Below are 56,659 nucleotides of genomic sequence, written 5' to 3' on the forward strand. Positions count from 1 at the left end.
CGACAGTATAGGTTGACACTAGGTTGTTCTGTTTCATGATCCGACCAATACGTCTTCTCGAGACTATCAAACCTTGTTTATCTAATGCATTTTTTATTCTTCGGGTGCCAAAACATTTTCGGTTAGAATTAAATACCTGAATAATTGTTTCATTGATCTCGTTGTCTCGCTCATACTGCTTGTGGGTTCTTTGTTTATTCATTTTAAAATAATAGGTACTTCTAGAGATTTGCAGGACTTTGCACATTGCTGACACTGAATATTTGTGTGCATTCTTACGAATGACTTCTATTTTCGTCCCATGATCAGCGCTGCTTGCTTTAGAATATCGTTCTCCATTTTTAATTGTTGAATGTCCTTGCGAAGTGTTCTGAGTTCACGTTCTTCCTCAGATAAATTGTCGATATGATTAAATGAGCCTGTGTTCTGATGATTTTTACCCCATTTATCTAAAGCCGAAGCCGTGAGATCATACTCCCGTACAATTTCAGATTTTGATTTACCATTTTCAAATAATCGGACCATCTGTAGTTTAAATTCAGGGGTAAATGTTCTCCTCGTTCTTGACATAAAAAAACGCCTACTTTTATTGATTTAACAATAACCTCCCTCATAGGAGTTGTCCAATCAAGTGTAGACGATTCAACATGAAAGCAGTCACTTATCAAGGACATCAGAAGATGAAGATGGAAAAAGTTGAAGACGCTAAGATTATTGAATCAACTGATGCAATTATAAAGATAACAGCATCTGGGATTTGTGGTTCAGATTTACATTTATATCATCAAGGTGATTTATTCATGGAACCTGGTTTTGTCATTGGACATGAACCGATGGGTATTGTTGAAGAGGTAGGAAAAGATGTAAAAAAACTAAAGAAAGGAGATCGTGTGGTAATACCTTTTAATATTGGGTGCGGGGACTGTTTCTACTGCAATAACGACATGGAATCTCAGTGTGACAATTCTAATGAAACACCAGCGAACTGGAAGTTAGATAATGGTGGACTATTCGGTTTTGGTAACCTTCATGGTAATCACTGGGGAGGACAGGCAGAATACTTAAGAGTACCTCATGCTGACTTTTCTTCATTTAAGGTTCCTGATAACAATCTAAAAGACGAGCAAGTTTTATTCTTATCAGACGTTGTACCTACTGCTTACTGGAGTGTAGAACACTCAGGCGTTAAACCGGGAGATACAGTCATTGTATTAGGTTGTGGCCCTATCGGTTTAATGGCGCAGAAGTTTGCGAAACTAAAAGGTGCAGAGAGAGTGATTGCGATTGACAATGTACAGCATCGTCTCAATCACGCCAAAAAATACAATGGTGCTGAAGTGTATAACTTTGATGAAGAACAAGAAATAGGTAAACTTCTTAAAGAAAAAACTCGAGGCGGCGCAGATGTTGTTATTGATTGTGTAGGAATGGATGGACAGCAGTCGAGTCCAGAACAAGAGCTATCTGAGAATTCTCAACAACGTGGAACAATAAGTCCTATACTTACCGCTACTGAATCAGTAAGAAAGTTTGGGACAATACAGCTTACCGGTATATATGGATCACCTGCTGATAATTTCCCTCTAGATTTAATATTTAACCGTGATATTACAGTAACAAGTGGACAGGCTCCTGTTATTCATCTAATGCCTAAACTTTACGAGATGATTAAAGATGAAGTATTTGATCCTACAGAAATTATTACACATACTTTCCCACTTGAAAAGGCAGACGAAGCTTACAAAGTATTTGATCAAAAGAAGGATAACAACATTAAAGTTGTATTTAAACCAGAATAGACTATAAAAACTTTTGTTCTCTGATATTAAATTATTGGATAATATTAGAGGAGGTAGTTTCTCTCATTAAAAAATAAAAGGGGTATCATGAGCACTAAAGTGGACCCCGTGTCAAGGACACTTTAAAAAAGAGTGGTTGTTTTTTTAATGACACCCCTTTGCCCAAGCATATGTACTTCCGATAAAAAATGTTATGTGATATATTAATGGATGAAGTTTCTAATTTGAGGAGGAGGTAGAAAAATGGTTAATGTAGCGCTATTGATTCGACTAGAAGCAAAACCTGGAAAAGAAGAGGAAGTTGAAAGCTTCCTACGTGGGGCCCTACCTGTGGTTCAGGAGGAGTCAGAAACGATCGCATGGTTTGCGATCCGACTTGGACCTACGACATTCGGCATCTTTGACGCATTCCCGGACGACACAGGTCGTCAAGCACACCTTTCTGGTCAAGTGGCTGCGGCATTGACGGAGAAATCTCCTGAACTTTTCGCAGAGCCACCAGTGATTGAAAATATTGACGTCCTTGCTTCCAAGCTTCCTAAATAAAGTCATATTATCGCTGCCATCGTATCTGTCCAGAGACAGTGGATGGCAGTTTTTTGATTATTAGTTTTGGCGTGAGCTATATAAAGTGGAAGGTTCTGTTGCAAAGTTGAATTTATAGTATAATTTTAACAAAAAGGAGTCTTCTGTATGAACTATTTCAGATATAAACAATTTAACAAGGATGTTATCACTGTAGCCGTTGGCTACTATCTAAGATATGCATTGAGTTATCGTGATATATCTGAAATATTAAGGGAACGTGGTGTAAACGTTCATCATTCAACGGTCTACCGTTGGGTTCAAGAATATGCCCCAATTTTATATCAAATTTGGAAGAAAAAGCATAAAAAAGCTTATTACAAATGGCGTATTGATGAGACGTACATCAAAATAAAAGGAAAATGGAGTTATTTATATCGTGCCATTGATGCAGAGGGACATACATTAGATATTTGGTTGCGTAAGCAACGAGATAATCATTCAGCATATGCGTTTATCAAACGTCTCATTAAACAATTTGGTAAACCTCAAAAGGTAATTACAGATCAGGCACCTTCAACGAAGGTAGCAATGGCTAAAGTAATTAAAGCTTTTAAACTTAAACCTGACTGTCATTGTACATCGAAATATCTGAATAACCTCATTGAGCAAAATCACCGTCATATTAAAGTAAGAAAGACAAGGTATCAAAGTATCAATACAGCAAAGAATACTTTAAAAGGTATTGAATGTATTTACGCTCTATATAAAAAGAACCGCAGGTCTCTTCAGATCTACGGATTTTCGCCATGCCACGAAATTAGCATCATGCTAGCAAGTTAAGCGAACACTGACATGATAAATTAGTGGTTAGCTATATTTTTTTACTTTGCAACAGAACCATCTCAAATCTCCTTCAACATAGATTAGGGGGATGAATAGTATAATATAAAAAGATTACAGTAATTACCTATTTGCAGATTAACAGAGTATTGTTAGAAAACCTTAAACTATGTATCTAACATATCCCATTCATCTCCTAAAACCCATCGTAATGCAGAGAGTTTTCCGTTAATCATTCCCCATTCAAATTCATCCCACGGAATTAGCTCTTCCGAGTCATATTTTTCTTCGACTTTTTCAGCTGCTCTAAGCGCTCCTTCCCAAATATCGCGTTGGATTGGTCGTGTTGAATGGCTCTTGATTGGGAAGTTTTCTTCTTCAACAATTTGAATAATTCCTTCTTCGACTTTTTCTCTTAAAACCTGATGACGATTGTACCAAACTTTTGTGCCAAGCTCTTCGATAGCTTCGATAATTTCAGTCAGTCTTCTTGGTTCTTCAAGCCAATTATATTCAATCATTAGATCGTCAAATTCTTCTGGTTGAATGTATTTTAATGCTTCACCTAAAGTTATAAAATAAAATGATTTTGTCGACGAAAAATATTCTTCGATATCCGGGTGCGGTAGTTTGTTATTTTTCTCCTGATGACTGAAATCATGAGTATTATGTGAGATAAAGACATAACGATTTTCCACCACTTCTTTTTCTCTGACAGCATCTGCATAAACCTCGATTAATATTGCATCACCAATTCCATTACGTTGTCTGTGAAACGGGGCTCGTTTATCGATAGCACGCTGTGCTGATCGAATTTTCACTGCATCTGAAATTTCAATTATGGGAGTACTACTAAACAATCTTTCTATCTGATTAACCATATCAGCTGCAGCTTCACCTAACATAGGAAGTCGATGATCAACATCATTAAGTTGAGTTATCACATCCATTTTTTGTTCCGGATCGCCAAATTTATCAATTACTTTCTTTACTCTTTTCAAAGTACTAGATAAACTTCGTCCACTTTGTTCGACGATACGGTCTTTATTTCTCTCAAATTCATCGATAATTGTCCTTGGTAGAATCAACTCCACTTTTCCTTGTTGAATTGATTCTTCAAGTGCATCTAAAGTCGCTTGTTGCTGATAATCTTTTGCAAGATCAAGCCAAACACAGGTATCAATTAGAATCTTATACAAATATTCAACATTCCTTTCATTTGATTTGAGATATTACTTTCAATTTATAACTCGGCCAATCTACAGCTTCTCTATCTATATTGAAATTATCTTCCTCTACATGTTACTTAGAGTTTTCTGCCACTGTAGGTAACTGTACTGAGAGAATTAGATATTTTTTTCAAAGTCAGGAAGAAGTATCTTTCCTACGTTTTCTATACTTTTTAAAGCTCTATTTGAAAAGATATCATTGGATAATCTCTATTTGTGAATATTTGTTCTACAATAATAATAACAAACTATAGACCAACTATCAGAAATTCATGAAGGTAGAATAATAATTAAATTAAAAATAGTAGTTCAAAAAACGACCGTTATTAACAAATTTTAGTTTTAAATACAAGTTTAGAAACACCTAGAATAAATTCTACTCAAATTTTGTTCTATTGAGTAGAATTTATTTTAATTTCTTTATTACAAAATTCTTTAACTGTTAAGTCATGAGATATTACAAATACAATTTTGTTTTTCATTCTCTCAAGGACTGTATTTAGAATTATATTTTGTGAATCTTTATCGATATTACTAGTTACCTCATCTAATATTACGACATCATAGTCTTCTTTTAATAATCTTGCTAGCATAACTCTTTGTTTTTCTCCGCCTGACAAGTTACTACCTTGATCTAACAACTTCCCATCTAAACTGTGATTGTTAAGTATTGAACCCATTAGTTCAGAATTTTGCAGATTACTCCAGTCATAATATGGATCAACAGATCCAAAGGCAATGTTCTCTTTTAAGGTAAAGGGTAAGATTGATGTTTCTTGTGATAAATAAAATATATGACTTCTTAAGGACTTAATGTTGATATCTTCTAACTTATGTTCGTTTATACGTATACCTGAAGCATCTCTGAATTTTAATAGTGATTTCATCAAACTGCTTTTTCCTGATCCTGAAGGCCCATCAATATAAATAATATCACCACGACTAAAAGTAGCATTAATATTGTATGTGATACTTTTCTTAGCAACATTGAAGTCAACTTTACCAAAATGTATAGATTCTATATCTTCTAAAATAATATCTTTCTGTTTTTCCTGTTCATTCATAATACTTTCTTCAACAAATTCTTTTGATACAATTAAATCTCTATATTCCAGGTTTACATTGGTAAATGCTTGAAGAGCAGTGAAGAATATCGGAAGTACGATACTTGCAATGACTAAATCACCGACTTGTGTTTCTCCCGTGAATATTAAGTAAGCCAAGGCGAAGAACATTAAATTTTGAACGAAACTGTTGACTAGTTTGATAATTAAGCTCGTACTTTGTCCAAATTTATTTACATTCGCCATTGAACGGTAAATTCTTTCAATAGAAGGAGAAATCATTGACGCTATTCTTTTATAGTCACTTTCCTGCTTAATCATATCGGTATTTTTAAATATAGCGATTAACTCTTTATAACCGGAAGATGTCTCTTCTTGCATGACCTTACTTTTCTCATGAAGCTTTCTATTAATAAATTTATATCCTAAGTAATTAATGGGGACGAGTGCCAATAGCATTAGAAATAGATAAATATTAATCAAGCCAATAAGGACAAGGGAAACCGTGATGATAATGACATTACTTATAATGCCAACAAGACTGTTAATTAAAAATAGGTATAAGTTATTAACCGTTTGGCCAATACGATCAATTAAGTAAGAAGACCCTTGTTCTAAAATCGAATCATATTTCATATTAAATAATTTTGCGTATAGTTCCTTGGTGTAGTCAGTATTAAACTTTAATGCGAAGTTTTCACGTATGATGACCATTGAAATTTGAATCGCATAGGTAATAAACATAAATACAATAATCAGTATAAAGTTTGGAGTATTAATCGTGTAGTTATTATTAAAAATGTTGGACAATAGAATAGGTACAGAAACAGTTAGAATTGCGGTAAATAAAGTCAAAATAAAGGTGATGATAACAAATTTTTTATTCTTAAGCATTATATCTTTCATTTGTATATCATCTCCTTTAGTTGTTAATCATTTAATCAGCACTTAACCGAGGGGAAGCGTCTACGTCATCGTTAAAATAATATATGAATTGAGGTATTTTAATATAATATGATTTATATTTAAATGTATTTGTAACTATATTTTTGCCACCAGAACTACTGCCATATATCTTTGCGTTACATTTTACTTTTAATGCTTTTGCTATTAATTCTGCAGAGCTTAGTGTGTGGTGGTCAATTAAAACATGTATACATTTGGGTGATATGGTCATTTTATTACTACAAGTTACTTTATAATCATTATGACGACTTTTAAAGTAGACAATGTTTTCTTTATAAGGAATGAAGTGTTCTAGAAAAAGTATAGCATTTTTAACTGAACCACCAGAATTTCCAGATAAATCTATAATTAGATTTTCAACAGGTGTATTAAGAATCCTCGAGAACTCTAGATTACCGTTAACATTTTGAAATTTAATAAATAGATTGTTATTTTCTCTTAGTATGAGATTTTTATCTTCATTATTATACATAACTTCTGGTGTTTTAATAGAAACTAAATACATTCTATTTTTAAATTTTAGTAAAAGTTGGTAAGAATCACGTTTCTCAATAAGTTCTTTGAAAGGATTATGATTATTAATTAAGCAAACTTGAGAATGATCGTGTATCTGTAAAGATGAAGGTGCTTTTTTAATATATAAAAGTCCTCGACTGACATAGTAATCAATACCTAATAGGTCAAAGACATTCCAGAATAATAAATTATCTTTACTTAATTTTAAGTATTTGTCATTATACGATAAAATATATTTTTCGGGGTTACTGTCACTCATGGGTAGAGGAGTATATAAATAATATTTTTCAAATAAAGTTGCTAATTTTTTATCCATAGGTGTTGAGTATATTCTTTAATTTATTCTCAGCAATTCTTTTTTGTAACCCACATAGAACTTCACTGCTAGTGTTGATATCCCCGAATAAATTTTCTGATATCGCACTGCAACCACCGCCACATAAATGTCGGATAGAACAAGTGTTACATCCTTTTATATTGTAGACAGCACGATCTTGAAACTTAGCTGTAATGGATGATTCTTTAAGTACACTCAACCAATTTTCCTCTTTTACGTTTGTAATCTTATAATTCTCTTGTATCATTGTTTGACATGGATATATTGATCCATCAGAATCAATAGCAATTATTTTAAATGATGCTCCACAGATTGCTCCACTAGTAGAGCAATCTTGTTTATCTAGTGGTAAACAATTAAGATTGGGAATATATTGTAAATCTTCGTCATAATTGTTTGGAATAAAAGGAACGACTATATAATCCATTCCCAAACTTTTTGTAACAAATTCCTCAACATCTTTCCAATCATCGTTATCATTTACTGCAACAGAACGAATTAGAAACTTATACTTGAATTCATTTGGTATCGCTTCCAGATTTCTAATCAGTTTTTTGATATTTAGACCTAATCTTAAATTATTTTCATCTTTTAGAGTATCTAAGCTAATTACGAAATGATCGACATAGTCTAAAAGCTCTAATTTTTTATTAAGAAGCATACCATTAGAAAGGATATCACATGTCATACTTAAAGACTTAGTATATTTGCAGAGCTCAATAATGTCTTTTCTGAGTAATATTTCTCCACCAGTAAAGTTAATATGTTTAGTACCTATTTGTGAAAGCTCATAAATTGTGTTCTTGCATTCTTCAGTTGTCAGCTGATCTGGTTTATTTAAGTTTTCCATATTGTAACAATACGTACATCGAAGGTTACATCTCTGCGTTGCATGAAAATAAACGGTATCTATTGTTACACTAGTATCTCTATTTTTTAAAATTTTATCAAAGATGTTTTCATTATATGCATCAATACTTTCATATATAATACCATTTCTAATAAGCTTTTCTACGTCTTCTATTTCTAAAGAGTTTGTATCAATAGAATGAGGATTTTTATTAATATGTTCATATACTTCCTCATCTACAATAACAGCTTTGTTATAGTCTGGAGAATATAATAAAGATTTTTGATTTTCTTTTATATGAATTAGGTCTTCTACTAATTTCACACAAAAACCTCCTTTTAAAATATAAAGGCAGCAATGCTGCCCCTATTTAATAACCAGAGCCACTACCAATCTTTGATCCACATGCACATCCACAAGATTCCAAAGTTTCTAGAATATCTTTGGGCAATTCTTTGACTTTAGACATATAATCTCTCCTTTCTGAACTTAGGCTCCAGAGCCTTTTCCAGTTATTGATCCACACGAGCATGCACAAGACTCCAAAGTTTCCAAAATATCTTTAGGTAGTTCTTAAAACGACCGTTAATTGGACTGTTTTATAAACGAATAAAATAGTCCTTTAAATATATGATTAAAGTTCAAAAACACGTATAATAATCAACGTATAAATAATATGAAAACACCTGAGTTTTTGAACTCAAGCATCAGCTGTACGCTTTGATTTATGAACATTGATAGGGTCAGTGTGTGTTTAATACGATAAAAACGACTGGAAAGGAGTGAGAAAATGGCGAAAATTGGATATGCACGCGTCAGTACTCGGGATCAGAACTTAGATAGTCAAATTGATATGTTAAAGGCAGTCGGATGTGACCGTATATTCTCTGAAAAAGTGAGTGGGCGAAAGTTTAAACGCACGGAATTAGATAACTGTCTCGACTATTTGCGTGACGACGACACACTTGTGATTACTAAACTCGATCGATTGGGACGGACTACAAAGCAACTGATCGAATTATCGCAACATCTTGAAGACAATGGGATAGATTTGGAAATCATCGATATGAACATTAACACGAAAGATGCGATGGGGAAAATCTTCTTTACGATGATGAGTGGATTCGCTGAACTGGAAGCCAGCCTACTTAGTGAAAGAACAAAAAAAGGGTTAGAATCCGCACGATCGAGAGGCAGGGTTGGTGGACGACCACGAATCACTCAAGAGAAAGTGAATATGATTGTATCACTCTATCATAGTAAAACATATACCATCAATGAGATAATGAAAATGACCGGTGTGTCAAAAGGGACGATATATAATGTAATCAATCAGGAGAAATTGAATACATAGCAGGATATGATGTTTATTCGATACGCTAGAATCGGTTCAAACCGTCGCATTGAGATGCGTTGAAAAGATAATAAATATACATAGAAAAACCGGTGTCACAAGAAGTACAATTGATACAAGCAGTCGAACATTGAAGTTAGACTAGGAAATGGACAGGAAACGTCTCAGGTGACCTATACAGTATTGGATACAGATGGCATACTGAAAATTACTGATTATCAGTAAGTATATAATTTTAAAAGATATCCGTTGGAGGTAAAGACTTCTTTACATTCTACGGGTATTTTGTTATTGTCTATGTAAAGATAACTTTACAGCGCAGGGAGGCGTATTTAATGAAAGTGGTTAACTATATAAAAGAAATACGTCTGTCCAGGGGGATAACCCAGGTTAAAATGGCTGAGGATTTACAGGTCACGAGACAGACTATCAATGCAATTGAAAAGAATAAATATAATCCGAGTCTGGAGTTAGCACTAAAGTTGATAGATTATTTCGATGTACCGATAGACGAGTTATTTATTTTAAAGGGGGATGACGAATGAGTGCCAAGAATGAAAAGAAAGTATTGATTCCAGAGAAATATAGTTCATTGTTCATGATTACTTGCACGTTTTTCGGAGCTATTCTGGGATCGCTTCTGGTATATTTTATACAAGGTGAATTTCCATATGAAGTCCTTGCAGGTGGATCAGCAGCAATTATTATTCTAATAATTATTGAAGTAATAAAAAAGAAGAGCAAGAAAGATAATGTGCCGGAAGTTGATGAACGGGTAACTCATAATATTTTTAATTTCTTTGCATATGGCTCGCATATCTTTATGGCTATTTTGATTATCGGTATAGCGGTATTTACAATGATGGGTAATGAAACAATGCCGTTAGTATATCTTTGGATATTCGCTTTTGCATATATATGGATTGTAGGAATAGGTGCTCTTGTTGTTAAAAGAAGATAATTCTTGTAATTAGAATAAAAAGGAAAGCTGATTTCAGCTTTCCTTTTTACTTACTCGGGTATTTTTCTGCATTCTTTTTAAGTTTATTTAGTATCGCTTCGTTCATATCTATATCTAAGTCATCTGCCATCATTAAACCATAAATAAATACATCGGCAAGTTCGTCTTTAATATTCTCTCTGTTTTTTTCTGCACCTTCTTCAGCGGACAACCATTGGAAATTCTCCAGTAGTTCAGATGCTTCCAATGATAAAGATAATGCTAAATCTTTTGAGTTATGGAACTGTCTCCAGTTTCGTTCATCCCTGAATTCATTAATCTTATCTGTTAAGTCTTTCATTACAGTTCACCTCGTTTTGCTTTGTTTAAAGCTTTGCGTAGTTTTTCATCGCTAGCATAAATATATAATCCTTTAACTCCACGTTTCATTAATACGTTGATTGAGTTTAGGATAATTTGTTCTTTAGTATCTTCAACAGTGTATTCAACGGATTTATTCTTGAAATCTTGAAATGCACCTTTATCTTTATAGTTTTTTGAAATAATTTCAAGCTGCTCAGTCTTTTCATTATATGAAACAGAAGGCCCGAGTATGACACCGACATAATTTAAGTCAAAGCCTTGGACTGTATAGATAGATCCAACTTCTTTAATTGTTTCACGTCGTTCTGCCCAAGTTCTACTGTCGTTAGTGGTATTCCACAAACCTTTGAAGCCGATTTCTTCTACATAGTAATCCCCGCCATCTTTTTTATGCTCATAGTCAAAGGTGGCTACGATTCTGGAAAGTTTATGTTTATCGTTTTTTGCATCAATAGCTTCAAACATTTTACCAGCATCATCAAATATTTTGAGTTCATAGTCACCGGTAGATTTAGGGATTGATGTTACCTTACGTGCGACAAAATTATCTATCCAGTCAACTACAGATGTATCAGCCTGGATTCTGAATTGATCTGTCAGTTCAAATGTTTCAACGTTAGCATCCTGAGTAATCTCATTAAATAACTCTTCAGTCCAATAACTTTTAAGCTTTAGGAACTGTTTTTCATCAAAGACTATAATTGTGACTTTACTGTTATGAATGATGTCATTTAAATGATTTACGCCTTTAAATCCGTTAAATGCATCTTCACTGGAAAGCAGAAGATGTGCTTCATCTATCAATGTAATATCAGGATTAATCTTTCCTTTATTTGAAGCTGTAAGAAAGGGTGTTGGTTTCATAAAATTTTTCTTCTTCAAGTTTGGAAGACTATCTGATATTGCTTTATATGTTTTTATCATTTCCTCGTGATTCACTAAAAGATAATTCTCGGTCCCTTGTAAATCATTCTCGTCTTTTGTATAAGACAAATCTTGTATGGCATTGAAAGTTGAGCTTAAAACAACACTTTTTCCAGTACCAGCTTCACCCTTAATAAAATAAACAGATGGTTTGTCAGATTTAATATTTCTTTTACAGAAATCCAGAATATTTTCTTTTAATTCGATTTGAGATTCTGATAACTCTTTATAAGGCGATAATTTAAATATATCTTTGTTTTGCAGATATTCTAAAGTACCATCAACAAGCTTATCTTCTCTGAGTTTTTCCCACAGTTCTTTAAAAATATCATGATTATATTTAGGTTTGTCATAGTAATTATGAGTTACAGCAGAAGTAATTTGACTCTTGTTTAAAATTTGATACTTTTGATCTGCTATAAAGAAGTTAATTAAGTTAGTCTCAATGTTGTATGTTGCTGATTGGTTGAAGAGGTCGTGAGATACAATTACAGCTTTCTCCAACTTACTTTTAACAGGATCTTTAATGTGGCTGTTTAATCTGTTTCTGATTTGCACAGTCTCACCTATATAGGCACTGGATTTCTTTTTATCATTATGAAGTATGTAAACAACAGGGTAGTTATTAAACTTTGCGCTGCTTAAATCTGAAATTGAATTCTTATTAAATTCATAAGCTGAAATTTCTACATTTTTCTCTTCCATATATAAGCTCCTTGAGTGATTTGAGTCTATTATAACGAACTTAGGTATAATCTTCATATAAATACAGAATGTTATGAAATTGATTAAAATAGTATAATGGTAATAAAGTGAAGAAAATATCTTTAGAAGTGAGGATTTTTAATGAAAAAAGTAATCATAGATACTGACACTGCTGGAGACGACACGATAGCAATTTTAACTGCTCTACATAATTTCGACGTTCTGGGTATTACAATTACCGGCGGTAACGTTGATTTTAATCAACAGATTGATAATGCATTATATACTACCCGGGTTGCTGGCCAGACAGAGATTCCTGTTTATCCCGGATACAGTGGACCGATTTTTGGTGATACTGAGCAGGAGCATAGAACTGTCGAGGATGTGCATGGCAGTGATGGTATGGGTGATTCTTTCTTCCCTAAACCTGAGCGTTCTGCCGAATCGACGCATGCGATTGATTTTATCATCGATACGATTAACGATAATCCAGGTGAAGTGTCGCTTCTTGCGATTGCACCTTTAACGAATATTGCTATGGCGATTAAAAAGGAGCCGGGTATCACAGAGAAGATTGAGCATCTGTACATTATGGGCGGAACGAATAATGCGCTCGGCAATATAGTGCCTGCTGCTGAGTACAATTTTTACGTTGATCCTGAAGCTGCCAAATTAGTGCTGCAGTCAGGTATTGAAATGACTATGGTCGGTTGGGATATGTGTACAGATTACTCTCTGATGTTCGATGAAGAGCATGCTGAGATTGAAAGCTTTGATACAGCAGGTTCACAGTTCTTTAAAGATGTGAACAAAGTCGTGAAGAAGTTTAATAAAGAAGTACATAAACTGAATGGAACGACTCATCCAGATACATTGCTCGTTGCAATTGTAGCTGATGAAAGAATTATGGAGAAGTCTGCTAAGTATTACGTTGATGTGGAAACAAAAGGAGAACTGACACGCGGTTACAGCCTGGTAGATATTAATGGCCGATTAGGTAAAGAACCGAATGTCAGAGTGTGTGAAAAAGTAGATAGGGATTTATTCAAAGAACATTTGTATGAAGTTTTGAAAGCAATAGATTAATAGCCAGATTAGATTAATGATATGTGATTATAATAAAGCCTGTAGATAAATTTCTACAGGCTTTATTAAGCATAACTATTATAATTTATTTTATCTGATATATATAATCAAGTTCTTTACTTATCACATCATTTAGCCGGTGTGTAATCATTACTACAGTATAATTACTTCTTACCAGCCTTCTTTCTATTTCAACTGATGAGCTTTTGTCTATAGCTGAAGTCGCCTCATCAAGCAGTATGATTTCCCGTCCTCTTATTATCCCTCTGGCGAGTGCGATTCTCTGCTTTTGTCCTCCCGAAATATTTTGACTATTATAAGAAATGTAGGTATCTTCCTGAGCAGGTAATGACTTTATCCAGTTAGTCAGGCCCGTAAATTCTAAAACTTGATTAATCTCTTCTTGAGAATATTCCACACCTAACGTTATATTTTCTTTAACAGATCCACTGAAGATATGTGGCTGCTGACTTATATAGGTAAAGTTATCTCGCAAAGCTTCTGGTTTAATGTCATCATAATCTATACCATCCATTTGAATACTTCCTTGATATTCAGTTAAGTACCCAATCAATAAATTTAAAATAGAACTTTTTCCAGATCCTGATTCACCAATAATAGCGTATTTTCCTCCCTTATGAACCGTTAATGAAAAATCTTTTAAAATGGGGACATCGTCATATGCGAACTGTATATTTTTCATTTCAATGCATCTTTTAAATTGATAAGAACTATTCGTGTTCTTCGATAACTTATTTTTCACATTAAATTTTTCGAAAATCGGAGAAGTTGTTTTAAACTCAACAAGATTTGCGCTTAGACCTGTCAAACTGGAGAAGATAGTTGCTGAAAAATATTGTGCTGCAGTCAAAGTACCAATGGGCACTATATTTTTAAAGAATAAGTAGCCTGCAAGACTAATAATAAGTACCTGACTAATTAAACTTACACCGTTAGTAGTTGCTGACATTACTCCGGAATACTTTGCATAAGCGACTTTTTCTTTAGCTACTTTCTGTGATTCTCTAACAGTGTTATTTATAATATAATCTTTTAAGTTTAGTGATAGTATTGTACTGAAACCATTCATTAAGTCAGTTAGTTTAGTGGTCATTTTTTCATTTACACTTGTTACACTGAGCATTTGATTATTTAATCTTCTTTTAAATAGATTTGGTACTATCAGCATAATCACTGCAAGTAATATAACAGAGATATTTAAAGTGTAGTGGAAAGAAAGCAGGGCAATGCTGCTGAACATTATATTGAATACCTGAGAGGTAACCATCGATAAGTTAGCATATCCATATTCGTTGATTGTACCTACATCATTAATCATCCAGGAAACATATGTGCCGCTTTCATTCTTGAAAAATGTTTCATAATCTAAATCCGAAACATTTTTACTTATATCTTTCCGCATCTCTATATTCATTTGCTGAACAGTTGCAGAAAATTGCCATGTTTCCAGATAAATTTGTGCAACCCAAAATAAGAAAATGACTCCCATTATTAGTATCCATTTAAAGAATCCCTTAATATTATAATCTGCTAAAGCCGTGAGAGCATTTGCACTGGATAATCCCCATAAAGTTAAGGACAGAGAGCCAAGTATAATTATGAAAAACATTAACACATTGGGTTTCCAGCTTCTCTTTAAATACGTCCTTAAACTTAGCTGCTTATTTAACTTTTTTTCTTTGTTCATGGCGTAACTGTCCTTTGACTACTCTTAAATTTTCCTTATATCTTTTATAATATGCTTCGCTCATCTCTCCGTTTTCTATGGCATTTAAAACTGCACATTTAGGTTCATGGGTATGTGTACAGTCGTTAAATTTACAATCTAATGACAGCTTCTGAATATCTTCAAACAATACACTTTTATCAATATCTCTAGTAGTACTGATGGTTTTAAATCCGGGTGAATCGATAATGTATGATTTGAGATTATCTGAGTAAAACATTTTTGTAGTAGTGGTAGTATGTTTCCCCTTACCATCAATACGAACTTCATTAGTATTCATTTTATAATCATTTAATAAATTATTTATAAGAGTGGATTTACCGGCTCCTGAAGCCCCGATTAACAGAGAAGTCTTATCTTTTAAGAATAATTTTTTAATATCTATTAACGACTCTTCACGTAAATTCGAGAACACAGTTACTTTAAAATTTGGATATACAGACAGTATTTTTTGTTTTATATCCTCAGCCAAGTCTTCGAAATTACCTTTGGATATAAGAACGTGCATATCAATATTGTCTTGCTGAAAAGTAAATACATATCGTTCAAATTTTGATAATGTAAATCTTTGATCAGCTGCAATCAAAACGAATAGCTGGTCAACATTTGCAGCAAGCAGTTGTTCATTCTCTGCTTCATGAAAACTCTTAGCAGCGTAGCTTGCCTTTTTAGTAACTGAATTTAATCTGGGTTTTACAGATGTGATCAGATTATAGTCATCAAATAGTGTATATTCTACAAAATCTCCGACAAACACTTCATTACTTTTTAAATTACTCACTGTTTCAGCTTTTTTAAATTCATAATTACTGTCAGCAATAGTATATATATAGTTTGTTTTTTCAATTACTCTTCCTATGTTTACTTCCTCTGCAATATTTAGCTCATTTTTATAGTTATTTATTCCATACATAAAATAATCCCCTTAACTTCTGTTATTTTTATACATAATCAATAGAAAAAGGCATTCCTTAAAATTTGAGTTAGTATTACCCAAATCTTAAGGAATGCCTTTGAATATATTTAATAACAAACTGGTATATTAAATGTATTTTATAAATATTATTAAGACGCCTTACTTAAATAAACAGAAATATACATTCTGGATCTAAATGCACGTCGATATTTACGGAGTGATTGGGTACTATAAATTTCTCATTATGTTTTAGATAAGTCATAGTAACCCCTCCTCTCAAATCTTAATACTAATATAACACAAAAGTTCATTTTGTAAACGCTTTATTTTAAATTGTTTTACTTATACAGAATGACTTCTATTTATTATCTCAAAATTCAGATTAAAAATTGTTCAGCAATTTCCCATTATGATAATCTTGATATAAACAACCGCTACATAACAAAGGGGATATTTTAATGAAAAATTTCGACACGCTCTACAATCCTTATCATTCACAACGTAATCCTGTCGTCGCTAAAAAGGGGATGGTTGCCACGTCGCAGCCTTTAGCGGCTCAGGCAGGGCTCACTATTATGCAGAATGGCGGCAACGCTATTGATGCGGCGATTGCGACTGCTGCAGCGCTCACTGTCGTTGAACCGACGACTAACGGTATCGGCGGCGATGCGTTTGCGCTCGTCTGGGTTAAGGATACGCTCTACGGTTTAAATGGCAGCGGTAAATCACCCGCTTCTATTTCCATCGATAAAGTCCGCGCTGCAGGCTACGATGAGATTCCTAAATACGGATTTACTCCGGTCACTGTTCCGGGACAGCCTGGTGCATGGGCCGAGCTTTCCAGACGGTTCGGCAAACTGCCATTTAAAGATTTAATGCAGCCGGCGATTCAGTATGCGGAAGAGGGTTATCCGATTTCACCTGTTCTCGCGAAGTTATGGAACAGGGCGGCTGTCAGATTTAAAGAAGCGTTCGAAGGCGATGAGTTCGATCACTGGTTTGAAACGTTTGCGCCAGACGGGCAAGCACCGAAGGTTGGAGAGATCTGGAAGTCACAGGATATGGCAGTTACATTGGGAGAGCTCGGAGAAACTGAATGCGAGTCGTTTTATACAGGAAATATTGCCCGGAAAATAGATGAATATTCGAGAGCATACGAAGGCTACATAAGAAAAGAGGATTTGGCAAAATACAAACCTGAATGGGTGGACCCGATATCGGTGAATTACAGAGGATACGATGTCTGGGAAATACCGCCGAATACTCAGGGCATTATCGCTTTATCGGCATTAAATATACTGAAACATATGGATATTGCAGATAAGGAATCGACGGATACATATCATAAACAGATTGAAGCAATTAAACTGGCATTCGCAGACGGGGAGAAATACATTGCAGATCAGGCGTATATGAAGGATGTTACAGCTGAAGATATGCTGGATGAATCCTATGCAAAAGAACGTCTGAAATTAATTACGAACAAAGCAAGGCAGCCCGAAGCGGGTGAACCGAAAGCGAGCGGCACGGTATATCTGTCTACGGCAGATGAAGAAGGGAATATGGTGTCGTTTATACAAAGCAACTATATGGGATTCGGTTCAGGACTCGTTGTCCCTGGTACCGGAATCGGACTGCAGAACAGAGGCTGCGATTTTAATCTGGATCCGGAATCACCAAATGCACTGGGCCCTGATAAACGTTCGTACCATACGATTATTCCGGGTTTCATTATTAAAGGGAAAGACGCACTCGGGCCATTCGGTGTAATGGGCGGATTTATGCAGCCGCAGGGACATGTCCAGGTAGCGATGAATACCATCGACTTTCACCATAACCCGCAGACCGCACTGGATGCACCGCGCTGGCAGTGGGTTAAAGATAAGACTGTCTGGGTGGAGAAGAACTTCCCACATCAGATCGCAGAAGACCTGATTAAACGGGGGCATAATATTGAAATGAAATTGGACTCAGGCTCATTTGGTCGGGGACAGATTATATGGAGAGACCCGGAAACAGGCATACTCTACGGTGGCACGGAAAACCGCGCGGACGGGCATGTAGCGGCGTACTAAGGAGAGCAAAGCATTTGAATATGAAGTATTACTGGCCATTTAATATATTGTTTATGATTTTAACTATAGAAATTTTAACGTTATTTACTATGGAAATAATAAGTGCCAAACAGTACCTGTGGGGAACATCAGGAACAGTAGCATATGGATTTGTAATATGGACGATGAACGACAAGCATAGAAAGAAACATAAGCGGACAGCAAGAGCTTCTGATACGCTGATTGACTTGAAAAAATGAAAAAAAGATATTGAAGCTCACTGACAAAGGTAGGATTAAATGAGAAATAGACAGTTAAAAATAATTTCATGGATCTTGTTAATAATATTAATAGATGTCTTTCTGTTTTCATTTCTTCCAGACTCTAATTGGCTGGAAATATTCATGAGTTTAATAATTATTTTGGTTGTAGGCGGTATTGGAGCCACTTTTATATTAAAGAGATATGGTTAAGACGTTATTAGACAATAAGAGGTGACCTGCAAAGATTATTATTCATCTTTGTCATAACTCTTCGGTTCAGAAATCCATATGAAGTGAATCCATGACAGGAAGAGCGCGAAGATTATAGACACGATTGAGGTAAGCACTGTTAAAATATCCCCGGCTTCAAATATGGCTAGGAAAACAATAAGGTAAATAAAGAAAGCTATTCGGCTGATAGTTTTTGGACTGAAATCCTTCGTGCTGATATTAACACCTCATTATAGTAAGTTTTATATATGTGTATAGACTCTTATGTCCGATAGAAAACAAATAACTAATTCTAAGAAGGTAAAGGTGATTTTGATGGAGAGAAATATAGTGAATCAAATCGAGAGTAAACTTAAATCTATATCATTCCTGAAGCTGACAATGTTGTCATTTGTATTAGGTGGCGCCGGGACTCTGGTTTTCGTTACTACGAGAGATATTCTGAATATGTTTAATTAATTTAAATTACAATCACAATAAATAAAGGGTGATAGTTCTGATTTTCATTAACATTTTATATCTGCTGCTTGTAGTTGTTGGGATTATTTTATTTGCATACAGTTTTAAAAACAAACGCAGTGTGTATGCAATGCTGGCTGTTATATTGATATTGGTACCGATTATTATCCTGACGATTGGACCGTCTTTCCTTGGATTGGCACCGGCCCTTTCTTTGTTGATTCTAATGGTTATTCCACCGGTTGGATCGATATATATATCGAGTAATGAATCGAATGGATTAGACAAAACGACATAAAATAGAGATGAGGCATTTAAATTGGTAAATAAAAATATGAATGAGGATGTCAAAAATAATTTAGTTGAGAAAGTAAGTAAAAATAAAGAACAGTTAGTGGACTTATGTTCACGTTTAGTACAGATTCCGAGTGAATCACCAGAATCAGATACACGTGAGATAGCTGCAGAGATTGCAGATGTACTTGAAAAAATCGATGGAGTTGAGGTTTCTTTTCATACACTTGAAGATCCGATTACAAATATTGTTGCAAGAGTGAAAGGGAGTGCTCCCGGAAAGCGTCTGATTTTAAACGGACATCTCGATACATACCCTGTCGGAGATGAATCTCTTTGGACGGCTGAACCATTTTCAGGTCATGAGAAAGACGGCCGTATATATGGAAGAGGTGTCTCTGATATGAAAGGCGGTATAGCGAGTTATCTGGTTACTTTTATGATAATGGCTGAAATGAAAGACAGCTGGTCCGGGGAGCTTGTTCTTACACTGGCTGGTGATGAAGAGACTATGGGGGTCAAAGGTACAAAGTACCTTTTAGACACAGTCCCGCATGCTACGGGAGATGCCATGATCAGCGGCGATGTCGGTACGGCGAAAGTGCTGCGTTTTGGTGAGAAAGGTTTAATGTGGATTGAGCTGAATGCGATTGGGAAAGCTTCGCATGGTGCACATGTTCATAAAGGAGAAAACGCAATTGACCGGCTGGTAGAAGGCATTGATCGGTTGAATAAAGAACTGGGCTCGTTAAAAGTTCATGCTCCAAAAGAGGTCACACAAGCTATAGAAGCATCAAGTGAAGTATCGGAGGAGTATTCCGGAAAAGGAGAAACAGATGTCTTACAGCAGGTCACAGTAAATTTCGGAGTAATCGAAGGCGGCGTATCTCCAAATCTCATACCGGCAAAAGCTTCTGCAAAAGGTGATATTCGAGTTCCCATTGGGGTGGAAATCGAGGAAGTGGATCAAAAGATTAAAGAGATTGTGGATTCTATAGAAGGACTGTCTTATAACATTTTCCGACAGTACGAACCAAACTGGTCAGATATTAACCATGAGATTTTTTCTTATACCGCTGATAATGTTAAGTATATAACCGGTGAGGAAACTGTGAATACAGTACGGGTTGGTGCTTCAGACGCCAGACATTACAGAATATCTAAAAACGTCCCAACTGTGAACTGTGGTCTTAATCCATATAACCTTGGGGGACCTAATGAATATATAGAAATAGAAAAGCTAATAGATTTAGCCAAAATCCATACTTTAATTGCGTTTGATTATCTGTCTAAATAACAGACGTAGGTCTGATGATTATATCAGAAGAAGAAAAGGGGTCTCGTTATGAACTGCATCATCCGTGAAATGGTAACAGAAGATACAAAGCAGGTTCAGTACGCAGCGAAAAAGAGTTGGAATGCGACTTATGAAGGTATTATCCCGATTGAGATACAGGATAACTTTTTAAAAGGTGCTTATAATAATCAGATGATGGAAAGACGTTTGGAACATTCATTAATGCTCGTTGCTGAAGCAGAGAATACTATCGCAGGTTTTGCCAACTTTACGCCGGTTAATCAGCAGGGTCAAACAGAATTAAGCGCGATATATCTACTTCCTGGATATCAGGGCGAAGGAATCGGATCAGCTCTGTTAAATGCAGGGATTGAAAAGCTGAAAGATGTGAAAGAAATTCATCTCGATGTAGAAAAAGAGAACACAATCGGTATGGCATTCTATAAAGCAAAAGGATTTAAAATAGTTGACGAATATAATGAAAATTTTGATGGGCATATTCTAAAGACCGTGCGCATGGTATTAGCTTTATAAGTTGCTCAGGCCTTTATGATTTCATAAAGGCCTGTTTTTTTATTCGTTATGTAAAATTAAAATATACCTGTGTCGTATTTTCATTTAAGGGTATATATGACTAATGATTAAAGGAGGATTTTGAATGAACAAACTGGAACGTATTGCTGATATTGCTCTGCCGGTTATAGGAGGCAGTATTGTAGGACTGTTGACGACACAACATGCAAAGAAAGATTACCAGGATTTTAAACAGCCTGTATTTTCACCGCCGAAAGAAGCATTTGGTATTGTATGGCCAATCCTTTATACAACAATGGGAATTGCCCGTACAATTACGAAGTCATCAAGAAAAGACTCTTCTGCAAATGCGTATCTGTATAACTCACAGCTTGGTTTAAATTACTTATGGAGTATTCTGTACTTCAAATTTAAATTAAGAGGCACATCTTTAATTGAAAGCTATGTATTATTTGCGAGTGTTTTACTGACAACAGTCGCATTTTACAAGACGAATAAATTCGCAGGATTACTGCTTGTACCATATGTAGCATGGATAGCGTATGCAACTTACCTGAATGCGGGATTTGTTGCGTTGAATCAAGGCAAAGAAGGATACTCCAACGATATTTAATATGAATAAAAGATGATATGAAAATGCAGTGCTTCCGACGTATATGCGGGCACTGCATTTCTTGATTGTCGTTCTTATAGGATTATAAAAATATAAACATTGAAGCAACAAATAATATCGGCAGTAAGTTAATAATGGTACTTAAGATACTTAACGTTCTTTTACTTGTCCCATTCTCATCAAATATAAAGGAAACGACACTTAGAATAAATAAGACTGTAGTAGTCAATAAAGGAAATCCAAACGGAACCAGAAAAATATTATCCAGCTCATCAGAAGCCATAGTGATGAATACATAGATTAGATTTAAGAAAGATAAAAGAAGTAGTAGCTTTTTCATGTTAAAAACTCCTTTAGGGTTCTATTTTAAAAACTTTGCATTCACATTCAGTCCGATAATACCGCCCAGGAACATGATTGTTAAAAAGATAAAAGGAAACAGATTGTCATATAAATCAAATACGACAACCAGTACAATTGCTGCAACAATCCATATTAGAAATATAATGGTTAAAATCTTTCTTATTCTTTTCATATTCAACATAGTTACCAGCCTTATTTTTATATTTATCCTTTAAGATTCCGCTGAATCAGAGTCTTTACGACCTTTGAAGAAGAGAATCGGGGCTATTACAAACATTATGATATTTGTAGAAGTACTGGATAAAAACCTCAGTCTCTCCACTATGTCGTTATGTGTATAAGCTATAAATGGAAAAAGCACGACACAGAAAGCAAAGTAGAATGTAAGTACCAGGTATGGAAACTCAAGTACATTGCCATTTGTAAAATGATTTACGACATAGATATAAAATCCGAAAACAGCCATACCGATTACAAAAGATAAAACCCTGAAAAAGATGTTGCCGGTATTCATAAAACATACTCCTTATTCATACGATTTAAGTATTTCCGTACTTTTATCAACAAGCATTTCTGATGTAATAAAAGATTTTAAAATAGATATGATGTTATTTTTTCTGAACACTGGATTGATTTTTAAAGCCTCTTCTTCCAGTTTATAATTACTGCCGTCATAATCTTGAACAAGCTTGGTAAAACCTCTTAAGTCGCTTTTAGATAGATCAAACAGAACTACAGTCTCATGTATAGTCGGCTGCTGCATCTGTTCATCGTGTAATGAACTAATAAGCGTCAGCAAACTTGTATTATGAAACTTCAGCTTTTCGATTTCTGCTAATAACTTTTCGTATTCATTATTAATCAAATTGATTACTCCTTTCACAGTATAAAGACCTTCTATTTATAACAGCGAATTTATAAAGTGCCCAACTGCCATCAGTACAAAGAAACTAAAGAACATTATTACATTTAATATAGTCAACCACTTATGTTTAGCTAGCAGACCAAAAGCAATTCCAAAAGGTGCAACAATGAAAGTCAGTAACCAGAAGGGGCTTGCTATTTGAAAGATTATATTTGGAACCCATAACAAAACACATGCCGCGAAACAAATGAGAGATAAAGTTCTAAATTTATTATTTTTCATATTTATTGAGGAACATTTCTAAAGTTTTGTTATAAATCTCCGACTGATCCAGGTGAACAGTATGACCAGCGAACGGTATTATCGAAACATGAATGTTCTTATTCATTTTAGGGTATGACAATGCTCCGGCAGTCTCCCTTGGATTATTCTCACCGACTATATAAAGTACAGGGAAGTCCAACATCGATAAATCAGCTGTTTGATCAAATGGATACCAATCAGATTTCTCAGTTGTTTTAAGAAGTTTTTTCCAATCACCTTTGTGTATGCTGTTAAAGTATTCCTCAGCCTCAGGGTTACTAAGAATTTCTGCAGTTGATTCTTTATCTTTCTGATTTAAACTTTCCCAATCAGCCGGTTTTTCTGACATAATACCTGACAACGTTAAGCTGGTAACTTTCTCGGGATAAGTTTTCGCAAAGATTAAACCGGCAAGTGCGCCTAATGAACAACCGACAATATGTGCAGATTTAATATCGAGGTTATCAAGTGTTTCGGCTAGATCTTTGGCAGTGTTCTCGAAGTAATCGGAATAATCATTAGTAACAGATTTACCGTGTCCGCGCAGATCGGTTAATATTACTTCATATTTTTTATCAAAATACTCTTTCTGTAAATCAAGTTCAGTTTTTCCTGTTTGCAATCCTGTATGAAGAAAAATAAGAGCTTCCCCCGTGCCTGATACCTCTGTGTGTAAAATCATAATATAATAGTCCCCTTTGAATTATGTTTTAACTGTTAATTCTGATGCTTCTTCTTTCGTTCTTTCTCCATCAGGATACCAATACTGATAAGAATAAATACCCCGAAAATTGAAAGTACAGCCATATCACCGCGGTTAGTAAGGGAGAAAGATACTAAAAGTATTACTCCAACTACTAATGAAATTTTTAAAAAAGTTAGCTTAATCATCATCATCTGCTTTCCGCTTTGATTGAAGTTATAAAAAAAGACAGTGATTTAATCAATCACTGCCGTCTAAAATTCATTACATCCATTATAGCAAACTTGTTTTTATTATTTAAGACTACTAAATCTATATCCCGATTTATATACTTAGATAAAGAGAGAAAAAATCTATGAACATCTAAATCAAAGGGGATGTATTTGATGGAATTAGGGCTTAAGACAAATGAAGTAAGGATTGTAGATTATACGATTGAATGGGCTGATGAGTTTGAGAAGGTGAAACAAGGGCTGATTGACAGTACAGGTCTGACAGAGGAACGGATTGAACATATCGGCAGTACGGCAATTGAAGGCATGTCAGCTAAACCAGTTATCGATATACTCGTTGGAATTGATAATTTGAATCATGCTGATAAAAAACTGATGAAGTCTTTTGGCAAAGAGGGATTCTTAAGATTAAAAGTGAAACGGCCAGGTGAAATTGTAATGGCTAAGTTTAAAGATGATTCTTATCAGGTGAAGACTCATTTTATCCATCTTGTGGAATATCGGAAACAGTTATGGAATGATCTCATATTTTTTAGAGATTACTTAAATGAAAATGAGGAAGCAAGGAAGCAATATTTAAGTATTAAGGAAGAGTTTTTGAGTAACAAGTCAGAGGGTATAGTGGAGTATACAGATTATAAAGAGGCGTTCGTTAACAAGATTATTGAGAAGAGAAGTTGATTTATCATATGAGGAGAGATCAATTTGGAATATATAAATATATTGCTGCCGATAATAGTTTTTACGGTGGTTCTGTTATTTGTAAGTAATTCATCCCTGTTTAACTCACAGGGCAGCGATGCGAAGAACTCACCTGCGAATTCTTTACTTAAAGGGCTTATCGGAATAGAAATTGTTGTATTGATTTTGCTTTTGGCTCTACAGCTGTAAAAGGGGAGGGTTTATCATGCTGGGGACGATAACCATCAATGATTTTAAGCTTTACGAAGGGGATATTGAACCACTCATTATTGGTGCTGTAGCTTTAATCGTTGTTTATTTGATAATAGATATGATTGCCTGGAGAAAGTTTAAAAAAATCACATTTTATGCAGACGTACTGGCACCGATTACAGTGTTTGTATTAGCAATACTATTTTCATTTGCTATTTGGCGAATTCAGGACTGGGCCATTATGATTCCATTTATTATGGTAATTGGCTACCTGCCTGTATCTATACTTCTGACAATAATTAAAGTAATAGTGGTATTAATCAAGAAGATTAATAAGAGTACCTGAAAATAATTTTAGGTGCTTTTTTACAAAGGGGATTAGTCATGTTTAATACAGAATTGATACATTCAAAGAGAGGAACTTTTGAAGTTTTTGTATATGGTCAGTTGTCTAGCTTATTTTGACAAACGGAAAAATTATAAAGGGGAAACAACATGATTACTCAAAATATTAGATACTTATACTTAAAATTTACTATTGATGCTGCAGGGGTTTTGGCCGCTGTTGGAATCCCTATATTACTTATAAACAATATTTACACCGATTCAGTGTCTAATGGTGGCTTTGAAGCGGGTATTAACATTTCGGGTCAGAACATGATTTTCTGACTGCCTTTATATTTTTGACTGTATTTTCTGCAGCAGTTTCCTTTATACTAAAAAAGATTAAATGATTATCTTGCAATGAAATAATGAAAGCAGGGGACAATGATGGGGATTAGAAACTTAAAATAAGATCGTTTGACCGCATATTAAATTCTGGGAGATATTTAACATGGAAAATAATTGGGCAAACGAATTTTATAAAATGCAATATGAATTTATAGGTGATTATCCAGAAGGATATCACACAGAATCAGCGAATGAAATCTTGGAACAGGCTGGTAAACCTGTACAGTCAATGCTTGAACTTGGGGCATGGGACGGCAGTATGGCACGTGCGCTTTCAAAGCATGTAAAGCAGATTACCACTGTAGAGTTAATCAAAGAAATGGCAGAGAAAGCTGAGTCTCTAAATCCGGATAATATTGAAACTATTCACGGCAGTTTTTATGATGTCAGCATTCCACAGAAATTTGATGCAATTATTTATATCGATGGATTTGGTGTGGGTACAGATGAAGACCAATTAAATCTGCTTAAGAATATTAAACATTGGATGGAAGAGGACGGTTGTGCACTCATTGATATCTACCAGCCGGAGCATTGGAAAAAAGCGGATGGTATTGAAATGTATCTGAGTCCACGTACGATGCCGCATATTAAACGCAGATATACTTATGATTTTGAAGAAGATATTATGATGGATACATGGTGGCATGAAAAAGATGAGAAGCTGAACAGCACTCAATATTTAAAATGCTATACACCTGACGAAATATATAAGTTGTGTAAACAGGCAGGATTAAATATTATTGGATATTATCCGCATGGTGCGATGGATTATGAAAGTATGAAGTACAATGAACATGCTTCGTTGGAAGAGTGCTTATCATACCGGATAAAAGTGATGAAATGACCAATTGATAAAATTGCACACAAAATAAGAGGGCTTTCCATCCGGAGAGCCCTCTTATTTTATATCTTCAGTTATCCGACGTCTTCAGTCGCTGTATCTTTAATTTCCTGACGTTTGTCATAGATGTTAATAACGATAGTTTTAACAACCGCATAGAACGGAATTGCGAGTATGATACCCCAAATACCTGCGATGTTACCTGCGGCCAGTATCAATGTAATCACTGTCAGCGGGTGAACACTCAGTGCATTACCCATAATGTTTGGTGTTATCAAGTTCCCTTCTATTTGCTGTGCAATGAGCATGATAATTCCTACATAAACAGCCATGATTGGATCTTGGAACAGTGCAATAATGATTGCCGGTATTACAGCAATATAAGGTCCTAAGAATGGAATAACATTAGTCACTACCCCGATCAGTGCGAGTAGGAACGCATATTCAAGTCCGATGATTAAGTAACCAATCAGGAGCAGGACCCCCACAATTAAACTGACAAATAACTGACCGACTATATATGATTTCAATGTATGATCTATATCGCCAAGTGTTTTACGAACCCATGTTTTCTTTTCTCCTGAAAAGAACTTAGAAACAAAAGGTGTGAATTTCTTGTGGTCTACTAGAATATAGATCAGGAAAAACGGAACGAGTACAAGAGCAAGTACACCAGAGAACAGACTCATTATGAATGAACCGATACCTGATCCGATAGTGGATGCCCAGTCCGTCAATTGTCCGGATACATTGTTAAGCTGATCCTGGACTGCATTCGGCATGTGCTCACGCTGAGTAAGGAAATATTCCACGTAACCTTCTACAGTGTTAATAATTTCCGGAGCATTATCTACAAGAGAATTTAATTGCTCTGTAACAATCGGTGCGATAAGAATGTAAAACAGCCAAATGAGTAAACCCATCAAAGCAAATATTATAAGAATCGCTGACCACTTTGGAAATTTCTTTTTCACCAGAAAGTTTAAAATAGGTCTGGTCAGATAAAAAAGCACTCCGCCAAGCAGCAGTGGTAAGAAAATCGTTTGCACGACTGTTACAAGTGGAGAGAAGATACCCTGTAATTGAATAAGTAATAGAATAATAATTAAAGTGAAAATAACAGCGACAGCTGTTTGAAACCAACGTTTTTGTGTCATTTAAAATAAATACCTCCTTATTCTAATGTATATACCCAAGTGACAGTAGAATATGAGGGGAAAACAAAAACGCGTAGGATAAAATAAGTAAATAGAGGATAAAAAGAAAGTCTGCTCAGTATCAAAATGTCCAGACTTTCTACAATTCATTTCCTGCTCAGCGCAGTCCTGGGCCAGATTGCCAATGCAATGGGCGGAACAATACAGAGGACAAAAAAGACTATTGCTGCAGTTGCATATAGATTAGAACTTAAATTTAATGTGTCACGTAAGAAAGATTCATTTAAGCTGATTAATCCAATACAAGATAATGTCTGTATTGACATAAGCATTGTATTCATAGCGTTATATTGTAAATCTTTGTTTTCTTCAGTGAGTTTTACATAATTAAATTTCTTTCTAATGAATCTTAAAAAGTGAATTAATAACCATAATAATATCGCTAATAGAGGTGTAACAAACAATAATTCTTTAGGTCCGGACTGGCTTGGACTGTCACCTGAATACATTAATAGTATGCTGTCTGGTATATTGTCCCACGCAGATATCAAATGCAGCAGGTGAGCTCCTAATATTATTAAACATAGTAAGGTGTTTAATAATGAAAATAAAAAATTCATTTTGAATAATCTCCTATCTCGTGATGAAATAACTAAATAATTGCTGGGATAGAATCATAATGTAATATTTAATTATTTAATATGTACATTCCAGGAGTCGTCATAATAAAACTCCGATAAAATTTCCGAATCCATCACTCTGAACATTTCATCAAAATCATTCGCCAGGTTATAAGTAGCGAGTTCATACTTATCAATCCAGAACACTTCACCTTCATCAGAAGAGCGTAAGTCTCCATTATACTGATTCGTTTTATACATCAGTACGATGTATCTTTCATCATTCTCAGTCTGGAACTGCTTCGTTCCGCATATTTTAGGATTTTTAATAACCAGACCAGTCTCTTCAAACACTTCTCTAATGACCGAATCCACAAAAGACTCATTCTTTTCAACTTTTCCACCGGGGAAAGTAACACCCGGCCAATTACTGCTGACACGATCTTGTATTAATATCTGTCCCTGATCATTTTCTATCATACACATATTTGTGATTATTGCTTTTTCTGCTCTGGACATAGTGACCTCCGAAATGAATTTTTCATTAACTATAGTTAAGACTTCGCAACTCTAATTAATACCAGTACTTCAATTTAATTTAAGTATATCTATTTAACTCATTTTGTAAACGTTTACTCTATATAGTAGTATTTAATTAAAGATAAAAAACGGGAGATCAAAAATAGGAGAGATCCTTCATGGCTAAAAAGTTAAGAAAATCATCCACTGACAAAGCTCTGTTTGGAGTATGCGGCGGGATTGTGGAATACTTTAATAGTTCTTCATTTTTAGTAAGGATAATATTCTTTTTTACAGCCTCTGTGTCATTTTGGATATATATATAATACTTGCCTGGTACTTAGAAGAATCTTTGCTGTAAACCGTTTTACGCTGAGTTACAGATTAATTAATAAAGGTGAATATATTATGAAATATTTTTCAATGCTATTTTTATCGTTATTCATATTGTCAGCATGCAGCAGCACGAGCGAAGTCTCTACCGTTAATGAAAGTTACGAAGGTGAATTGCCTTCAGCAGTTACAGAAAAGCCTGAACAGGGTGATATATTCATGGTGGATAATGATTTATCAGAAAATGTTATCTATGCCTATATTGAAAAAGACAGTGAGGTTACTGTAAATGAGAATGAGGATACTTTAGAAATACACTTTGATGAGCCTGGTGAAAGCGAAGATATAGCTGTGCAGATGATTGAATTCAGTCAAGGTTCTGAAATAGAGAAATTCAAATTTTATATAAACGGTGTCGAGACACAATTGAAATCCCTTATCTACGAATAATAAATTGCATATATTAGGGTAAACGAATAATAATTATGGAAAATAGTGACAGTGAAAATTAACAGGAGGGATAACATGGTCTTACTGGATATATTTTTTCTTATTCTTGCAACCGGTGGTTTGCTTTTATTCGCATATGGGTTAAACACAAACAGCAGTTTATCAGTATTTTTTGGCTCACTTTTTGTACTTGCACCAATAGCTTGGCTGACGCTTGGAGTTGCCTTTCTACCATTGACACCTGTTCTTGCACTTGTAATAATCTACGTGCTTCAGCGTAAAGACGTATTAGAACCGAAGGGAATATAAAACAGTTTTTCAGAATGCCGGAACAAGGTGGAAAAATATATAAACCAGATCTATTTAGCGGGAATGCTGCTTGCAGATGTAGTAATAATAGAGGTCAGATTCTATTTTTATATGAACTAACAGTTGGAATTATTAAATTTAAGAAAGAAGATGAGTACAGATATGTTAGATAAAATTTTTAATATACCAATGGGACTAGTATCACTGTTTTCAATCATTATGATAATTTTACTATTGGTGAACTAGATACAAAGGATGAGAAATAATGAGTATTAAAGTTAAAAGGAAACTATGGATTTTTGCGGCATTGATTCCTTTGAGGATAAAATACAACAATGAATCGGTCGGTGCACTATACGGTTCGCAGGAAATGGAAATTCCGACACATGAAGATAAAGGGGAACTAAAATATTATCAGCCTGTCGGTCGCAATGATCAGCTCCAGGTTAAGAGCGGGGATGTCGTGCAAATAGAAGAAACATTACTCGGAAAAGGCCTAAGTATTTTACTTGCGTTATTTATGATATACATATTTTTAAAAGTACTTAGAATTATAGATTATACGGTTTATCTCAACTATGAAGCAATAATACAGATGGAACTCATTGTTTTCGGTATTATATTTTTCATTGGAATAATAGGGTTGTTTTTTAAAACTCATAAATTAGTCCTGCTGAACAGATAGGACAGTACAAAAATCCCTCACTCCAATATTTCGGGGTGAGGGATTAACTTTTTTAAAGGGTTTATTAAATTAGATAATTGTACTAAAGCACGAGTCAGTTGTATTAAGGAGCAAAGTCCATTTGACCAGTAACCAGTAAGAAAATCACGATGAACCAAAAAAGAAAGAGCGATGAGGAAAGGATTAAAGATATAATGGGAATGATATTTCTCTCCGTTTTTTTCACAAGTCCAATAATGGATAATATGATACCTACGCCTGTAAATACAAATGTTATATAATCTCCAATTAAATTTCCAGCGTTAGCTATTCTTGTAGGTGTTACAAAAACAATGAAGAAACAAATCACTCCTATGATTAGAGAACTATAGCTAATTACACCGTGTTTTTTTGAAGAAATTAATTCATTATTCAAACAAAAACCTCTTTCTTTAAAATAATTCAACTTCGCATCAATTTACCCAATAGGAATTATTCTACATTTTTTAATAAATTAGGACTTGATCTAAAAATTAATATTAAGAAATTTACATTAAGTAAACTACTGATTGTATTTCAAGGTAATCCTTCATTTTGAATTAAACTCACAGCCATAGTCTCTACCAGCCATTAACAATGCTAGAAAGAAACGTCGTAAATCATCTCCACTACTCTCTTAAATAAAGACAACTTCAATAGTTATTTCATAACTCAGCAAGACATAAATATAAGATTTAACCATTACTTATTGTTTAACTCTAAAACTTCTGTAAATTTAATCTATAATAACTTACTTCATTAGTAAATTCATTCAGACACCTGTACAAAAGTAATTTATAGAATAAGGGTATTATTGATAGATATATACCAAAAATTTTGGATTGAGGAATGTTTTAAATTAATAAGTTCTAAATGCAGATAAAATAAATGCGACAGTACAGAATATTACACTGAAACTCACTGCAAAGATAATTACATTTTTCCACGGCAGTCTTTTATCAACTCGGTTCATAAAGTTAACAAAAATTGAAACCGCGAATGTTGTCGCAAGAAAAAACAGGAAAATAATAAGACCTTCTATTATCATATCCATTTCTAAAATCCCCTTATGTATTCTAGTTGTCATTAATCCAATCAATTATCTGCTGGCTCGACTCTCCAGCGGTTAAGGTTGTCACATCCAGCTTGAGATATTTATCTTCTTTAATTTCATTATCATATGAATTCAGTCTGTGCTTTTTAGCTGATGCCGTCAACTCCGCATGTGAAAACTCAACATTTCTTTTTGAAGGTTTCTTCTCCATCCTGTATTCGGTTTTATTTCTTCTGATTCTTTCATCAAGAGCTGCTTCCAATTCCACAAAATAAATATCATGATTCTCTTTATTAAAGATACTTTTAATTTTATCTACGTAATCCCATTCTTCTTTTAAATCAAAGCCCCAGACAAAAGTGAATATTATGCCGGGATGTTCTTCCTCTTTCGCAATATGTTCAAAAATCCCCATACGAATCTGGTCGGATAACATAAATGTATCCTGATTCCAGCCGATATAAGGCCAGATGACATCGAGTGTGACGTGATTGTGGAGCAGCGGCAGATTAAAAGCAGTACCGACCTTTTCGCCGATTGTCATCTTTCCGACAGCCTGCGGACCAAACAATAATATTATTTTCATAAGGCACATCCCCTTATTTGATTATGAGGATTTTACCATATGTAATATGTGATAAGATACAAACAAATGCAATTATTATGAAATATGTAATGACAAAGGGGATTCATTATATGAATGGCAGATTATATATTTTTCTATTAATTATACTCGGTCTAAACACTCTGCGTTACGGAACATACTTACTGGAAGGACAAACCGGCTTGTATAACTCTGTACTATTCGCAGCTAATATACTGGCATTAATCATCGCAATTTTTTATAGACTGAATCAATCACGGAAAGATTCAGTTTCTGCTGCTGATAAATCTAGGGGATAACCATGGAGACAAGATTACTAAAAAATAATGAAAAACCATGGATGCCATTCAAAGAGCCAAAGAATTAGAGTATCAAACGATTGAGGGTGGTACCAGAAACTCAAGTATCGGTCAGCTTGCACTTTATCAGAAATGCGGGTTTAAGATTACAGGTGTAGATAAGAGTTTCTTTATAAGGAATTATGAAGAAGAAATTTTAGAAAACGGAATACAGTGCAGAGATATTATTCGTCTGACTCAAAAATTATAAATTTAAAAAATAAGATATTTGTTAAAGGGGAGGGGAAAGCATGGAGATTACTGTTAAAAGAAGAACATGGTTATTGGGGATTTTTATGCCTGTAAGCTTGGAATTCAATGGTAAGACGGTAGCATCACTTTATGTCTATCAAGAAAAAACTGTACCAATAACAGCAGAAACAGGGAGATTGAAGTACACTCAGCCTCTTGACCGAAGTCATCAAATCCAAGTAAAAGATGGAGATACAGTGACTTTAAAAGAAACGAAATTAGGATTGATTTCAAATATAATTTTTATGATTACTGTTATTTACTACATTGTAATGGGACAAGAAATTTTTGAATCTGGGTTTCTTAATAATATTAATACAGTGAGTGTGATCGCCTTTATCCTATTACTCATATTGGTAATATTAGGCGTGCTTACATTATTCTTTAATCAATATAAATTTGTTATAGAAAATTAAACATCAAAGGGGAGACATCATGGAATTAATAATTGGAGCATTTATTTTTTATTTTGTTATTAAATATGCGGTGAAGAATGCAATAACAGAAGCAAAAGTTCATGAAACAGAGTTGGGGAATCAAGTAAGAGCAAATGATTTATTCCACAAAATATCAAACATAGAATATGAAATTACAGCTGACAAGAAATCTAAAGAATTAAAAAAGAAATCAAAAGAAATTTACGACGAAAGTTTTGATATTTTAGTCTCTGACAGGCCGGATGAAGAGAAAATCAAACAGCTTAAAATTAAGGAAAACGAAATGAACTTATTAAAAAGTGAGAGAATAGATTTTGAATAAATTCCATGAAACTTTATATAAGACACCGGAGATAATAAAATTATTTATTGTATACTGTTTATTTTTTTATTTCCTGAACGAAGTCTTTCCTTCTCGGAATGGTTTCGTGGAAGTGCTTGGAATTGCACTGCTGGCAGGTCTTGGAGTCGGTGTACTGACTGCACTGTTCCAAAAACCAAAAGAAAAAAGAATAGAAATTAAATAAAATTATTGGAGTGATTTTATTGAGAGCTGTAAATGAAACGAAAATCAATCCGGATGATTTCGGCAAAGCTTTTTTAAAAGAAAATCCGGACGTGATTTATAATCAATGTGTTCCTTCATTTCAAAGTATTATTACCGCTGGGCAATTTACAGATATGGTCAATGATTTTAATCAGAACGTAAACAGTTATTACATGAAAGAAAAGATTCAGCTGGGTGACTTAGTTCATTATATATGGCTGGATGATGCAGATGAGAAAGCCGTCAGTGTCTATTTTGATTCAGATTATTATATTAACAAAATGATTATAAAGCCTTATATTACATATCCGGAAAGTGATAGTACTTTGACTGAAGTGGCTTATTCAATGCCTGTCAATGAAGAGTGTACGGTTTTCTGGGGCGGTGAAAATGAGTTTGTTAATTATCATTATGTCTATGAAACACAAAGGTATGCCTATGATTTATTAATGATTGAAAACAATAGTACTTATGTAAATAATCAATTGCGGAATGAAAACTATTTTGCATTCAATAAAGATGTTACGGCTCCGGCAGCCGGTAAAGTTGTAAAAGTCGTTGATCACATAAAAGACAACATACCTGGTGAAATGAATGAAGCGGAGCCATTCGGTAACTATGTCATTATTCAGCATGAGAGCAGCGAGTACAGCGCGCTTGCTCACTTTAAATTGTCTTCGATTACAGTGAGAGAAGGAGATACTGTATATCAGGGACAGATAATAGGTCAGTGCGGGAATTCAGGGTATTCATCTGAAACGCATATTCACTTCCAGGTCATGGATTCGCCTGACATTAATTCAGGGAAATCACTGCGTATTCGTTTTGCTGATGGGATTGAACCGATTCAGGGTGACATTGTTACCCAGTCGATAATCAAAACAAGCAGTAAAAAGAAAGATAAAATGATAGACACGCTTGATAAAGCTGATTTATTCTCTTCTGTACTCGAGCTGTTGTTATATGTACCGCGTTTAATTTCACAATTAATCAGAGCGATACTAAGTTAAAAAAAGGTACAGACAAATGTCTGTACCTTTTTTAAGTATTGGTTAAAGCCCACTGCAGATAAAATATAATAAGAATAAGCGCCGCGAATCCGCCGATGACAAGAACCAGTATAATATTCTCAAAACCAGTTCTGTTATTTTTATCGGTTTCAGACGGTGTTTTATTCTCAGCAGTTTCTGGTATTGTTGTCGCTGAATTTCTATTGATAAATTTTAAAACCAGTAAAACAACTGCTGCAAACAAACCGAGAACGTAAGTAAACCCGATGAAATAATAAAACTCAGGTCCTGAATTAAAAATACTTCGTTCATTTGTCAGCGTGTAATCCATCGTGACATATGCCGTCACGAGTAAAACTATAAACAGAATTACCGTCATTACCGCAGTTAATATAATAGAAAGACTATTTCTGTTTTTATGATTTCGAAGCATTGCTGAAATCGGCAGATAGAATATGACTTTCATTATCGGATACATCGATATAATCAGCAGGAACATTAAAAATCCGTTCATGTCATCATCCTTACTCTTAACATTTTATAAATGAGTTAAATTAAGTACATCCAGCGTGGCTGTAATCAGAGACGTTCTTGCCTCCATATCGCTGCCGTGTTTTTTGATTCGGAGAACCCCCCCGTTATGCATATACTTGCCATTATACTTTTTCGGAGACTCTACAGCCAGTACCGTCGATAAACTGCCTTCATCCGGTGACAGGAAAAATGGATCCAGCGCTTTATAAACCAGATTGCCAAAGCGTTCATTTTTCGGTGTCTTACCTAAATTTGTCGACACAGCACCCGGGTGCACAGCTGTCGTTTTAAGCCCCTGTTTATGATAACCGTCATACAGCGCCTGCATCAAATATAACGTGCCAAGTTTAGACTGGCCGTAACTCGTAACCGGATTAAATTTATCACGTTTAAAATAAGGCGCAGTTAACGGAGAGAATTTATAGCCGTTGGAAGACACGACAACAATCTGTTTAACCTCGCTGTTTAAAACAAGGGGGAGCAGCAGATGAGTTAAATAAAAATGCCCGATATAATTTGTACCCATCATCATTTCAAAACCATCTTTAGTCTCCTGTCTTGTTAAAGAGACGACCCCTGCATTTAATACGAGGTGGTTAATTGAATCATACTGTTCATTCATCATATTTGCCGCTTTTTTTATCGATGAAAGATCGCTTAAATCACATTGAATCAAATCCACATGAACTGCCGACTTTTTCTCTATATCATTTTTTAATGCTTCACCTTTATGTAAATTACGCACAAGCAGTACAATCCGGTCAAACTGCTCAGCTAAACTCATCGCGGTTGCTCTGCCGATACCTGAAGTCGGGCCTGTAATTGCTAATATGTTTTCACTCATTGAATCACCATTTTCTATAAGTTTAATTATTAATGTATTACCCTTAGGAAAAACATAAACACAATAAAAAGAAAACCTTCTGACTTAACTGTCAGAAGGTTTTACTATAAATTTATCGAAATTTTTCTCTTTTTTATTACCGATTACTGTAATCAGTATAAATGCTAATACATAAATTCCAAGCAGTATGGACATCGTGTAATTGTGATTTGCCGTCGTATCGTAAATAAACCCGATAACAGATGGGAACAGCCCGCCGAGAATAGCGCCGCCTGTCTGCATCATTGCAGTCCACGAGTTAGCCCCATTTGCAGTCAGTGTTTCATCCAGCGGCAGCATTAATGCTGCAGAGTATAATCCGCCAAGCGGAATACCCATCATAAACGCACCAATCCACATCATCGTATGATCTCCTGTCCAGAACAGCAGCGTTGCTGCAGTACCTGAAACGAGAATGAAATAAATCCAGTTTCTGCGTGCCGGATATTTTTCCATCATGATTGGCAGCAGCAGGTTAAATATCACCTGCACGGACATTACCGCACTTAAGAGCATACCGCCCTGAATCAGTGTCATGCCCTGTTCAACCGACATCGGTACAAGCCATGTAATGGTAGAAAAGTATAATGCAGCCTGCAGCGCATAAAATAACATGAACAGATACGGTGTAATCTGTTTCCACGGTGAAGGGAAACTGTATTTAATTTCCGGCACATCCCGTTTAGGCAGCGGGCTGTCTTCGCCGGTTTTTAAGTTTTTCATAATAATAAATACTGCAGCGAAAGCAAATACTGACCAGATGGACAGTGCAAATACATATGAAGACGTTGCTTCAGAAAATATACCTGTAAAAGCTGCAGTTGCAGCAGAGCCCATGCTCATAAAGAATGTTGAAATTCCGATAGCAATGGCAGCGTGTCCCGGGAAATATTTTTTTATCAGAGAAGACATTGTCGGCCCGAGTATAGCAATCGCAAGACCAATCAGAAATGCAGTAATCAGCAGCGTTGTGAATCCCGGTACAAAACCGCGGAGTGCAGTCGCAATACCAAGTACTGACAGCATCAGTATTAATGTAAATTTAGAACCGTATTTTTTATTAAGAACAGTGGCAAGTGATGCAAATATTCCCATACATAAGACGGGAACAGTAGTCAGAAGACTGGCCTGTGCGTTCGACAGGGAGAGTGACGTGCGAATCGTATCCATAAGCGGACCGATAGATGTAATACCTAAACGGAGGTTAACGGAAATAGCTGCAATGACTAAAAGCAGCATAAAAGTATTCTTATTATAAATTTTGTTCAAATCTTATCCCCCAATGTTTCCTGTTATTCATATCTTTATACTTATGATAACATTAGACTACATATACATAAAATATTAATAAAATTACTTTTACCAACTTTTTTCATATACATGAGGTGTTTAGATGGACATTCGTCAATTACGGTACTTTATCGTCATTGCAGAAGAGAAGCAGGTTTCCGCAGCAGCAAAAAAACTTTATATGTCACAGCCGCCGTTAAGCCAGCAGTTAAAAAATATGGAAGAATCGCTCGGTGAAAGATTGTTTGAGAGAAGCGGTAAATATTTAGAATTGACTGAAGCGGGTAAAACATTATATAAATACGCAATCGAAATTACTCAGATGATGGAAGAAGCGAAAAGTGAAGTCGCAGACGTCGGCGCGGGAATGGACGGCAGATTATCAGTCGGTATAAATACTTTTTCATTATCCAATCTGAACGAGGTGTTTCATGATTTCAGAAGAAGATTCCCGAAGATTAAATATAAGGTCCAGCAAAACGAATCATCGCTGCTGTGCTACTTATTAAAAGAACGCGAAATAGAATTGGCAATCGTCAGACTGCCGCTTGAGATTAACGACTTTACGCTGCAGCATTTATACAGCGAACCGTTTTATGTTGTGACTTCAAAAGAGAAGAAATTGTTTAAAGGGAATGCGACACTGAAAGAAATTGGTAAATACCCGCTGGTTCTCCCAAGTATTGAAGGACTAGGGGTATATTATTCTATACACGAAGCATTTTCCAAAGCGAAAATACAGCCGGATGTCATTGCCGAGTTTTCTGATCTGAAGCTGATGATGGAACTTGTATCAACAGACTTCGGCATTTCTATTGTGCCGGAATCACTGCTGCATCTGTACAAAGAGTATCCGGTCAATGTTCATAAAATCGCAGAATCAGAAAGTCTGACAGGAGACGTCGGTTTAATCTGGCTGAAAGACCACAGGCTGTCAAAATCAGCACAGAACTTCGCAGATATGCTGACAGCAGCTGTAAGAGAGAAACCGGGGAATGAAGAATTATAAAAGAGGTGAGGTTTATGAAGAATTTATTTGCAGGTGCCGCAAAGCTGATTAAGAGAAAAGATGTCGAGAAAGATAAAGCATATAATAATAATGTAGACCAGAAAAAAGTGAACAGAAATATTGAAGCAGCAGAAGAGAGACTGGCAGAACCCGGTCTCACGATGTGCCAGCGCCAGGAATATCAAAAAGCGCTGGATGGTCTAAAAAAATATAAAAAAGATTAATCAAACAGAGAGAAGGATATAGACGTGCTGAACAGCTTTAACAGCAAAATACAGTCACTGATGCCGATATTAACCCCGCTGTGTGTCGTCATTGGAGTGATATTTCATAATATCGGCAGTCATCTGTTATTTTTAGTTCCGTTTTTATTTGCATTTATGACATTTACGGGCAGTTTGAGTATGAGATTCAGTGATGTGAAAGTATTTAAAAAGCATCCCGGGGCCATATTATTCGTTATTTTATTTATACATATTTTAATGCCGGTCTGGGCATATTTTTTATCATCAATCATTTTTGATGATCAGTTGCTCGTCATAGGATTTGTTATTTCTGTTGCGGTCCCAACGGGTGTTACGAGTATTATATGGATCAGCATATGCAGAGGGAATTTCCCGCTCGGGCTGTCCATTATATTAATCGACACACTGCTGGCGCCGTTTATACTTCCGGTTATCCTGAATTCACTCGTAGGTGAAGCCGTTGAAATTGATGCGGCTTCTATCATTGTTGATCTGCTGTGGATGATTGTACTGCCTTCCATACTCGGTATGGTTTTAAACGAATTAAGAAAAGGAAACCTGAAAGAATTCGGGCAGATGCTTGCACCGTTTTCCAAACTGAGTCTGTTTGGCATTGTCATTATTAACAGCAGTGCAGTCGCACCGTTTTTAACAGACATTACGTGGGAACTGCTGGGTATTATAATTTTCGTATTTATACTTGCTGGATCAGGCTACGGAATGGCGTTAATACTTGGCCACTTAATATTCCGAAATACGAAGACTGTGACTTCGCTCGTATTTTTAGGTGGAATGCGAAATATTGCAGTCGGTACGATTATCGCAGTGACTTATTTTCCTGCGAAAGTCGCCATGCCGGTCGTTTTTGGAATGCTGTTCCAGCAAGTGCTTGCATCGCTGTATGCCAAAGTCGTCAATAAATATCAGGTGAAGTATGAAGTGTAATGCAAAAATTATATTTAAAGTATGTCGGATTAGCTATTGAGCTGGTCCTTTTTTATTTTAGTTTGACTATATAAATATTTTTATATAAGATTAAAACACATTTCATAATATTCAAATAATTAAGAGGGGATGAATGAATGATTACCTTGATTAAAAATGCAGATGTCTACGCACCGAAGAGTTTGGGTAAACAATCGATTTTATTATTGAATGATAAAATTTCAAAAATTGGCGATTTTAATGAAGATGTACTGGAACAGCTTGGTGTGGAATATAAAGTGGTGGACGCAGAAGGAGCTGCAGTTACGCCTGGTTTTATAGATCCTCATGTTCATCTGCTAGGCGGCGGAGGTGAAGGAGGCTTTGCAACTCGTACACCAGAAATACAGTTAAGTGACTTGCTTAAATCGGGAATCACTTCAGTTGCTGGCTTAATTGGCACAGATGGAACAACGAGACATTTAACATCTTTACTTGCTAAAGCCAGAGGGCTGGAAATTGAAGGCGTGTCTACGTATATATACACAGGTAATTATGATGTACCGACACCAACATTTACTAATAATGTAAAGGATGATGCAATCCTTATTGACAAAGTGATCGGTACTGCTGAAATTGCTATCTCTGATTCCAGGTCTGGGCAGCCGAGTGTTCATGAACTTGCAAAAATTGTTGGACAAACAAGAGTAGGTGGAATGCTAAGCGGCAAAGCTGGGATTACTCACTTCCATACAGGACCGGGCAAAGCTTATTTATCTATTTTGCATCAATTGTTGGATGAATATGAGCTGCCCGCATCAAATCTTCACGTGACTCATATTACAAGAAGTAAAGAACTTTTTGATGATGCAATTAAACTAGCCTCACGGGGTTCATTTGTAGATATTACTGCAGATGATAAAACTTATAAATGGATATCCTATTACAAAGAAAATAAGGGAGATCTATCTAAACTTACTTTGTCATCTGATGGTAATGGCAGTTTGCCAAGTTTTAATGAGAGAGGCGAGCTGCTTAGCCTTGGTGTCGCAAGTACTAGAACGCTGTATGATCAAGTGATTGAGACAATTAAAGATGGATATCTAACGATAGAGGAAGCGCTGAATTTGGCTACATTAAATACTGCTACTGCTCTAAAATTAGAAAACAAAGGAATGATTGATGTTGGAAAAGATGCTGATTTATTAGTGATATCTAAAGAAAACTTCGAAATACAGCATGTATTTTCAAAAGGTAAACATATGATTGAGGAGGGCGAATTATTAATTAAAGGTACATTCGAATAACAAGGGGGTTACATATTTTGAAAAGAAAACCAAATTTATTTGAGGCGTTTTCACCGATTATTGTAATGTTGTTACTATTAGCAATTGGTTTTGGAGTATTTGGATTAAATCCTGAACCTTTATTGATATTGTCATCGGTTTATGCAGGATTTATTGCTCTTCGTCTCGGATTTTCGTGGTCGGATATGATGGAAGGTATTCAAGAAAAAGTAAGTCTGGCAATGCCAGCAATACTAATACTTATATCTATAGGTATTCTGATCGGAACCTGGATGATAGCCGGTACTATTCCAATGTTAATCTATTATGGTCTTGAACTGATTAATCCTACATTTATCGTATTGATTGCTTTTGTAGTATCCGCAATTATATCAATAGTGACAGGTACGTCGTGGGGATCAGTTGGTACTGTTGGTGTAGCATTAATGGGGATTGCTACAGGGCTGGAAGCTAACCTTCCTGCCACAGCTGGTGCGATAGTAGCAGGTGCATATTTTGGAGATAAACTGTCTCCACTGTCAGATACTACAAATTTGGCGCCTATAGCTGCAGGCAGTGAACTGTATGAACATATTAAACATATGATGTGGACAACCGTTCCGGCTGCTATTGTATCAATGATAATATATTTAATTGCAGGGATAAGTGTATCGAATGATGAAGTTACAGCACCGGAAACGATGAGTACGATGTTGACAACTTTAAGCACAATGTTTAACTGGAACTTATTATTACTGTTACCTCCGGTTATTATATTATTTGGAGCTATTAAAAAATATCCTACTTTACCAATTATAATCTTCTCATCAATAATAGCAGCAATTCTGGGCATGTTTATACAAGATTTCACTTTAAAAGATGTATTTGCCTCCGCCGTTACAGGATTTGATGTCAGCATGGTTAATAAAACTGGCTTTGACTCTGCAGCTGTTATTCCGGAAGTGTTGGATTTAGAACACCAAGGTGGAATGCAGTCTATGACGAGTGTAATCCTTATTGCATTCTCTGCTTTTGCTTTCGCAGGAATAATGACAAAATCAGGAGCATTGGAAGTAATCATTGAACAATTGCTGAAATTTGTAAAACGTACAGGAGATTTGATTTTAACAACAGTTATATCTTGTTTAACGATGGCTTTAGTAACAGGTAACTCTTATCTGTCCATCATCGTACCAGGTGAGATGTTTAAAGATACTTATAAATTGAAAGGTCTGGCTGCAAAGAACTTATCAAGAACACTTGAAGATTCAGGAACTGTAGTTGTACCGTTAATACCATGGTCATCAGCGGGGGTGTTTATGGCAGGGACACTGGGTATACCAACATTGAGCTATGCACCATGGGCAGTACTTTGTTATGTTGGATTTATCTTTGCGATTATACTTGGGTATACGGGGATTGGTATCGCAAAAGATCTAAAGGAAGAAAATACTGAAAAAATTTAAACTTAGAAATAAAAATGGCATCTTCAATTTTATATTGGGGATGCCTTAGTAATTTTACAGGAGGACATTATGGAACTAGTAAAATATGATCCGAAGTACGACAATCTCATCAACGATTATTATTTACCGGAAGATCAGCTTTACTACAGTGCAATGCCTAGTGAAGCGGTTGAGATTTCAAGAAACAATAACGACAGGCACACCATTCTCGGTTTGGACGATAGCGAACTGGTTACGTTCTTTATCCTCCATGAAAATGATGCGGTGCAGCCTTATTCCAATCAGCCGAATGATATTTTACTGCGTTCGTTTTCTACCAACTACAAACATCAGGGCAAAGGCTACGCGAGAAAAACGCTCGAACTGCTGCCTGACTTTATGAAAGAGCATATCCCGCATATCGACGGTATTGTTCTTGGAGTTAACGTCAAAAACACTGCAGCCCAGGGCTTATATAAAAAGTGCGGTTATGTCGACGAAGGTAACCGAGTTATGGGCAGCAAGGGCGAAATGATTGTGATGAAATATTATCTGTAAAACGGTTACATACTTGTAATTATTGTTATACTGAGGAAGATTAAAAAGTTTTACATAAAGGGGAATGGAGTATGTCACATATTAAACTGCTGACAACAGGCGGAACGATTGCCAGCAAGCGCAATCCCGAGACAGGGCTGCAGCAAACGGGTCTAATCAGCGGCGAAGAACTCGCAGAAAAACTTAATTTGCACGAGAATATTAATATAAGTGTGGAAGAGATTATTAAAGTTTCAAGCAGTGCCATCACTTTTGAGAATTTGATTACGATAAAAGACGCAGTGCTGAAAGCGTTCAGTGATGATGATGTCGACGGTATCGTTATTACACATGGCACAGATACGCTGGAAGAGACATCTTACTTCTTAAGTCAGATCATTCCGGCAGGGAAAGCTGTTGTCGTCACAGGTTCACAGCGCGGACCGGAGTTAATCGGTACCGATGCATATGCAAATCTGCAGGATGCGATTACGCTCGCAGCAGATGCTAATGCTGCAAAAATCGGTGTCAGCGTATTATTTAATTCGAAAATATTTATGCCGAGATTCGTGAAGAAAATGAGCGCGATGAACGTCGACGGTTTTGGCGGCGGAGGCACCGGTTATTTAGGCCTGGTGGACGGACACGACGTGAAAATCTATCAGCATCCGGCTCACAGCAATACATATAATGTAGAAGGGCAATTGCCGGAAGTCGATATTATTAAATGTGCATTAGGTACGGATGCGAAATTTATCGACTGTGCCATCGATCATAAAGTTGCAGGGCTCGTCATTGAAACGATGGGGCGCGGGCATGCGAATGACTTCGTTGCTGCCGGCGTGAAAAGAGCGGTGGATGCAGGAATTAAAGTGGTTATCACAAGCGCATCAGACGAAGGTGATGTGAAAGTAGCCTATGACTTTTCAGGCGGAATATCACAATTCGAAAAAGACGGTGCAGTAAACGGCGGCTCGTACGACAGTAAAAAAGCGAGACTGAAACTGGCAGTGATGCTGGCTGCAGGAGAAGAAGTCACCGCAGAACATTTTAAATACTGATGAATAAAGAAACCGGAGCAAATGGGAATTTGCTCCGGAATTTTGATTTAGCAGTTATTCTGCTGCAGCAATCTTATAAATCATGCCGCCATCAGTGGCTGCAACAAGCGCGCCATCTTCAGTTACAAGAATATCACGGAAACGTTCGCCTTCTTCAGTTAAGAGACGTTCTTCTCCGACGATGATGTCATCTTCAATAACGACACGTACAATATAGTTCGGCGCTAAACCGCCGATGAACAAGTTGTTCTCCCATTCAGGGATTGCGTCGTTATCATAGAATGACATACCGCTTGGTGCACTGGTTGGATCCCAGTAATATACGGGTTCAACAAAGCCCTGTGCCTCGTGTTCTGAAACACCGTCATTGATTAATTCACCACTATACTCAATACCATAAGACACAGTTGGCCATCCATAGTTAGAACCTGGTTCAATAATGTTCAGCTCATCCCCGGCTTGCGGACCGAACTCAACAATCCATAAGTCTCCCGTTTCAGGATGGAAGTCGACACCTTGAATATTACGGTGACCGTAGCTGTAAATACCATCTAGTGCATCTTCATCTTCGATAAATGGATTCGTATCTACTGCTTCCCCGTCTGGTGTAATGTGAATGACTTTACCTAGGTAAGCATCTAAGTCTTGTGCACGTTCGCGAATTGGATCATCTGAACGCTCACCAGTTGTTAAGAATAGGTTGCCCTCATCATCAAAGATAATACGTCCGCCATAATGTAAGGTGCCATCATATGCTGGTTCTGCTTGGAAAATTACTTCAAAATCTTCAAGTGAGGTTTCATCTTCTGATAAAGCACCTTTACCGACAGCAGTTACAGTACCACCGTCAACATCTTGAGCAAACGTCACAAATACTAACCTTGATTCGTCAAAATCAGGTGCAATGGTTACATCCAGTAAACCACCTTGAGCTTCGGTATTTACTTCAGGTAAACCTTCGATTGGATCTGAAACAGAGCCATCTTCAAGGTTTACAATCAGAAGTTCAGCTTCATCTCTTTGCGTCACAAGTAAGCGGTTTGTATCAAACTCTTCCATACCCCAAGACACCCCAAGACCCTCAGCAACAACCTCTACGTCCAATTCCGCTTCAGTCTCTACTGCAGGTGCTCTGGTTTGCTCTGGGAATGCCGGCTCAAACTCAGTAACTTTTGGTTCAGTTTCGGCACTTTCCTCTGCAGCAGTCTCCGAGTCATCAGTCGACTCTTCAGTTGCTGTCTCTGAATCCTCGGTTGATTCTTCAGTAGCAGTTTCCGAGTCGTCAGCCGACTCTTCTGTTGCCATCTCTGAATCATCAGTTGATGCTTCGTCTGAAGTATCACCATTGCCGCACGCTGCCAAAGCCAATACAAAGATTAGCATTGTAAAGAACATTAATCTTGACCACGAAACTTTCGTCATCGTTTTTCCTCTCCCTTCCTAAAATATTAAACTCCTTTTAAATTAATTTTATCACAATTTTCTGAAAACTCAATAATTCTGTTCTGGACTTGGATTTGCACTGAGTTTGATAAACTCAGTAAATAGGTACAGATGCGAAATTTATCGACTGTGCAGTTGAGCATAAAGTAGCAGGGCTTGTTATTGAAACGATAAGGCGCGGACATGCGAATAATCTCGTTGCTTCTGGTGTAAAAAGAGCTGTCAATGCAGGCATTAAAGTGGTTATTACGAGCGCATCCGACGACGGTGATGTGAAAGTCGCCTACGACTTTTCGGGCGGAATTTCGCAATTTGAAAAAGACGGGGCAGTAAACAGCGGCTCGTACGACAGCAAAAAATTTTAAATACTGATAGATAAAGAAACCGCAGCAAATGAGGATTTGCCGCGGTATTTTTGTGTTTATATATCTGTACTGGACGTTACACAGCTGCCACCCGATCCGTATTTATTCGGTTCTTTATTACCGGGCAGAACGAACAGAATTAAACTGTAAATGGAAATGATTGTTCCAAAAATGAGAAATAATATACTAATGACTAAGACGATGCCGACCGTAGTATCACCGTCAGTCCCATGCCAGGCAAACATTCCTATTACCTCCTGTAGGTGCGGCGACAGCGCTGATAGGAAAAAGGATTGCAAACAGCATCGTACGATTTGTATCATGCAGGCGTCTGGCCGTTATGGTAAATGAAGGTACCATCGTAATCAGCACAACATATCGACCAAGAGGAACATCTATGATTGCTCCAAAATAAAAAACGAAAAGAAAGATAAAAATGTGAGTTAAAAAAGGCACCCAAAAATCGGAGCGGGTCGATCTTCCGCTGAAGTCGAAAGTACGTTTCCAGAAATCTGTGTAGCTTTTAATTATCATATGAATCCCCCTAAAACTGTATGGTGTAATTATTCACGTATGCTTTTATTACAGTATACAATATTTAGCTGTAAGCGGGGTTTGAATCATGCAGTTTCTCATGCGCTCGTAAATTAACAATTGACCGGATGAGAATCCTTCATCCGGCTGCAAATTATTATTCAACCGTATGAGCAGCTTTCATGCGGTCACAGTCGAATTATCGACCGTATGAGTAATCTACATCGGGTCACAGCGAAGTTTTCAACCGCATGTGAATGAATATAAGCAAGACGGCTTTGTTATTTATCAAATTCGAGTATATACTGCGCGACCTCTTCACCAGTTTCTTCGAGCAGGTAGTGTCCGCAGTTTTTAAGTTCATAGCCCGTCACATTATTGATGGATTTCTTCCAGATGTCTTCAACAGGCAATCCTGACAGATTTCCATTTTCCGCCCAGAGCAGCAATGTGTCGATATTTAATTTATCTGCTGACTTCATTTTCTCCTGATATTCTGGTAAATCAAATTTATACGAGGCTCTGTAATCATTCAATGCTGCTTTTACTGCGCCTGGTTGTTTCCAGGATTTAAGATATTTATCCCATGAACCATCTGAATTAAGTAATTCGAATAAACCATCACCCCGGCTTAACAGAAATTTTAAATACTCTTCTTCTTTGCCTGAGATTAAAGTCTCCGGTAAATCAGGCACAACCTGAAATACCCAGTGCCAATACTTTTTCGCGGCTTCTTCAGCGGATAACGAATACACATATTCCATCGGCATGATTTCAATGAGAGCAAGACGGTTAATTAATTCGGGATGATCATATGCCAATCGGCGGGCCACACGTGCGCCGCGGTCATGTCCGACAACGTAAGCAGTCGTGACGTTTTGTGCAGCAAGAATCTCAGTAATGTCTTGAGCCATAATCTTATTCGTATAATTTTCAATGCCTTCAGGTTTATCGGAATCCCCGTAACCTCTAAGATCCACAGCGATAATTTTATAATGTGCTTCGAGGTACGGAATTACATTTCGCCATGTAATCCAGCTTTGCGGGAAACCGTGAAGTAAGAGACACACGGGACCGTCTTCTTTACCTCCTGTAACGTAATGCAGCTTAGTGCTGTTAACTGTTATGTAGTGACTGTCCATCTTATCATTCTCCTTATATTTAGGTTGAAAATTCCAGCTTTAATATGTTTATACCCATAAATGTGCTGATTAAGTAATCCACAATGGGACGAATACGGCTAAGGGTCCCAATGTAAGCTGCGCGTTGGGGCGGAAATTGATAATCATCTTATTGTGAGTTGTTCGTTGAGGCAAATACAGGCAATTGTCCCATCGTGACTGGTTCATTGGGATAAAAAACTCTCTTGTCTCAATGAACGAATTCCACATGCGCTCGAAAATGAATATTCAGCCGCATGAGCGCTGACAACACAAAAAGCAGGCGCGAATCTCCCCGCATCAAGCCATTTATCGTTTCATAAAACACGCTAAATGATACAATAGCGTTAACATTATTTTAGGAGGCACACACATGGAATCAATTACGTTAATGGAAGCTTATGCGATTGAAACGCTGAGAAGCAATGGCATCGGCAACGATAAAATTATTGAAAATATTAAAGCGAACGACCTTGATGAATTCAAAGCTGTTAAAGAGAATATGGATTTTGATGCTTTAGTGGAACTGAGCAAAAATGCTGACTTTGAGGCTATTGTCAACGACGGCTACAAAGTTAAATTCCTCACTTTTAACGGTCTGAAAAACTTAATTAAAATGAAATTCGGCAAGTTTGCTGATGAGGATTACCAGGTGGACGAGTTTGTTATTTCTGGTCTTGAAATTTCAGAAGATCAGCAAAAGGATTTAGAAAACATGCTTTCTGCTAACTGGATATTGGATAGCGAAGCAGGCGGCGTTACTGTCAAACCGACAAAGTAAATCTTACGAAGGAGGTTCTTTTGAATGAAAGCTATATATCATGAAGGTGTACAGAGTTTAGAGGGTATAAAGTTTGGTGAAGTTGAACAGGATAAAATGGGTGAGGATGAAGTCGTCGTTAAAATAAAAACGGCGGGATTAAATCACAGAGATTTATTTATCCCGAACAGACATAATGAAAGCGATTCGCCGCTTGTTCTCGGATCGGACGGTGCAGGGGTTATCGACGCTGTCGGTACTAACGTGACAAATGTTAAAGTCGGCGACGAAGTGATTGTTAATCCTGCGCTCGGCTGGGAGAAAAACAGTGCGGTGCCGCCGGAAGGTTTTGAAGTTACAGGCTTTCCGTTTAACGGAACTTTTGCTGAGTACATTACACTTCCGGCTGAAAACGCTGTGTTGAAGCCTGAGCATTTAAACTGGGAAGAAGCGGGAGTGCTCGCCTTATCCGCCATGACTGCTTACCGCGCGATGTTTACGAGAGGACAGCTTAAAGCGGGACAGACAGTGCTGATTCCCGGTGCGACCGGCGGAGCGGGGACATTCCTCATGCAGTTTGCGAAGGCTAAAGGTGCCACTGTTTTTGTTACATCACGTTCTGAAGAAAAACGTGCTGAGTCATTGAAACTCGGTGCTGATAAAGCGATTGATTCTGAAATTGACTGGGATGAACAGCTGAACGGAGAGAAAGCTGACCTCGTAATTGAAAGTGTCGGTGCGGCAACGTTTAACAAATCAGTTGATCAACTGAAGCGGGGCGGCACTTTAGTGGCGTTCGGTGCATCTGCAGGAGATACGGTTGATTTTAATCTGCGCAAGTTTTTCTACGGTCAGTTTAACTTACTCGGTTCAACGATGGCGAGTGCTGAAGAGCTTCACGACATGATTGATTTTATTGAAAAACACGACATTAAACCAGTTATGGATAAAACTTTTAAAATGGAAGATTATAAAGAGGCGTTCGACCATCTAGATAATGCCGGTATGATGGGTAAAATAGCATTTACTTTATAAATTTTAAATTATTTGAAAATTCTTATTGCAAATTGTAAAAAGATAATTTATGATTGATTTGTGACAAAATTATGAACAGGAGGTAAGGCGTTATGAAATTATTAATTCAGCAAACTCATCAGATTTCAATTTCACAACCAAATATCCATACCTCTCTAATTTCACAACTATAAATTATTCTGGATAATAAGATATATTTGAAAATGGAGAGGCATGTCCTCTCTATTTTTATGCCATTTTTTAAGCGTGCACATTAATAGTGCGCGCTTTTTTTGTGCTTTTTCTGAGAGGATAAACACCATCACAGTGAAATAATTCAAAGGGGAACTTTGGGGAAAAAGGTGAATTATGTTAGATTACATCAGGAAAATCAGCTGGTATATTTTCTCGAACAAAAAGCGTTATACACTTATCGTTCTATTTTTACTTATTGCGAACGTAATGGATATTATTCCGCCGCAGCTGATCGGCCGGACCATCGATTTAATTAATAACGGAGAGATGACGGAAACAATAATGTGGAATATCCTGCTTATTTTTGCAGCAGTTATTGTTTTAACTTATGTTGTAAGTTATTGGTGGGGCTACTTATTATTTGAAGGGGCAATTAAAATCGAATCCATTATCAGGAGCCGTTTAATGCGGAAGTTTCTGCTCTTGTCACCTGGGTTTTATGAACGTAGCAAGACCGGTGATTTAATGGCCAAAGCAACGAATGATCTTCGGACAGTCAATATGGCTACGGGTTTCGGAATTATTACGCTCCTTGATTCGACAACGTTTTTACTGACAATCATACTCGTTATGGGCTTTACAATCAGCTGGCAGCTGACATTCTTTGCCCTCTTGCCGCTGCCTCTGCTTGCAATTATTGAACAGCGTCTCGGCAGGATGATTAACAAGCGTCATAAATCATCCCAGGAAGCATTCGGTGTAATGAACGATGCGGTGCTCGAAGTAGTGGAAGGTGTCCGTTTAACACGCAGCTATGTACAGGAAGATGCAGAAAATAGACGATTCCACAGCTTAACTGAAAACTATTTAAATAAATTTATGAAAGTTGAAAAGCTCGATGCATTCTTCCAGCCGCTGACGATTATCGTCGTGTCATCAAGTATTGCGATATCGTTCGGCTACGGTGCAGTGCTTGTGAATAACGGGATTATTACCGTCGGGGAGCTTATTACGTTTAACGTGTATTTGAACATGCTGATCTGGCCGATGTTTGCGCTCGGTATGCTGTTCAATATTATGGAGCGCGGTAATGCATCGTATGATCGTATTCAAAACGTCCTCGATGAAACGGACGATTTAAACGATATTGGAGAAGCTGTCGTTAAAGAAACTAATTTTAACTTTAACGAAGTGACATTTAAATATCCGACAGCACAGCATAATAGTCTTGAAGATATAACGATTGAGCTGAACAGAGGGGAAACGCTCGGTATCGTCGGTAAAACCGGCAGCGGCAAGTCGACGTTTATCAAACAGCTGTTAAAAATTTACCCGGAAGGTAGCGGGGACTTAATTATCGACGGGGTCAATATTTCAAGCCTTAACCGCGAAAAACTGCGAGATAAGCTCGGCTATGTTTCCCAGGAAAATATTCTGTTTTCAAGAACCGTCAGGGAGAATATTATGTTCGGGAAACCCGACGCAACTGAAGCGGAATTAACGGAAGCGATTAAATTAAGTGCATTCGATGAAGATCTGGCACGTATGCCGGAAGGTCTCGAAACGCTTGTCGGCGAAAAAGGAGTTTCCTTAAGCGGCGGGCAGAAGCAGCGGATTTCGATTGCACGCAGTCTGATTAAACAGCCGGATATTTTAATTCTGGATGATGCTTTAAGTGCCGTCGATGCACGGACAGAGACTCGAATTATTAACCACATTAAAGATAACCGCAAAGATAAAACGACGATTATCATTACGCACCGTTTATCAGCAGTGCATCATGCCGATAAAATTATCGTTTTAGAAAACGGTAAAATTGTCGAATCAGGCACACATCAGGCATTGTCGAACGGCAGCGGCTGGTATTCAAAACAGAATGACTATTTCATTACAGGGGGTGAGTCGTAATGAAGGAAATGGTAAAACTATTACCCTATATCAAACAGTACAAAGGAATGTTTGCAGGGGGTATACTCTTAATGATTTGCATGGTCGGCTTTGAATTAGCCGGACCGCTGATTGCCGCAGCGATACTGGACAGACATATTAAACTCGGCGCAGGCAACATTGTCATACAGCCGATATTATATTTAATTGCACTGTTTTTAACGATAAAACTGCTGCATGCGCTTACGAGCTACTTCGCTCAAATCGTCTTAGTTTCAGCAGGTACAAGAGCAATTCAAAAGATGCGGCTCGATGTCTTTAAACACGTGCAGAATTTGCCGATCAGATACTTTGATAATTTGCCGGCAGGTAAAGTGGTCGCGAGAATTACCAATGATACTGAATCGATTCTGCAGCTGTTCGCATCGGTTATTCCGATGTTTATGGTGAGTATATTAACGATATTCAGTATTGTCGGCATCGTGCTGTACGTCCATTTCTGGACAGGTATTGTCATGCTGGTGTTCATTCCAATTGTTATTATCTGGGGTGTACTGTATAAAAAATATTCAAACGACAATAATCATATAAAACGTGAGAGAAATAGCGATATGAACGCTATGATTAATGAGTCGATTAATGGCATGCCGATTATTCAAGTATTTAACCGTGAAGATCAGATTAAAGATGAATTTGAAAAGATTAATGATGAGTATTACGACAGTGCCAAAGGGCTCGTAAAACTTGAAAGCTTAACAGGTGAAAATCTTGCAAATACGATCCGTTCGCTGGTGTTCGCCATTCTCGTGTATATATTTGCGACTACGTTTTTAGGAGATACGGGTGCACTGACAGTTGGTATTATGTACCTGCTTGTCGATTATATTACGCGCTTCTTTAACCCGCTGTTTAATATTATCAGCCAGCTGAGCATATTTGAGCAGGCACGCGTCGCAGCAGATAAAGTACTTGAAATGCTGGATGCTGAACCGGAAGTAAAAGAAGGGCAGACGCTGAATAAGTTTAACGGCAACATCTCATTTCGCAATGTGAATTTTTCATACGACGGCAAAAGAGATGTCTTAAAAAATATAAATATCGATGCGGTACAGGGCGATACGATTGCACTTGTCGGACATACCGGTTCAGGTAAAAGTTCGATTATTAATCTCTTAATGCGCTTTTATGATCCGAACCATGGTGCTATTTATTTTGATGAGCATGATACGAAGGAAATCGATAAACAGAGCTTAAGACAGTTTATGTCGATTGTGCTTCAGGATTCATTCATATACAGCGGTACTCTCTTGTACAACGTGCGGCTGAACAATGAAAATATTACAGAAGAAGAAGCATTAAAGGCGCTTGAAGACGTCGGGGCAGCACCGCTTATGGCGCGGCTCCCTGACGGCATTCATTCAGAACTCGCAGAGCGGGGCGCGACGCTTTCTCTAGGTGAAAGACAGCTGATTTCATTTGCCAGAGCTCTAGCGTTTAACCCGAAAGTGCTCGTGCTGGATGAAGCGACGAGCAATATTGATTCAGAAACAGAACAGCTGATTCAATACGCAATGGATGTTGTATCGAAAGACCGTACAACATTTATCATCGCGCACAGACTCTCAACGATTCAGCATGCAGATCAAATTATTCTGTTGGAAAACGGCGAAATTAAAGAGCAGGGTAATCACGAGGAATTAATAGAGTTAGGTCAAAACTACAGCAAGATGTATGAAATGCAGATGGGATGATAATAATGACGGAAGAAAAATACTGGAAAGAATTTACTAATGAATATCCGGATTACGAAAAGAAGAGTTATACAGCATGGCAGTTCGGAGTTGCTCCGGATGAACTGGCGGAACTCGTCATTTCAGGAAAGAAGACTTTAACGTGCAGCAGTTTAAAAGAGTACGAGGTGGAAAATGAAAGTCTCCCTGAAGCTGGAGAAGTAAGTATCATCCTCGGTGAAAATGATACTCCGAAATGTATTATCGAATGTACGAAAGTTTATACGATTATTTTTAAAGATGCCGGCGAAGAAATCGCTTATAAAGAAGGCGAGGGCGACCGGACTTTATCGTATTGGAGACAGGCGCATATCGATTTCTTTGAATGGCTGTATCCGGAAATGGGACTCGAATTTAACGAGTCTGAGGAAATCGTTGTGGAAGAGTTTAAATTGATATACGTATAATGATATAGCTAAAAGTTATAACTAACCATGAATTTAAACGTTAATGCTATTACGGCAGACCCGTGCTAACATAAGTTTATATAAACGAATGAAGGAGTGGTCAGCTATGTCACCAGTAGCAGTAAAAACAGCACCTTTTAAATTTGATAACGTCGGGAGCTTTTTACGTCCGGCTAAATTAAAAGCAGCGCGCGAGGATTTTAAAAATGGCAGCATCTCACAAGATGAACTGACTTCAGTTGAAAACTACACGATAAAAGAACTTATACAAAAGCAGAAGGATATAGGATTAAAAGCAATTACCGATGGAGAATTCCGCCGTTCATGGTGGCACCTTGATTTCTTCTGGGGGCTTCAGGGCGTTGAGAAAGTTGATGCTGAACATGGCTATAAATTCGAAGAAGTTGAAACGAGAGCCGAGACAGCACGGTTGACCGGGAAATTAAGCGGAGAGAATCATCCATTTATCGAACATTTTAAATTTGTGAGAGAGTTCGCCGATGGAGATGTCATTGCTCGCCAGACGATACCTGCACCTGCACAGTTTTTAGCAGAGCTCGTTCGTCCTGAAAATAAAGAGGCAACGGATGCAATTTATCCGGATGAATCGGAACTGCTCGCAGATATCGCAGCTGCTTATCAGACATTTATTAAAGAATTACATGAAGCGGGATGTACGAATCTGCAGCTGGATGACTGTACGTGGGGCATGATTGTCGATGAGGATTTCTGGAAGAGTATGAATGATGATTTCACTGTTGAAACATTAAGCCAAAAATATGTTGAGCTGAATAACAGCGCAATCGCTGGGAAACCAGAAGGACTGACGGTTACGACACACGTTTGCCGCGGGAACTACCGTTCAACATGGGCATCGTCAGGTGCTTATGATAAAGTTTCGGATGAATTATTCGGTAAAGAAAACGTTGATGGCTACTACCTTGAGTTCGATACAGAACGTGCCGGCGGTTTTGAATCTCTTGCTAAAGTGAGTGGTGATAAGCAGGTTGTACTTGGGCTGATTTCATCCAAAGTTCCGGAGCTTGAAAACAAAGCAGATATTATCTCCCGCATTGAAGAAGCGGCGAAATACATTAGTAAAGACAGATTGTGTCTCAGTCCGCAGTGCGGATTCGCTTCGACGGAAGAAGGAAATAATCTTACTGAAGATGAGCAGTGGGCAAAACTTCAGCTGGTTAAAGAAATCTCCGATGAAGTTTGGGGAGCTTAAAATTAAAAACGCTGTACGGATTAAATTCCGTGCAGCGTTTTTCTGTTTACTTTATTTGTTTAAAAAATCAATTTCCAGTTCATTTTTACGGACTTCGCGTTTAAATAAGTAATCACCGTCTCTAACTGACGCCAGCACTTCGGCGCGTTCACGCACTGCTTCGTATGCATCATCCGCATCCAGTACGATAAAGTTTGCTGAATTGCCCTGTATGATACCGTAATCCTCAATGTTCATTACGTTCGCACCGTTCGTTGTAATCAGCTCGAGTGCTTTATTAATTTCATCGATATGAGTGTAATGAGCAAGGTGAATGCCGTTATCGAGAATATTCATCATGTTGCCGTTGCCGAGCGGGTACCAGTAATCCGCGATTGAATCCTGTGCGAATGCTACATTATTACCATTCTCAAGCAGTTCCTTCACGCGAGTCAGACCGCGTCTTTTCGGATAAACATCTCCTCGTCCCTGCAAGTGTGCATTTTCTGTAGGACATGAAATAAAGTTGATTTTCGACTCTCTGAATAAGCCCATCATCTTGTTGGCGTAACTTGCTTCAACCGCACCGAAGCTTGTCGTGTGACTTGCTGTTGTCTTCGGACCATAATTTTTTTCCATCACGAGCGCGTTCAGTACTTCGAAAAATCGGCTGTTCGGATCATCATTTTCGTCGCAGTGAATATCGATCATCACGTCAAATTCCAATGCCAGATCAACAATTTGTTTGAGCGATTTGACACCGTGCTCGTAAGAAATTTCGAAATGTGGAATTCCACCGACAACATCCGCACCCATTTCGAGCGCTTTTCTGACTAAATCTGCTGCACCTTTATATCTGAAAAAGCCCTCCTGCGGGAATGCAACCAGCTGTAATGTCACGATATCTTTTAACTCTTCACGTAATTTAAGGAGAGCTTTCATTCCAGTCAGGTTGGGATCAGTCACATCTACGTGCGTACGAATATACTGCACACCGTGACTCACTTCTTTTTTTATGCCCTTTAGTGCAGATTCGCGGACTTTATCTTCTGTTAAATCTTTTTTGTTATCACTCCAGCGCTGAATGCCTTCAAATAATGTACCGGAAACGTTGGCATTACCTTCACCGAGACCTGAGAAAATGTAATCCAGGTGCAGATGCGGATCGACGTAAGGCGGGAGCACGAGTTTCCCTTCGAGGTCGATGACTTCATCGGCATGACCCAGGTTAGTGCCGACTGCTTTAAATTTTTTATCTTCAATTAAAAATTCAGTTGAATCCGAATCACCATAAATCGTTGCGTTGATAAACTTCTTCATATGTAAAACTCCTTGCAAATATTGATGTGATGCACCCCGATTATAACAAAAAGGGGGCAGATAAGTTGGTTTGACGGTGTGAAATGAGCAAGGTTGTATTTTTGAGGACGATCCTGCTCATAATGTTGTGTGAAATGAGCAAGGTGCAATGAAAAAATGG

General features: G+C 36.9%; 68 protein-coding genes and 1 pseudogene. 40 read left to right on the forward strand and 29 right to left on the reverse strand.

Annotated features, from left to right (window positions below; genetic code table 11):
* A partial coding sequence (locus H625_RS13490) for an IS3 family transposase (protein WP_156897223.1) occupies positions 1-247 on the reverse strand: 247 nt, incomplete at its 3' end.
* A gap of 41 nt (positions 248-288) precedes the next feature.
* A complete protein-coding gene (locus H625_RS0110230) occupies positions 289-570 on the reverse strand; it encodes an IS3 family transposase (RefSeq protein ID WP_035785821.1) in 282 nt (93 codons plus the stop codon).
* 77 nt (positions 571-647) lie between these two features.
* Here H625_RS0110230 and H625_RS0110235 point away from each other — a divergent pair, with 77 nt between their 5' ends.
* The 3 genes from H625_RS0110235 to H625_RS0110245 all read left to right on the forward strand — a co-directional run bounded on the left by H625_RS0110235 (position 648) and on the right by H625_RS0110245 (position 3,167).
* On the forward strand, positions 648-1,799 hold the full coding sequence (locus tag H625_RS0110235; protein ID WP_026859822.1) for a zinc-dependent alcohol dehydrogenase: 1,152 nt from the start codon (positions 648-650) through the stop codon (positions 1,797-1,799).
* A 243-nt stretch (positions 1,800-2,042) separates the two neighbouring features.
* Positions 2,043-2,345, forward strand: coding sequence for a putative quinol monooxygenase (locus H625_RS0110240; protein WP_026859823.1), 303 nt, complete (start codon positions 2,043-2,045; stop codon positions 2,343-2,345).
* A gap of 147 nt (positions 2,346-2,492) precedes the next feature.
* Entirely contained in the window at positions 2,493-3,167 is a 675-nt protein-coding gene (locus tag H625_RS0110245) for an IS6-like element IS257 family transposase (RefSeq protein ID WP_026859824.1), read from the forward strand.
* Positions 3,168-3,334: 167 nt separating this feature from the next.
* Here the strand turns inward: H625_RS0110245 and H625_RS0110250 are convergent, their stop codons facing one another.
* From H625_RS0110250 to H625_RS0110265, 4 genes are all read right to left on the reverse strand, one after another.
* Positions 3,335-4,366, reverse strand: coding sequence for a PIN domain-containing protein (locus H625_RS0110250; protein WP_026859825.1), 1,032 nt, complete (start codon positions 4,364-4,366; stop codon positions 3,335-3,337).
* Positions 4,367-4,788: 422 nt separating this feature from the next.
* Entirely contained in the window at positions 4,789-6,366 is a 1,578-nt protein-coding gene (locus H625_RS0110255) for an ATP-binding cassette domain-containing protein (protein WP_026859826.1), read from the reverse strand.
* Between the two features lie 31 nt (positions 6,367-6,397).
* On the reverse strand, positions 6,398-7,258 hold the full coding sequence (locus H625_RS0110260) for a S41 family peptidase (RefSeq protein WP_026859827.1): 861 nt from the start codon (positions 7,256-7,258) through the stop codon (positions 6,398-6,400).
* Positions 7,251-8,453: a radical SAM/SPASM domain-containing protein gene (locus H625_RS0110265; RefSeq protein WP_026859828.1), complete on the reverse strand. Its 1,203-nt coding sequence runs from the start codon at positions 8,451-8,453 to the stop codon at positions 7,251-7,253. Before H625_RS0110265 ends, H625_RS0110260 begins: the two co-directional genes overlap by 8 nt.
* Positions 8,454-8,919: 466 nt before the next feature.
* Here H625_RS0110265 and H625_RS0110275 point away from each other — a divergent pair, with 466 nt between their 5' ends.
* The 3 genes from H625_RS0110275 (at position 8,920) to H625_RS0110285 (ending at position 10,444) form a co-directional block, all read left to right on the forward strand.
* On the forward strand, positions 8,920-9,483 hold the full coding sequence (locus tag H625_RS0110275; protein ID WP_026859829.1) for a recombinase family protein: 564 nt from the start codon (positions 8,920-8,922) through the stop codon (positions 9,481-9,483).
* Positions 9,484-9,818: 335 nt separating this feature from the next.
* Positions 9,819-10,028, forward strand: a complete 210-nt coding sequence (locus H625_RS0110280) for a helix-turn-helix transcriptional regulator (RefSeq protein ID WP_026859830.1) — start codon at positions 9,819-9,821, stop codon at positions 10,026-10,028.
* Positions 10,025-10,444 carry a hypothetical protein gene (locus H625_RS0110285; RefSeq protein ID WP_026859831.1) on the forward strand — a complete coding sequence of 140 codons (420 nt, stop codon included), beginning with the start codon at positions 10,025-10,027 and terminating at the stop codon, positions 10,442-10,444. The genes H625_RS0110280 and H625_RS0110285 overlap by 4 nt, the downstream gene beginning before the upstream one ends.
* Before the next feature lie 46 nt (positions 10,445-10,490).
* On the opposite strand, the gene H625_RS0110290 is transcribed toward H625_RS0110285, so the two are convergent.
* Together H625_RS0110290 and H625_RS0110295 are read right to left on the reverse strand one after the other, a co-directional pair.
* Positions 10,491-10,784: a nucleotide pyrophosphohydrolase gene (locus tag H625_RS0110290; protein ID WP_026859832.1), complete on the reverse strand. Its 294-nt coding sequence runs from the start codon at positions 10,782-10,784 to the stop codon at positions 10,491-10,493.
* Positions 10,784-12,436, reverse strand: coding sequence for a DUF2075 domain-containing protein (locus H625_RS0110295; protein WP_026859833.1), 1,653 nt, complete (start codon positions 12,434-12,436; stop codon positions 10,784-10,786). Before H625_RS0110295 ends, H625_RS0110290 begins: the two co-directional genes overlap by 1 nt.
* 141 nt (positions 12,437-12,577) lie before the next feature.
* Here H625_RS0110295 and H625_RS0110300 point away from each other — a divergent pair, with 141 nt between their 5' ends.
* Positions 12,578-13,522, forward strand: coding sequence for a nucleoside hydrolase (locus tag H625_RS0110300; protein ID WP_026859834.1), 945 nt, complete (start codon positions 12,578-12,580; stop codon positions 13,520-13,522).
* An 85-nt stretch (positions 13,523-13,607) separates the two neighbouring features.
* Here the strand turns inward: H625_RS0110300 and H625_RS0110305 are convergent, their stop codons facing one another.
* Positions 13,608-15,230, reverse strand: coding sequence for an ABC transporter ATP-binding protein (locus tag H625_RS0110305; protein ID WP_026859835.1), 1,623 nt, complete (start codon positions 15,228-15,230; stop codon positions 13,608-13,610).
* Positions 15,205-16,182 carry a ribosome small subunit-dependent GTPase A gene (rsgA, locus tag H625_RS0110310; protein ID WP_026859836.1) on the reverse strand — a complete coding sequence of 326 codons (978 nt, stop codon included), beginning with the start codon at positions 16,180-16,182 and terminating at the stop codon, positions 15,205-15,207. The genes H625_RS0110305 and rsgA overlap by 26 nt, the downstream gene beginning before the upstream one ends.
* Positions 16,183-16,643: 461 nt before the next feature.
* On the opposite strand from rsgA, the gene H625_RS0110320 reads away from it, so the two are divergent.
* From H625_RS0110320 to H625_RS0110345, 6 genes are all read left to right on the forward strand, one after another.
* On the forward strand, positions 16,644-18,260 hold the full coding sequence (locus H625_RS0110320; protein ID WP_026859837.1) for a gamma-glutamyltransferase family protein: 1,617 nt from the start codon (positions 16,644-16,646) through the stop codon (positions 18,258-18,260).
* Positions 18,261-18,280: 20 nt separating this feature from the next.
* The gene (locus H625_RS0110325; protein WP_169516138.1) at positions 18,281-18,499 is read left to right on the forward strand and encodes a hypothetical protein; all 219 of its coding nucleotides are present in this window, start codon (positions 18,281-18,283) and stop codon (positions 18,497-18,499) included.
* 721 nt (positions 18,500-19,220) lie between these two features.
* Positions 19,221-19,490, forward strand: a complete 270-nt coding sequence (locus H625_RS13655) for a hypothetical protein (RefSeq protein WP_156897224.1) — start codon at positions 19,221-19,223, stop codon at positions 19,488-19,490.
* Between the two features lie 36 nt (positions 19,491-19,526).
* A complete protein-coding gene (locus H625_RS0110335; protein ID WP_035785888.1) occupies positions 19,527-20,783 on the forward strand; it encodes a M20/M25/M40 family metallo-hydrolase in 1,257 nt (418 codons plus the stop codon).
* Positions 20,784-20,831: 48 nt separating this feature from the next.
* The gene (locus H625_RS0110340; RefSeq protein ID WP_026859840.1) at positions 20,832-21,317 is read left to right on the forward strand and encodes a GNAT family N-acetyltransferase; all 486 of its coding nucleotides are present in this window, start codon (positions 20,832-20,834) and stop codon (positions 21,315-21,317) included.
* Positions 21,318-21,441: 124 nt separating this feature from the next.
* Complete coding sequence (locus H625_RS0110345) at positions 21,442-21,930, forward strand: TspO/MBR family protein (protein WP_026859841.1); 489 nt, start codon at positions 21,442-21,444, stop codon at positions 21,928-21,930.
* An 82-nt stretch (positions 21,931-22,012) separates the two neighbouring features.
* On the opposite strand, the gene H625_RS0110350 is transcribed toward H625_RS0110345, so the two are convergent.
* The 5 genes from H625_RS0110350 to H625_RS0110375 form a co-directional block, all read right to left on the reverse strand.
* On the reverse strand, positions 22,013-22,270 hold the full coding sequence (locus H625_RS0110350; RefSeq protein ID WP_026859842.1) for a hypothetical protein: 258 nt from the start codon (positions 22,268-22,270) through the stop codon (positions 22,013-22,015).
* Between the two features lie 21 nt (positions 22,271-22,291).
* Positions 22,292-22,465, reverse strand: a complete 174-nt coding sequence (locus tag H625_RS13790) for a hypothetical protein (RefSeq protein WP_169516139.1) — start codon at positions 22,463-22,465, stop codon at positions 22,292-22,294.
* Positions 22,466-22,819: 354 nt separating this feature from the next.
* Positions 22,820-23,158 carry a hypothetical protein gene (locus tag H625_RS0110365; RefSeq protein ID WP_026859845.1) on the reverse strand — a complete coding sequence of 113 codons (339 nt, stop codon included), beginning with the start codon at positions 23,156-23,158 and terminating at the stop codon, positions 22,820-22,822.
* Between the two features lie 271 nt (positions 23,159-23,429).
* A complete protein-coding gene (locus H625_RS0110370) occupies positions 23,430-24,143 on the reverse strand; it encodes an alpha/beta fold hydrolase (RefSeq protein WP_026859846.1) in 714 nt (237 codons plus the stop codon).
* A gap of 35 nt (positions 24,144-24,178) precedes the next feature.
* Complete coding sequence (locus H625_RS0110375) at positions 24,179-24,352, reverse strand: hypothetical protein (RefSeq protein WP_169516140.1); 174 nt, start codon at positions 24,350-24,352, stop codon at positions 24,179-24,181.
* A gap of 198 nt (positions 24,353-24,550) precedes the next feature.
* Between H625_RS0110375 and H625_RS0110380 the strand changes: the two genes are divergently transcribed.
* The 4 genes from H625_RS0110380 to H625_RS0110400 all read left to right on the forward strand — a co-directional run bounded on the left by H625_RS0110380 (position 24,551) and on the right by H625_RS0110400 (position 26,870).
* On the forward strand, positions 24,551-25,078 hold the full coding sequence (locus tag H625_RS0110380) for a GrpB family protein (RefSeq protein ID WP_026859848.1): 528 nt from the start codon (positions 24,551-24,553) through the stop codon (positions 25,076-25,078).
* A 226-nt stretch (positions 25,079-25,304) separates the two neighbouring features.
* Positions 25,305-25,637 carry a hypothetical protein gene (locus H625_RS0110390; protein WP_026859850.1) on the forward strand — a complete coding sequence of 111 codons (333 nt, stop codon included), beginning with the start codon at positions 25,305-25,307 and terminating at the stop codon, positions 25,635-25,637.
* A gap of 149 nt (positions 25,638-25,786) precedes the next feature.
* Positions 25,787-25,960, forward strand: a complete 174-nt coding sequence (locus H625_RS13665; RefSeq protein WP_156897226.1) for a hypothetical protein — start codon at positions 25,787-25,789, stop codon at positions 25,958-25,960.
* 166 nt (positions 25,961-26,126) lie between these two features.
* Complete coding sequence (locus H625_RS0110400) at positions 26,127-26,870, forward strand: SAM-dependent methyltransferase (protein WP_035785825.1); 744 nt, start codon at positions 26,127-26,129, stop codon at positions 26,868-26,870.
* A gap of 71 nt (positions 26,871-26,941) precedes the next feature.
* Here H625_RS0110400 and H625_RS0110405 read toward each other — a convergent pair whose 3' ends face one another.
* The 3 genes from H625_RS0110405 to H625_RS0110415 form a co-directional block, all read right to left on the reverse strand.
* Complete coding sequence (locus H625_RS0110405; protein ID WP_026859852.1) at positions 26,942-28,024, reverse strand: AI-2E family transporter; 1,083 nt, start codon at positions 28,022-28,024, stop codon at positions 26,942-26,944.
* A gap of 146 nt (positions 28,025-28,170) precedes the next feature.
* Complete coding sequence (locus H625_RS0110410; protein WP_026859853.1) at positions 28,171-28,644, reverse strand: hypothetical protein; 474 nt, start codon at positions 28,642-28,644, stop codon at positions 28,171-28,173.
* A 72-nt stretch (positions 28,645-28,716) separates the two neighbouring features.
* Complete coding sequence (locus tag H625_RS0110415) at positions 28,717-29,163, reverse strand: 8-oxo-dGTP diphosphatase (protein WP_026859854.1); 447 nt, start codon at positions 29,161-29,163, stop codon at positions 28,717-28,719.
* Positions 29,164-29,342: 179 nt separating this feature from the next.
* Here H625_RS0110415 and H625_RS0110420 point away from each other — a divergent pair, with 179 nt between their 5' ends.
* The 5 genes from H625_RS0110420 to H625_RS0110435 all read left to right on the forward strand — a co-directional run bounded on the left by H625_RS0110420 (position 29,343) and on the right by H625_RS0110435 (position 30,940).
* On the forward strand, positions 29,343-29,489 hold the full coding sequence (locus tag H625_RS0110420) for a PspC domain-containing protein (protein ID WP_026859855.1): 147 nt from the start codon (positions 29,343-29,345) through the stop codon (positions 29,487-29,489).
* An 82-nt stretch (positions 29,490-29,571) separates the two neighbouring features.
* A complete protein-coding gene (locus H625_RS0110425; protein ID WP_026859856.1) occupies positions 29,572-29,946 on the forward strand; it encodes a putative periplasmic lipoprotein in 375 nt (124 codons plus the stop codon).
* A gap of 75 nt (positions 29,947-30,021) precedes the next feature.
* The gene (locus tag H625_RS0110430; protein ID WP_026859857.1) at positions 30,022-30,255 is read left to right on the forward strand and encodes a hypothetical protein; all 234 of its coding nucleotides are present in this window, start codon (positions 30,022-30,024) and stop codon (positions 30,253-30,255) included.
* 14 nt (positions 30,256-30,269) lie between these two features.
* Positions 30,270-30,428 carry a hypothetical protein gene (locus H625_RS13795; RefSeq protein ID WP_169516141.1) on the forward strand — a complete coding sequence of 53 codons (159 nt, stop codon included), beginning with the start codon at positions 30,270-30,272 and terminating at the stop codon, positions 30,426-30,428.
* 92 nt (positions 30,429-30,520) lie between these two features.
* On the forward strand, positions 30,521-30,940 hold the full coding sequence (locus tag H625_RS0110435) for a hypothetical protein (RefSeq protein WP_026859858.1): 420 nt from the start codon (positions 30,521-30,523) through the stop codon (positions 30,938-30,940).
* A gap of 103 nt (positions 30,941-31,043) precedes the next feature.
* Here H625_RS0110435 and H625_RS0110440 read toward each other — a convergent pair whose 3' ends face one another.
* The 3 genes from H625_RS0110440 to H625_RS0110450 form a co-directional block, all read right to left on the reverse strand.
* Positions 31,044-31,355: a hypothetical protein gene (locus H625_RS0110440; RefSeq protein ID WP_026859859.1), complete on the reverse strand. Its 312-nt coding sequence runs from the start codon at positions 31,353-31,355 to the stop codon at positions 31,044-31,046.
* Positions 31,356-31,817: 462 nt separating this feature from the next.
* Positions 31,818-32,045, reverse strand: coding sequence for a hypothetical protein (locus H625_RS0110445; protein WP_169516142.1), 228 nt, complete (start codon positions 32,043-32,045; stop codon positions 31,818-31,820).
* Complete coding sequence (locus H625_RS0110450; protein ID WP_026859861.1) at positions 32,035-32,598, reverse strand: DEAD/DEAH box helicase family protein; 564 nt, start codon at positions 32,596-32,598, stop codon at positions 32,035-32,037. The genes H625_RS0110445 and H625_RS0110450 overlap by 11 nt, the downstream gene beginning before the upstream one ends.
* A 360-nt stretch (positions 32,599-32,958) precedes the next feature.
* On the opposite strand from H625_RS0110450, the pseudogene H625_RS13020 reads away from it, so the two are divergent.
* From H625_RS13020 to H625_RS13025, 4 genes and pseudogenes are all read left to right on the forward strand, one after another.
* A pseudogene (locus H625_RS13020) lies at positions 32,959-33,165 on the forward strand (N-acetyltransferase); the annotation flags it as partial.
* Positions 33,166-33,205: 40 nt separating this feature from the next.
* Entirely contained in the window at positions 33,206-33,622 is a 417-nt protein-coding gene (locus H625_RS0110460; RefSeq protein WP_026859862.1) for a hypothetical protein, read from the forward strand.
* A gap of 19 nt (positions 33,623-33,641) precedes the next feature.
* Entirely contained in the window at positions 33,642-33,965 is a 324-nt protein-coding gene (locus tag H625_RS0110465) for a hypothetical protein (RefSeq protein WP_026859863.1), read from the forward strand.
* Positions 33,966-34,189: 224 nt separating this feature from the next.
* Positions 34,190-35,200, forward strand: a complete 1,011-nt coding sequence (locus H625_RS13025; RefSeq protein WP_084135837.1) for a M23 family metallopeptidase — start codon at positions 34,190-34,192, stop codon at positions 35,198-35,200.
* A gap of 31 nt (positions 35,201-35,231) precedes the next feature.
* On the opposite strand, the gene H625_RS0110480 is transcribed toward H625_RS13025, so the two are convergent.
* The 3 genes from H625_RS0110480 to H625_RS13030 form a co-directional block, all read right to left on the reverse strand.
* The gene (locus H625_RS0110480; protein WP_026859865.1) at positions 35,232-35,714 is read right to left on the reverse strand and encodes a hypothetical protein; all 483 of its coding nucleotides are present in this window, start codon (positions 35,712-35,714) and stop codon (positions 35,232-35,234) included.
* A 24-nt stretch (positions 35,715-35,738) separates the two neighbouring features.
* Positions 35,739-36,578, reverse strand: coding sequence for an SDR family NAD(P)-dependent oxidoreductase (locus tag H625_RS0110485; protein ID WP_026859866.1), 840 nt, complete (start codon positions 36,576-36,578; stop codon positions 35,739-35,741).
* Positions 36,579-36,662: 84 nt separating this feature from the next.
* Positions 36,663-37,886 (reverse strand): MFS transporter, encoded by a 1,224-nt coding sequence (locus tag H625_RS13030; protein ID WP_051239065.1) that lies wholly within the window; start codon positions 37,884-37,886, stop codon positions 36,663-36,665.
* Positions 37,887-38,010: 124 nt separating this feature from the next.
* Between H625_RS13030 and H625_RS0110495 the strand changes: the two genes are divergently transcribed.
* The 7 genes from H625_RS0110495 (at position 38,011) to H625_RS0110525 (ending at position 44,414) form a co-directional block, all read left to right on the forward strand.
* A complete protein-coding gene (locus H625_RS0110495; protein ID WP_026859867.1) occupies positions 38,011-38,916 on the forward strand; it encodes a LysR family transcriptional regulator in 906 nt (301 codons plus the stop codon).
* 14 nt (positions 38,917-38,930) lie between these two features.
* The gene (locus H625_RS0110500; protein ID WP_026859868.1) at positions 38,931-39,140 is read left to right on the forward strand and encodes a hypothetical protein; all 210 of its coding nucleotides are present in this window, start codon (positions 38,931-38,933) and stop codon (positions 39,138-39,140) included.
* Between the two features lie 24 nt (positions 39,141-39,164).
* The gene (locus H625_RS0110505) at positions 39,165-40,106 is read left to right on the forward strand and encodes a bile acid:sodium symporter family protein (RefSeq protein WP_026859869.1); all 942 of its coding nucleotides are present in this window, start codon (positions 39,165-39,167) and stop codon (positions 40,104-40,106) included.
* A 137-nt stretch (positions 40,107-40,243) separates the two neighbouring features.
* Positions 40,244-41,392 (forward strand): beta-aspartyl-peptidase, encoded by a 1,149-nt coding sequence (gene iadA / locus H625_RS0110510; RefSeq protein WP_026859870.1) that lies wholly within the window; start codon positions 40,244-40,246, stop codon positions 41,390-41,392.
* A gap of 17 nt (positions 41,393-41,409) precedes the next feature.
* The gene (gene nhaC, locus H625_RS0110515; protein ID WP_026859871.1) at positions 41,410-42,837 is read left to right on the forward strand and encodes a Na+/H+ antiporter NhaC; all 1,428 of its coding nucleotides are present in this window, start codon (positions 41,410-41,412) and stop codon (positions 42,835-42,837) included.
* 69 nt (positions 42,838-42,906) lie between these two features.
* A complete protein-coding gene (locus H625_RS0110520; RefSeq protein ID WP_026859872.1) occupies positions 42,907-43,374 on the forward strand; it encodes a GNAT family N-acetyltransferase in 468 nt (155 codons plus the stop codon).
* A 71-nt stretch (positions 43,375-43,445) separates the two neighbouring features.
* The gene (locus H625_RS0110525; RefSeq protein ID WP_026859873.1) at positions 43,446-44,414 is read left to right on the forward strand and encodes an asparaginase; all 969 of its coding nucleotides are present in this window, start codon (positions 43,446-43,448) and stop codon (positions 44,412-44,414) included.
* Positions 44,415-44,468: 54 nt separating this feature from the next.
* Here H625_RS0110525 and H625_RS0110530 read toward each other — a convergent pair whose 3' ends face one another.
* The gene (locus H625_RS0110530) at positions 44,469-45,836 is read right to left on the reverse strand and encodes a PQQ-dependent sugar dehydrogenase (RefSeq protein WP_026859874.1); all 1,368 of its coding nucleotides are present in this window, start codon (positions 45,834-45,836) and stop codon (positions 44,469-44,471) included.
* Between the two features lie 122 nt (positions 45,837-45,958).
* On the opposite strand from H625_RS0110530, the gene H625_RS14005 reads away from it, so the two are divergent.
* Positions 45,959-46,222, forward strand: coding sequence for an L-asparaginase family protein (locus tag H625_RS14005; protein WP_342664950.1), 264 nt, complete (start codon positions 45,959-45,961; stop codon positions 46,220-46,222).
* 56 nt (positions 46,223-46,278) lie between these two features.
* Here H625_RS14005 and H625_RS0110540 read toward each other — a convergent pair whose 3' ends face one another.
* The 3 genes from H625_RS0110540 to H625_RS13040 all read right to left on the reverse strand — a co-directional run bounded on the left by H625_RS0110540 (position 46,279) and on the right by H625_RS13040 (position 47,898).
* Positions 46,279-46,467, reverse strand: a complete 189-nt coding sequence (locus tag H625_RS0110540) for a hypothetical protein (protein ID WP_026859875.1) — start codon at positions 46,465-46,467, stop codon at positions 46,279-46,281.
* On the reverse strand, positions 46,445-46,756 hold the full coding sequence (locus H625_RS14040; RefSeq protein WP_035785843.1) for a DUF805 domain-containing protein: 312 nt from the start codon (positions 46,754-46,756) through the stop codon (positions 46,445-46,447). Before H625_RS14040 ends, H625_RS0110540 begins: the two co-directional genes overlap by 23 nt.
* A 281-nt stretch (positions 46,757-47,037) precedes the next feature.
* Positions 47,038-47,898, reverse strand: a complete 861-nt coding sequence (locus H625_RS13040; RefSeq protein ID WP_051239066.1) for an alpha/beta fold hydrolase — start codon at positions 47,896-47,898, stop codon at positions 47,038-47,040.
* Between the two features lie 391 nt (positions 47,899-48,289).
* On the opposite strand from H625_RS13040, the gene H625_RS13300 reads away from it, so the two are divergent.
* The 6 genes from H625_RS13300 (at position 48,290) to H625_RS0110580 (ending at position 55,200) form a co-directional block, all read left to right on the forward strand.
* Positions 48,290-48,697, forward strand: a complete 408-nt coding sequence (locus tag H625_RS13300; protein ID WP_051239067.1) for a hypothetical protein — start codon at positions 48,290-48,292, stop codon at positions 48,695-48,697.
* A 24-nt stretch (positions 48,698-48,721) separates the two neighbouring features.
* Entirely contained in the window at positions 48,722-49,711 is a 990-nt protein-coding gene (locus H625_RS0110560) for a zinc-binding dehydrogenase (protein ID WP_026859876.1), read from the forward strand.
* 348 nt (positions 49,712-50,059) lie between these two features.
* Positions 50,060-51,793, forward strand: a complete 1,734-nt coding sequence (locus H625_RS0110565; protein ID WP_026859877.1) for an ABC transporter ATP-binding protein — start codon at positions 50,060-50,062, stop codon at positions 51,791-51,793.
* Positions 51,793-53,523, forward strand: coding sequence for an ABC transporter ATP-binding protein (locus H625_RS0110570; protein ID WP_026859878.1), 1,731 nt, complete (start codon positions 51,793-51,795; stop codon positions 53,521-53,523). Before H625_RS0110565 ends, H625_RS0110570 begins: the two co-directional genes overlap by 1 nt.
* Before the next feature lie 5 nt (positions 53,524-53,528).
* Complete coding sequence (locus H625_RS0110575; RefSeq protein ID WP_026859879.1) at positions 53,529-53,969, forward strand: ASCH domain-containing protein; 441 nt, start codon at positions 53,529-53,531, stop codon at positions 53,967-53,969.
* A 106-nt stretch (positions 53,970-54,075) separates the two neighbouring features.
* On the forward strand, positions 54,076-55,200 hold the full coding sequence (locus H625_RS0110580) for a 5-methyltetrahydropteroyltriglutamate--homocysteine S-methyltransferase (RefSeq protein ID WP_026859880.1): 1,125 nt from the start codon (positions 54,076-54,078) through the stop codon (positions 55,198-55,200).
* A gap of 51 nt (positions 55,201-55,251) precedes the next feature.
* Here the strand turns inward: H625_RS0110580 and H625_RS0110585 are convergent, their stop codons facing one another.
* Positions 55,252-56,499: an amidohydrolase family protein gene (locus H625_RS0110585; protein ID WP_026859881.1), complete on the reverse strand. Its 1,248-nt coding sequence runs from the start codon at positions 56,497-56,499 to the stop codon at positions 55,252-55,254.
* Between the last annotated feature and the right edge of the window lie 160 nt (positions 56,500-56,659).

Origin of the sequence: Jeotgalicoccus psychrophilus DSM 19085 (genome assembly GCF_000425845.1) — a bacterium.
In the GTDB taxonomy this organism is placed as follows: domain Bacteria; phylum Bacillota; class Bacilli; order Staphylococcales; family Salinicoccaceae; genus Jeotgalicoccus; species Jeotgalicoccus psychrophilus.

What these genes read in the sequence shown, in the direction of transcription:
- H625_RS0110230 (WP_035785821.1), bottom strand. Translation starts at nt 570, where the DNA reads ATGTCAAGAACGAGGAGAACATTTACCCCTGAATTTAAACTACAGATG.
- H625_RS0110235 (WP_026859822.1), top strand. Translation starts at nt 648, where the DNA reads ATGAAAGCAGTCACTTATCAAGGACATCAGAAGATGAAGATGGAAAAA.
- H625_RS0110240 (WP_026859823.1), top strand. Translation starts at nt 2,043, where the DNA reads ATGGTTAATGTAGCGCTATTGATTCGACTAGAAGCAAAACCTGGAAAA.
- H625_RS0110245 (WP_026859824.1), top strand. Translation starts at nt 2,493, where the DNA reads ATGAACTATTTCAGATATAAACAATTTAACAAGGATGTTATCACTGTA.
- H625_RS0110255 (WP_026859826.1), bottom strand. Translation starts at nt 6,366, where the DNA reads ATGAAAGATATAATGCTTAAGAATAAAAAATTTGTTATCATCACCTTT.
- H625_RS0110260 (WP_026859827.1), bottom strand. Translation starts at nt 7,258, where the DNA reads ATGGATAAAAAATTAGCAACTTTATTTGAAAAATATTATTTATATACT.
- H625_RS0110275 (WP_026859829.1), top strand. Translation starts at nt 8,920, where the DNA reads ATGGCGAAAATTGGATATGCACGCGTCAGTACTCGGGATCAGAACTTA.
- H625_RS0110280 (WP_026859830.1), top strand. Translation starts at nt 9,819, where the DNA reads ATGAAAGTGGTTAACTATATAAAAGAAATACGTCTGTCCAGGGGGATA.
- H625_RS0110285 (WP_026859831.1), top strand. Translation starts at nt 10,025, where the DNA reads ATGAGTGCCAAGAATGAAAAGAAAGTATTGATTCCAGAGAAATATAGT.
- H625_RS0110290 (WP_026859832.1), bottom strand. Translation starts at nt 10,784, where the DNA reads ATGAAAGACTTAACAGATAAGATTAATGAATTCAGGGATGAACGAAAC.
- H625_RS0110295 (WP_026859833.1), bottom strand. Translation starts at nt 12,436, where the DNA reads ATGGAAGAGAAAAATGTAGAAATTTCAGCTTATGAATTTAATAAGAAT.
- H625_RS0110300 (WP_026859834.1), top strand. Translation starts at nt 12,578, where the DNA reads ATGAAAAAAGTAATCATAGATACTGACACTGCTGGAGACGACACGATA.
- H625_RS0110305 (WP_026859835.1), bottom strand. Translation starts at nt 15,230, where the DNA reads ATGAACAAAGAAAAAAAGTTAAATAAGCAGCTAAGTTTAAGGACGTAT.
- rsgA (WP_026859836.1), bottom strand. Translation starts at nt 16,182, where the DNA reads ATGTATGGAATAAATAACTATAAAAATGAGCTAAATATTGCAGAGGAA.
- H625_RS0110320 (WP_026859837.1), top strand. Translation starts at nt 16,644, where the DNA reads ATGAAAAATTTCGACACGCTCTACAATCCTTATCATTCACAACGTAAT.
- H625_RS0110325 (WP_169516138.1), top strand. Translation starts at nt 18,281, where the DNA reads ATGAAGTATTACTGGCCATTTAATATATTGTTTATGATTTTAACTATA.
- H625_RS0110335 (WP_035785888.1), top strand. Translation starts at nt 19,527, where the DNA reads ATGAATGAGGATGTCAAAAATAATTTAGTTGAGAAAGTAAGTAAAAAT.
- H625_RS0110340 (WP_026859840.1), top strand. Translation starts at nt 20,832, where the DNA reads ATGAACTGCATCATCCGTGAAATGGTAACAGAAGATACAAAGCAGGTT.
- H625_RS0110345 (WP_026859841.1), top strand. Translation starts at nt 21,442, where the DNA reads ATGAACAAACTGGAACGTATTGCTGATATTGCTCTGCCGGTTATAGGA.
- H625_RS0110350 (WP_026859842.1), bottom strand. Translation starts at nt 22,270, where the DNA reads ATGAAAAAGCTACTACTTCTTTTATCTTTCTTAAATCTAATCTATGTA.
- H625_RS13790 (WP_169516139.1), bottom strand. Translation starts at nt 22,465, where the DNA reads ATGAAAAGAATAAGAAAGATTTTAACCATTATATTTCTAATATGGATT.
- H625_RS0110370 (WP_026859846.1), bottom strand. Translation starts at nt 24,143, where the DNA reads ATGATTTTACACACAGAGGTATCAGGCACGGGGGAAGCTCTTATTTTT.
- H625_RS0110375 (WP_169516140.1), bottom strand. Translation starts at nt 24,352, where the DNA reads ATGATTAAGCTAACTTTTTTAAAAATTTCATTAGTAGTTGGAGTAATA.
- H625_RS0110380 (WP_026859848.1), top strand. Translation starts at nt 24,551, where the DNA reads ATGGAATTAGGGCTTAAGACAAATGAAGTAAGGATTGTAGATTATACG.
- H625_RS0110390 (WP_026859850.1), top strand. Translation starts at nt 25,305, where the DNA reads ATGCTGGGGACGATAACCATCAATGATTTTAAGCTTTACGAAGGGGAT.
- H625_RS13665 (WP_156897226.1), top strand. Translation starts at nt 25,787, where the DNA reads ATGATTACTCAAAATATTAGATACTTATACTTAAAATTTACTATTGAT.
- H625_RS0110400 (WP_035785825.1), top strand. Translation starts at nt 26,127, where the DNA reads ATGGAAAATAATTGGGCAAACGAATTTTATAAAATGCAATATGAATTT.
- H625_RS0110405 (WP_026859852.1), bottom strand. Translation starts at nt 28,024, where the DNA reads ATGACACAAAAACGTTGGTTTCAAACAGCTGTCGCTGTTATTTTCACT.
- H625_RS0110410 (WP_026859853.1), bottom strand. Translation starts at nt 28,644, where the DNA reads ATGAATTTTTTATTTTCATTATTAAACACCTTACTATGTTTAATAATA.
- H625_RS0110415 (WP_026859854.1), bottom strand. Translation starts at nt 29,163, where the DNA reads ATGTCCAGAGCAGAAAAAGCAATAATCACAAATATGTGTATGATAGAA.
- H625_RS0110420 (WP_026859855.1), top strand. Translation starts at nt 29,343, where the DNA reads ATGGCTAAAAAGTTAAGAAAATCATCCACTGACAAAGCTCTGTTTGGA.
- H625_RS0110425 (WP_026859856.1), top strand. Translation starts at nt 29,572, where the DNA reads ATGAAATATTTTTCAATGCTATTTTTATCGTTATTCATATTGTCAGCA.
- H625_RS0110430 (WP_026859857.1), top strand. Translation starts at nt 30,022, where the DNA reads ATGGTCTTACTGGATATATTTTTTCTTATTCTTGCAACCGGTGGTTTG.
- H625_RS13795 (WP_169516141.1), top strand. Translation starts at nt 30,270, where the DNA reads ATGCCGGAACAAGGTGGAAAAATATATAAACCAGATCTATTTAGCGGG.
- H625_RS0110435 (WP_026859858.1), top strand. Translation starts at nt 30,521, where the DNA reads ATGAGTATTAAAGTTAAAAGGAAACTATGGATTTTTGCGGCATTGATT.
- H625_RS0110445 (WP_169516142.1), bottom strand. Translation starts at nt 32,045, where the DNA reads ATGACAACTAGAATACATAAGGGGATTTTAGAAATGGATATGATAATA.
- H625_RS0110450 (WP_026859861.1), bottom strand. Translation starts at nt 32,598, where the DNA reads ATGAAAATAATATTATTGTTTGGTCCGCAGGCTGTCGGAAAGATGACA.
- H625_RS0110460 (WP_026859862.1), top strand. Translation starts at nt 33,206, where the DNA reads ATGGAGATTACTGTTAAAAGAAGAACATGGTTATTGGGGATTTTTATG.
- H625_RS0110465 (WP_026859863.1), top strand. Translation starts at nt 33,642, where the DNA reads ATGGAATTAATAATTGGAGCATTTATTTTTTATTTTGTTATTAAATAT.
- H625_RS0110480 (WP_026859865.1), bottom strand. Translation starts at nt 35,714, where the DNA reads ATGAACGGATTTTTAATGTTCCTGCTGATTATATCGATGTATCCGATA.
- H625_RS0110485 (WP_026859866.1), bottom strand. Translation starts at nt 36,578, where the DNA reads ATGAGTGAAAACATATTAGCAATTACAGGCCCGACTTCAGGTATCGGC.
- H625_RS0110495 (WP_026859867.1), top strand. Translation starts at nt 38,011, where the DNA reads ATGGACATTCGTCAATTACGGTACTTTATCGTCATTGCAGAAGAGAAG.
- H625_RS0110500 (WP_026859868.1), top strand. Translation starts at nt 38,931, where the DNA reads ATGAAGAATTTATTTGCAGGTGCCGCAAAGCTGATTAAGAGAAAAGAT.
- iadA (WP_026859870.1), top strand. Translation starts at nt 40,244, where the DNA reads ATGATTACCTTGATTAAAAATGCAGATGTCTACGCACCGAAGAGTTTG.
- H625_RS0110520 (WP_026859872.1), top strand. Translation starts at nt 42,907, where the DNA reads ATGGAACTAGTAAAATATGATCCGAAGTACGACAATCTCATCAACGAT.
- H625_RS0110525 (WP_026859873.1), top strand. Translation starts at nt 43,446, where the DNA reads ATGTCACATATTAAACTGCTGACAACAGGCGGAACGATTGCCAGCAAG.
- H625_RS0110530 (WP_026859874.1), bottom strand. Translation starts at nt 45,836, where the DNA reads ATGACGAAAGTTTCGTGGTCAAGATTAATGTTCTTTACAATGCTAATC.
- H625_RS0110540 (WP_026859875.1), bottom strand. Translation starts at nt 46,467, where the DNA reads ATGTTTGCCTGGCATGGGACTGACGGTGATACTACGGTCGGCATCGTC.
- H625_RS14040 (WP_035785843.1), bottom strand. Translation starts at nt 46,756, where the DNA reads ATGATAATTAAAAGCTACACAGATTTCTGGAAACGTACTTTCGACTTC.
- H625_RS13040 (WP_051239066.1), bottom strand. Translation starts at nt 47,898, where the DNA reads ATGGACAGTCACTACATAACAGTTAACAGCACTAAGCTGCATTACGTT.
- H625_RS13300 (WP_051239067.1), top strand. Translation starts at nt 48,290, where the DNA reads ATGGAATCAATTACGTTAATGGAAGCTTATGCGATTGAAACGCTGAGA.
- H625_RS0110560 (WP_026859876.1), top strand. Translation starts at nt 48,722, where the DNA reads ATGAAAGCTATATATCATGAAGGTGTACAGAGTTTAGAGGGTATAAAG.
- H625_RS0110565 (WP_026859877.1), top strand. Translation starts at nt 50,060, where the DNA reads ATGTTAGATTACATCAGGAAAATCAGCTGGTATATTTTCTCGAACAAA.
- H625_RS0110570 (WP_026859878.1), top strand. Translation starts at nt 51,793, where the DNA reads ATGAAGGAAATGGTAAAACTATTACCCTATATCAAACAGTACAAAGGA.
- H625_RS0110575 (WP_026859879.1), top strand. Translation starts at nt 53,529, where the DNA reads ATGACGGAAGAAAAATACTGGAAAGAATTTACTAATGAATATCCGGAT.
- H625_RS0110580 (WP_026859880.1), top strand. Translation starts at nt 54,076, where the DNA reads ATGTCACCAGTAGCAGTAAAAACAGCACCTTTTAAATTTGATAACGTC.
- H625_RS0110585 (WP_026859881.1), bottom strand. Translation starts at nt 56,499, where the DNA reads ATGAAGAAGTTTATCAACGCAACGATTTATGGTGATTCGGATTCAACT.